This window comes from Chryseobacterium salviniae (genome assembly GCF_035819015.1).
Taxonomy (GTDB): Bacteria; Bacteroidota; Bacteroidia; order Flavobacteriales; family Weeksellaceae; genus Chryseobacterium; species Chryseobacterium salviniae.
This window is the reverse complement of sequence record NZ_JAYLAA010000051.1, coordinates 1-57,671: the sequence shown is the minus strand read 5'-3', so window position 1 is coordinate 57,671 and position 57,671 is coordinate 1. Positions and strand designations below refer to the sequence as shown.

Below are 57,671 nucleotides of genomic sequence, written 5' to 3'. Positions count from 1 at the left end.
AAACGAATCTCTGCTTTTGAAAAATCTCCGTTGATATCCTCAAAAATAGGAGCGTAGTCTACTTTTCTCTGCAGGATGTAGTTTTGTTTATCTTCAATGGCATCCGTAATTTCTTTCGTAGGATTTAAATTAACTCCGCTTCCGGCAAAAGAAAACAAAGGCTTTAACACAAAATTTTTCAAATCCTCTGTTTCAGGAAATTCATGCAGGAAATAGCTTTTTGGAACAAATTGATGCTGCAGAAGCGGGAGTAAAAATTTGGAAATTTTAAAAAACCAGTTGGGATGAGTAATCCATTTTACATCAATATCTTCACGGAAATCAAATTCAGTATTGAGGTTAGGAATCCGGTCTAATTCATCAAAAATAACACGATTGTAAATCCTTTTGATTTCGGTTAATTCTCCATTATTCTCATAGTACAGTTTTCTTCCGTTCTTTTTTACTTTAGTAAGGCATACTGTTTTTATGCCCAGCAATTGTTCTGTCAGTACGAAATCAATTGCGGTTTTCTGTTTTTCAGGATAAATTTCCAGAAGGATAACATGCTCAGGATTTTCTTCTCCGACAATAAGGCCTTGAAGATGATTTTTAAAATCTTCCGGAGAAATTGTATTTCTTAATTCAGAAAGAAAAGGATAAATTTCACAGAACGCATCCTCAAAAACTTTTTGAAAGGCATATAAAGAAGGGAAAGCCTGGAGCTCAATTAATTGAGGTTCAACTTCTCCGTATTCATTTTTGCAGATTCCGAAATCTATGGTGAAAAAATGCGGTTTTTCGGTATCGTTCGGTACTCTGCAATTGTCCGGGACTGCCTTTTGTAAAATATCCGGTGATAAAGCTTTTATCTGATTGATAATACTTTCGCTGGCATCAATCAGTTTAGCTTCAAAATCTTTGGTAAGGAAGAGAGGGCTTTCAGAAATCCTGAATGCCGGTTCCAGTCCGCTTTTTTGCTTTAAATATTCTTTAAGTTGAGCATATTTTTCCTGTGAGAATTCCTGATTAAATTGCTTTCGGTATTTTGAAATCATAATCCTTTTTCTTTTGTGATTTAAAAAAAATCGGACAATACCGTCCGATTATGTTATTGTATTAAATTTATTTTACTAAATCAGAACATTGCTTCTGCTGATAATATTTTGTTTGGCCTGATGTAAAAATCTTGGTAAGATCTGAGACTGCGTAAGGGTAATTTTATCTTCATCATCAATTCTTTCTATCGTTTCCAGATACTTTTCCATTCCGAAATTTTCGATCATTGCGAGTTTGTTTTTTTCATCTTTCAGGTTTTCGATCATTCCTTCAGGATTGGCTTCAGGATGAAACTGTGTCCCAAATATTTCGTCGGAAAACCGTACAGCCATTACCGCTCTTTCAAGATCAATATGAGGGCGGAATTTTTCAATCGCCGTAATTTTCATTCCAAACTCTTCAAGCCGTTCATAATCCGGCTCAATAAACTGATAAGCACGGGAATCCACTGCGTAGAAAGGTTCCGGAAGCGTTCTAAATAAAAATTCTTCTTCACCTTCTTCTGTTTTATGAATAGGCATAACGCCGAAGGAGTATGATTTTCTTTTACAGATATTCCCCAATTTCCAATGAATGCTTGCCAGCTGAAAAGAATGGCAGATCAAAAAAAGATATTTCTTTTCCTGGCTGATCTGGTTGTGGCTGAAAACCGAATCTAAAAAATTACTGAATCGATCTTCCCATTCAAATCCTTCACGGTGTGGGTTTCCGGGCCCTCCGGAAGAAATAAATATGTCGAAATCTTTAATATCGGGAATTTCATTTTTAAATCTTACATCAAATGTTGTAATGCTTACATTTTCCCCTTTAGAGCTTTGCCTGAAAGCTTCAGAAATTTCTTTAATGTTTTTAAATCCCTGGTTTACCTGATTGTTGTTCATATCCAGCAAAGCGATTCGAATATCATTCATACTACTCTAAATTTTATACAAATGTATCAAATATTATGAATGTATAGATTCTCCGTGGGTGATGCCGTATTCTGTTTCGGAGATCATGTAATCAACAACTTTCTTAAGATCGCCGGTTTCATTAAATATCCTGAGCTGGCGGTCTGCACCGGTTCCGTTTTCCAGAATCGTCCAGGCGTATTCCACTTCCTTCCGGCATCCCAAATCGTCTACAACATCATCAATAAATTCAAGAAGTTCTTTCAAAAGAAGAGGATAGGGTACTGATTCTTCTTTGCCAAAATCAATGAGATGCGCTTCAATTCCGCTTTTAGAGGCTCTCCATTTATTTTCATTCAGCAATAATCTTCTATAGCTTCTGAAGCTTAAATTCTGCTGGTGAAGTTTATAGATTTTTGCCACCAGAGACTGCATGATTGCGGCCAGGCAAACGGTTTCATCTATTCTTAACGGCATATCGCAGATCCTGAATTCAATGGTAGGGTAGAACGGATGAACCCGAAGATCCCACCAGATTTTTTTGGCGTTGTCGATGGTTCCTGTTTTCACCAGGAGATCCACATAGCTGTCGAACTCAGCCAGGGAATTGAAAAAGCTCGGAATCCCGGTTCTTGGAAATTTGACGAAAATTTCCTGTCTGTAAGACTTAAAGCCGGTATTTCTGCCGATCCAAAATGGTGAATTGGTAGACAGTGCGTAAACGTGCGGGAGAAAATACCGCATTACATTCTGGATTCTCACGCCTTCTTCACGGTTAGGAATTCCGATGTGAACGTGCAGTCCAAAAATGAGATTGCCACGCGCTACATCGCCCATGTCATCAACAATTTTAATGTATCGTTCGCCGTTGGTGATGGTATTGTGTTCCCAATTTGAAAAAGGGTGTGTTCCGCCTCCGGAAACACGAAGTCCCTGTTCATGGGCTATTTTAATAAGATGCCTTCTCAGGTTGGTTAATTCCGCTTTGGCTTCCTGAATATTCTGGCAGATTCCCGTTTCCATTTCGATCATGGATTCGTGCATTTCGTGCTTTAAGTTTTCACTTAACACAGCTTTTCCGCCTTCGATAATTTTCGAAACATGAGAAACCAGGTCGCGGCTCTCAACATCAATGATTTGATATTCTTCTTCTATCCCGATAGTAAATTGATGCATTTTTTTTCGTGTTTTATTTGGATGTTTTTATTGTACAGAATCTTTTACAAAGCTACCCCAGGAAATATTCGGTTTTCCCGGAAAATATTCTTTGGCTTTTTCTACGGCAAGTTTTGCGGCATGTTCTACAATCCATGCAAAATTTTCTTCGCCAACAGAGTTCCTGTCGGCATCCGGAGCCGGATTGCAGAAGTCAATGGCGTATGGAATTCCATCTCGTACAGCAAATTCTACCGTATTGAAATCGTATCCTAATGCTTCGTTCATTTTGATGGTGTAATCATGAATGGTTTTCAATAATTTTTCCAGTTCTTCACCCTGGGTTTTATGGGTGGTTGCATATCGTAAATGATGAGCATTTCTGGGTTCATACGGCATAATATGAACATATTTTTTACCCAGACAGTACACTCTGTAATAATCATCAAAAATGATTTCTTCCTGTACCATCATGACCAGCTGTTCCGTTTCAGAATGCTTTGCCCAAAGATCTTCAGCACTTTCAACCCGATAGACATTTCTCCAGCCTCCGCCATCATGAGGTTTCATGTAAGCAGGGAAGCCTACATAATTAAAAATATAATCCCAATCGTGAGGGAATTTTAAATTTCTGAACGAAGTTTCCGAAGTATTCTCAGGTCTTTCGTAAGAGGGAAGCAAAACAGTTTTAGGAAGCGGAATTCCAAGTTTTGTCATTAAAGCATTATTGAAAAACTTTTCATCAGCGCTCCACCAAAAAGGGTTATTGATAACGTATGTCCCATTTAATGCTGCATTTTTAAGATAAGCTCTGTAAAATGGTACATCCTGAGAAATTCTGTCAATAATTACGGCATACCCGTAATCTGCGCCTTGTTCAAGTTTATCGATACTCACCGGTTCTGCAACAATTTCGCCTTTGCCGAGCTCATTTACCTTGTCAATAAATGCCCAGGGAAAAGTATCTTCCATGCCGAATAGTATTCCAACTTTTTTAACCATAATGTATTTTTAATTTTGTTAATCTGTATTTTAAATTTTAAGAGAAAAATGCTCCGATAAATGTCGGGAAAACCATTCTCCACAACGGCCAATCGTGATTGATCCACTTTCTTTCGTCGTACCAGAAATCAATTCCCTTTGAACGCAGAATTTCTGCCATTTCCAAATTTTTATCCCTGCATATATCCTGATCCGAAGTGCTCAGAACAATATGCATGTGTTTGTATTTCCATGCCTCGTCATTTCTTACAAATTCTCTCGGACAATTGAAGTACACCAATTCATCGGAATAACCGTCCATAAAATTTCTGATACTGAATGCCCCCGAAAGGCAGAACAAATGCGAGACAACATCCGGAAATCTAAACGCAAAATTGGCCGCATGATAACCTCCAAAGCTTGCGCCGGCCACTGCAACGCGATGGGTTTTATGAATCTTCTGGATGTACGGCACAAATTCCCTGATCAGAAACTGAACGTACCTTTCATAATTTTTGATCCTTTGCTGCGGTGAGATATTATCATCGTAAAAACTCCAGCTGTCGATGGTCTGGATATTATAAAGCTTAACTTTCCCCTGTTCAACAAACCAGTTAATGCTCCCGTTGAGATGAAAATCATGATTTTGTGTATAAAGTCCCTGTGATGTTGGGAACATAATGATCGGATAGCCGTAATGTCCTGTAACTTCCACTTTAAGGCTTGTACCCAATATATGTGAATAATAATCTGTATGTTCTATCTGCGGCATATTTTATTATAAATGATGATTTATGAATGATAAGTGTGATTATCAGTACTTTTGTTAACTTCTAACTTCTAACTTCTAACTTCTAACTTCTAACTTCTAACTTCTAACTTTTTACTATTTCATCAGCTTGTCGGTTTACTTTTAGGCGGAAGAATATTCAGCATTTCTGCAAGAATTTTTTCGGCAGCCCTGTCCAGTCTTTCCTGAACAACAACCGGATCGCTGGATTTATAAACAATTCCTACATGATGTTCAATAGGCAGAAATTTAATGGTTTCAGGACTTGCGAACTTGCTGTAGTCGGGATCTTTATCTTTAATCAAAGCAATGATTAACCCGGAGTAATATCCTGTAGGTTTTGAAATTTCATAGCTTTTGTTTTTCAGCAATGCATCCTCAATTTTTGCCCATTCTCTCCAGATATTGATGCTGCTTGAAGCTTCCACCAGATCCGGAATATGAGCACCTCCTACACGTGAAGAGGTTTCCAGAAAATAATATCTGCCGTCTTCATTACTTTTTATAAATTCTGTATGCGTTGCCCCATGCATAAGACCGAAGCTTGAATGAACTTTTATATTGGCAGCTTCCAGCGCTTTAAATTCATCGGAGTATCTTCCCAGGGTTTTTGTTCTGAAAACACCGCCTTCATGAGAAACCTGCATAGGCGGGGCTAAATATTTTGAAGCGGAAGTAAAAACGGTTTCCTTATTAAAGGTAAGGCTGTCAACATGATACACATCACCGGGCTTAAAACTTTCCAGTAAGAATAAATGGCGTTCTTCTCCGAGTTTGTTGAGTTCTTCCCAGAGTTCTTCTTTGGAGGCCAGTTTTTTGATACCTGAAGCGGATGCTTCGGATCGGGGTTTTAATACCCAAGGAGGAGAAACTTTATCAACAAAATTATTCACCTCATCATTGTTGAAAACAGCTGTAAATTCAGGAACATTGATTCCCGAGTTCTTTGCTTTCTGCCTCATCGCCAGCTTGTCTCTGAAATAACGGTGCGTGGTTTGTCCCATCCCGGGAATACGAAATGTCTCTCGGATGAGGGCAGCTTTTTCTACATCGTAATCGTCAAGGGCGACAACAGCGTCAACTTTTCTCGTCTGCATCAGGTAAGAGAAGCCTTGGATAAGATGATCGAGATTCCATACGGAAGGTTGTATTTCGGGCATATAAAAAACCTCATCGATAGCATGCCAGGGCCAGTTTTTTTCCTTCAGATTTTCTGAAGTTACCAAAATCACCTTATTCCCGAGGTTTTTCATTTCATCCATGAAGTCATACCCCTTATAATAGCACGAAATACATACTATTGTTTTCTTCTCCATATAATGTTTTTTAGTTTCTGATGAATTTTCAAAAGTAAAAGTTGTTTTTATTTGATTATTTACTATTAAAAATTAAAATAAAGTGAACTTTTGAAAATTCTATCAATTATACAGAGAATTTTTGTAATAAACTAATTTTTAGTGATAATTTTCGATTAAATCCGCCATTAATTGCACTCCAAAGCCGGTTGCTGCCTTTTCTTTGGCGTATCCTACGTTTCCGAAAGCCACTCCTGCAATATCAAGATGTGCCCATTTAGGATGGTTTTCAGTGAACTGCTCCAGGAATTTAGCAGCAACAATACAGTCTCCGATGGGTTTCATGGATATGTTTTTAAGATCGGCAACATCAGAACGGATGTCATCTTTCCAGATATCCCAAAGCGGAAGGTTCCATAATCGCTGATTGGTTTTGTCGCCGGTTTTTAGAAGAAGGTTTTTCAGGTCTTCATTATTGGAAAAGATTGCTCCGCAGGTATCGCCGAACATTCTTACCGAGCTGCCCGTTAATGTGGCAATATCAATGAGAATATCTGTTTTATAATTTTTGGCGATATAAGAAAGGCCGTCTGCGAGAATCATTCTTCCTTCTGCATCGGTGTTCAATACTTCAATAGTTTTTCCATTGTAAGCGGTAATGACATCACTCGGAAGGAAAGCATTTTCAGAAATTGCATTGTCAGTTATCGGAAGAATGGCAATAATATTTACCGGAAGCTGCATTTCTGCGGCGTAAATTAAAGTTCCCAGAACTGCGGTTGCACCTCCCATATCTGATTTCATATAGTGCATATTGTCTGGATTTTTCAAAGAAATTCCGCCCGTGTCGAAAAGCACACATTTTCCTACAAACCCGAATGTTTTGGCATTTTTCGATTCTGTTTTATATTCAATAATCGTAAAAGCAGCATCATAAGCGCTTCCCTGGTTTACCGAAAGATATGCTCCCAGTCCCAATTCTTCACATTTTTTTCTGTTGAAAACAGTATATTTTAAATTGTATTTTTTGGATAAATTCTTTAGATATAAACTTAAAGTATCCGGTTTTTTTAAATTGGCAGGTTTGTTCAGCCATTCCTGACACGCAATTTGTCCGTTGCTCAAAGCTTCCGATTTCCTGCCGATAACATCCAGTTTTTTCTGACTTACATTTTCAAAATGAAGCTCAAATTTAGAATTCCAGAAGGCATGGGTTTTCTCAAAAGGATAACGATATGTTCCCAATAGAAGTCCTTTTACGAATTCTTCAAACTGTTTTTCCGTCATAAAATCTGCGACAACAAGCGTTGGAACTGCCATGAGCCTTTCTCTGTAAGTCTGAGAAAATTTAACAGCGATCTGCTGTGCTTCAAAGAGTGGCGAATCTGCCTTGCCTAAGCCAATGAAGTAGGCAATTCCTTCATCCTGAACATTGATGAAAACTTCATTCTTTTTGCCTGTGAAAAAACCGGCAATATTTTTATTGAAATTTTTAGAAGTTCTGATCCATTCTTCTTCCGTAAAAAGATGAAATATCTGGGCGTAATTTTTTATTTTTTTATTAACAAGTTTCATAATTTAATTTTTAATGCTTTTTTGTTGCGGTTTTACTTCGGCAGGATTTTCTTTGCTGTTGTAATACAGCCATTCGATAGCTCTCGGGAACTCCTGAGACCAGTGAAATTCATTGTGTGTACCTTCCGGATTGATACTCGTTCTGAGTTCAAAATCAAAAAGGTTTTTCTTTTCCCATTGTTTGAGATATTCCTCGAAAATATGAATTCTTTTCACCATTTTAGAACCTTCTTTACCTCCGCCATATAAATAAATTTTCATGGTGAAAGGAGTCCTGAAATTCATCATGGGAAAATTGTTATTAGGTTCTACCCATAAGGATGGAGAAAAAATCAGCAGTTTGGAATATACTTCAGGATAAAGGAAACCACTGTAAATACTGATCAGGGCTCCAAGAGAACTTCCCCCGATTCCGGTATTTTCCCGGTCTTTTTTAGTGCGGTAATGCTCATCAACAAAAGGTTTAAGCGTATCGGTAATGAAGCGGATGTATTTCTTGCCTTCAGAGCCATTTGCAACATGGTCATTATCAAAAATATATTCCTTTATCCGGTCTTCACTGCCGTGTTCAATAGCGATGATGATGATGTCTCCACGGCCGTATTCCGTAAGCAGGGAAAGTTTCTTATCAATTTCCCAGTTTCCGTAATCGCTTCCTTCATTAAACAGATTTTGAGCGTCCTGAAGGTAAAGAACCGGGTAACTTTTGCCGGATACATAATAATCGTAGGGAAGAAGTGCCCACACTTTTCTGTGGCGCTCCAGCTGGGGGATATAAAACGCTTCGGAAATAACTTCCGCAATGGGGAAAAACTCTTTTTTAAAAGGCCCCCAATTGAGCCTCCATTTTTGTACCAGATCAAAAGTATTAGCCTCTGATTTATGGATCTTTCTGTTGGGCGTAATATTTCCGTGTCGGTCGAGTTCCACATTTTCCCATCCGCCTTTTGTGAATTTGTATTCTATTAATTCAGGCAGGAATTCATCGCCGATATCTATACAATAGGTTCGGGGATTCAGTTGTTTGAGCCGGTATTGTTCATCTTTCGGGTTCCAGCTGTTGAAATTTCCGGTAATGTAGATATTTCTTTCATCATGCTCTTCGGTACGGAGTTCAAATCTCATCCATGTGTGTTTAACAATTCAAAGATAAATTTATAATAAAATCTTTTTATGGCAAATTATTTTTAAAATGAACTTATACTCCTCAAAAAGCTCTATCTTTGATAAGAACAAGAATAAAATGTAATTAACATAATAAATTCTTCAACAATACTTAACCTTTCTTTCTGATATTTTTAGTACTTTCAGAAAAATAATAAAATTTAAACTTAAACCGTGATGAATTCGGTTAAAACATACACCATTTTTACGGATCATGATATTTATCTTTTTAAAGAAGGTAAACATTATAAGCTGTATGATAAATTCGGGGCGCATTCTGCTGAAAAAGACGGAATACAGGGCGTTTACTTTTCGGTGTGGGCACCTAATGCCCAAAAAGTTTCAGTAATTGGGAATTTTAACAGCTGGAATTCTAAAGACCATATCCTTTTCCCGCGATGGGATGGCTCAGGAATCTGGGAAGGTTTCATTGCCGGGCTTACCTGGGGAACGTTGTATAAATACGCCGTAGAAACAGCCAGAGGAGAGATTCTGGAAAAAAGTGATCCTTATGCATTAAGCTGGGAGCAGAATCTCCAGGCGGCTTCGCTGGTTTCCACTACATGGTATGAATGGAATGATAAAGAATGGATGGAAAACCGCTGGAAAAAGAACACTCTTAAAGCGCCACTTTCCGTCTACGAGCTTCATATCGGTTCCTGGATAAGAAATGAAGATGACCCGGAAAGATTTTTAAATTATCGTGACATAGCCGAAAGACTGGTTCCCTATATCAAAGAAATGGAATTCACGCATGTGGAGTTCATGCCTGTTATGGAATATCCGTACGATCCGAGCTGGGGCTACCAGATCACAGGTTTTTTTGCAGCGACTTCGCGTTTCGGTTCACCTCAGGATCTGATGTTCCTGATTGATGAGCTTCATCGCAATGATATAGGTGTGATTCTTGACTGGGTTCCGTCCCACTTTCCTGGTGATGCCAACGGACTGCATCGGTTTGACGGTTCTTATCTGTATGAGCATGAAGATCCGCGAAAAGGTTTTCATCCCGACTGGAAATCATACATTTTCAACTACGGAAGAAATGAAGTAAAATCTTTTTTAATTTCAAATGCCATGTTCTGGCTGGAACGGTATCATGCAGACGGACTCCGTGTGGATGCGGTAACTTCCATGCTTCATCTTGATTATTCAAGAAATGAAGGGGAATGGGAACCGAATATCTTCGGAGGAAACGTAAATCTTGAGGCTAAAACTTTTTTGCAGGAATTTAATACTGCTGTATACAAAGAATTCGGAGATAGTATTATCACCATTGCAGAAGAAAGTTCAGATTTTCCTTTACTCACCAAACCTGTTCACAGCGGAGGCGTAGGTTTCGGGATGAAATGGATGATGGGCTGGATGCACGATACCTTGGATTATTTTAAAAAAGATCCTATTGCCAGAAAATTTCATCATCACAAGCTCACTTTTGCTTCCATGTACATGTATAATGAAAATTATATGATGCCTTTGTCTCACGATGAGGTAGTTCATGGCAAAGCAAGCCTGATTTACAAGATGTTTGGTGACGAATGGCAGAAATTTGCCAACCTTCGTGCGCTGTATGTTTACATGTTTACCCATCCTGGAGCCAAGCTTTTATTTATGGGAGATGAATTCGGACAGACCAGTGAATGGAATTTTAAGAAAAGTCTGGACTGGCATTTGCTTGCATATCCAGTTCATAAAGGATTGCAGAAAATGGTTAAAGATCTTAATCATATCTACAGGAACGAAACGGCTTTCTACGAGAATCAGTTCTCGCCGCAAGGTTTTGAATGGGTACAGGCTGATGATGCGGATAATTCGGTCTTTATTTATCTCAGAAAAGGTCAGCGAAAAGATGATTCCTGTATGGCAATTCTCAACCTTACCCCGAGGGTTATTGATTATAAAATTGGTGTAACCGCGGGAAGTCACTGGGAAGTTATCTTCAATTCGGATGATGAGCAGTATGCAGGAAGCGGCGTAAGAGCAGACATTTTTAATGAACAGTATGAGGAATTTATGGGTCATCAGAAATCTATAAGCCTTAATCTTCCTCCGCTGTCAGGGATTATTTTAAAGAGAAAAGACAAGCAATACAAACAGAATAGAATTAAACACCACAAAAGATAATAATATAGAAAATGGTAATTTATCATCTAAGTACGGAATGTTATCCGGTAGCAAAAGTAGGAGGTTTGGCTGATGTAGTGGGTGCTTTGCCGAAATATCAGAATAAAATTAAAGATATTGATGCGAAGGTTGTTATGCCCTGGTACAACAAATCTTTCGTTTACGATCATGAGTTTGACATAGTTTTTGATGGCTTCATTCACCAGGGAGGAAATATGCTTCAGGTGCAGGTTTTAAAGGAGAAATCAAATGTTTTGGGATTCGAGCTGTATATGGTAAAAATTCCCGGACTTTTAGACAGAGACAACCCTTACGGCTATCAGGACGAAAATTTTCAGTTTATAGGTTTTCAGCACGGCGTTCTTCACTGGCTGAGTGCAATGAAAATCCGTCCGGATGTTTTACACTGTCATGATTATCATACAGGTTTGGTTCCTTTTATGATTGAATATTGTCCGGAATTTTCTCCCCTGAAAGGCGTAAAAACCATAGCAACCATTCATAACGGCGAATATCAGGGAATGATGAGCTGGGAAATGGCAAGGTATCTTCCGTCTTTTGATCAGTATAAATGGGGATTAATGGATTGGAACGGACTGATTAATCCTTTGGCAAGCATGATCAAATGTGCGAATGCCTTTACAACAGTTTCACAGGGGTATCTTGAAGAGCTGTATGTAAGCTTCCGGGGCCTCGAAAGTCTGATAAGGGATGAATTCGGAAAAGCATACGGAATTATCAATGGGATTGATACCGAAGTCTGGAACCCGGAAACCGACCCGATGCTGGATTTTAATTTTAACATTAAAAATGCTGTTGAACAGAAAAAGAAAGGTAAGGAAAAGCTTTGTAAAGAATACGGGCTGAAGCCGGAACTTCCGTTTTTTGCATTTATCGGAAGATTTGCCACGGAAAAAGGTGCAGATCTGCTTCCGGATATTGTCTGGAGAAGCATTAAGCAAAGCTATGGCGCATTGAATATCATGGTTTTGGGTTCCGGTAACAGCTATATTGAAAATAAGCTTAAAGAATACGACTATACGTATACCAATTTTGCTTTAGATGTAGGATATAAAGAACATCTTTCCCATAAAATTTACGCTTCGGCTGATTTTTTGCTTATGCCTTCAAGGGTAGAACCGTGCGGTCTCAACCAGATGTATTCCATGAGATACGGAACTGTGCCCATTGTACGCTATACAGGAGGCCTGAGAGATACGGTAGCCGATATTTCAACGGGTGGAGCAGGGATTAATTTTACCTATCCCGGAGTAGATGACGTTATTCATGCTATGAACAGGGCCTTAATGCTTTATAATCAAAAGGACGTGATGGAGAATCTCATTCATGCCAATATGAATTTCGATTTCTCCTGGGAAAAGTCAGCGGAAAAATATATAGCTTTATATAAAAATTAACTTTCGGAAGCATCTGAAATTTAGAATAAACTTAATAAAATAAAACGCAAAATAACTTATGAATCGCAATGTAATTTCCATTGTTTTAGGAGGAGGTAGAGGAACAAGGCTGTTCCCGTTAACGTATACGAGATCTAAACCCGCTGTTCCCATTGCCGGAAAATACAGGCTGGTAGATATTCCTATATCCAACTGTTTAAATTCCGGGATGAATAAAATCCTCGTTTTAACGCAATTTAATTCAGCCTCTTTAAATTCACACATTAAAAACTCATATCATTTCGATATTTTCAGCAAAGGTTTTGTGGATATTCTTGCTGCGGAACAGAATGTTGAAAACGAAAACTGGTACCAGGGAACCGCTGACGCAGTACGCCAGTCAATGAAACATTTAGACAAATACGATTATGATTATATCTTAATTCTTTCGGGAGATCAGCTGTACCAGATGGATTTCAGGGAAATGCTGGATTTCCATATTGAAAAAGGGGGAGATGTTACCATTGCAACCATTCCCGTAAACGCTAAAGATGCAACAGGTTTCGGAATTTTAAGTTCTGATGATGAAGGAAATATCACCTCTTTTGTTGAAAAACCGGGATATGATATGTTAGACGGTTTGAAATCGGAAGTTTCAGAAGAAAACAAACACGCAGGAAAAGAATACCTGGCTTCAATGGGTATTTATATTTTTACGAAAACCATCCTTAAAAAAATGTTTGAGGAAGGAGCAGGAGACGATTTCGGAAAAGATATCATCCCTAATTCCATTGGCAAATATACTACCTTAAGCTATCAGTACGAAGGCTACTGGACAGACATCGGAACGATTGAATCTTTCTACGAGGCGAACCTCGATTTATGTCAGGATTTTCCTCAGTTTAACCTTTTCTCTTCATCACCAATTTATACCAGAGCAAGAATGCTTCCGCCATCCAAAATTAACGGTTCTTACGTAAGCAAAGCAGTATTTGGTGACGGGTGCATCATCATGGCAGATAAAATTGAAAATTCCGTCATCGGAAACAGAACGAGAATCGATAAAGGAAGTACCATTGTAAATTCTTATGTGATGGGAGCCGATTTTTACCAGGATACTATGGAGATTGTGGTTAATGACAGAAAAGGACAGCCTAACATGGGAATCGGGAAATACTGCTACATTGAAAAAGCAATTTTGGATAAAAACTGTAACATTGGAGACAATGTACGCATCATTGGCGGAAAACATCTTAGTGACGGCGATTACGGCACCTATTCCGTTCAGGACGGGATTATCGTGGTGAAAAAAGGAGCAATTATTGCACCGGGAACTCACATCGGATAAAAAATTTAAAAGCCATGATTAAAATTAGACTTTATTAAATTTAAATCTTATATCAATTTTATTTAAATAAATTAAAACAGAGTGATCATCATATTGGTCACTTTTGTTATTTTCAATACATTTGTACGATGCGTTTCTTTAAAATCATAGCGGCTGTTATTTTATTACTGATCGGGGCTTATGCGGCCTCCATGTATTATTTCGTGGATGAAAGCAAAGATTTTAAAATAGAAAAAGAGATCAATTATCCGGTAGAAAAAGTCTTTAATCAATTCAATAACCTCCAGAATTTTACACGCTGGAATAATTTCTTTACCAGCTCAGGTTCCATCGATATTGATTATTATACGCCGTACGAAGGGCAGGGAAGTTCTGTAAGTTATAAGGATCCGAAAAACGATACAGGCGGAGAGATGTTCCTGCGCTACGAAAATCCCAACAGAACCATTCGCTATCAGCTTTTTGAAGACAACAATGAAAGTCCTACCGTTGTTGATGTAAAATTTAAAGCAACGGCTCCGGAAAAAACAAAAATCACATGGGTTGTTCATACCCCGAAATTATCCGTTTTTAGACGTGTCGAAAACTTCTGGACAGAAGATCGATTTGCCGAAAATATCGATAAAAGCATGATTAATCTCAATAATGTTCTCGGAAATAAAGTGGAGAAAGACAACCAGATGGCTGCTATAAAATATGACAGCCTCATGGTTGAAAAAGAGGATGAAAAGCTGCTGTTGGGAATTAATGTAAGTACCTCCAACAAAAAGGATGCGCTCTATAAAAATATTGTGATGAATTATAACAAAATCTATAATTATACCACGATGGATCTGGGCAAAAAAGAAGATGAATTCGGCTTTCCGGTTCTCATCACGGATGCCGACAATTATAAAGATAAGGAAGTTTCTTATTTTCTCGGAGTTCCCCTTTCTAAAAAATTCGGGCTTACAGATAATAATTTCAGCTTCAGGACTCAGGCTCCTACGCAAAACTACATCATGTATTACAAAGGGAATTATGCAGGAAGGGTAAAAGCAATTCAGCAGCTGATCCAGAAAGCCAAGAAAGATGAAATGCGTTTTGGCGACATCCGGCAGACCTTTTTAGAACGCCCGGTGGAGGATGGCGATGTCAATATGAAACTCTCATTATCAGTATTTAAATAAATTCATTAAATTTATTTCTTTTATAGTTTTTTTAATAGGTACAGGCTGTTCCAACTCGGTTTTTTTTATTAAATTTGAAGTTTAATTCTACAAACAAATTTTAATAACAGATAAACTGTAATAATGGACAGATTTTCATTCCTAAACGCAGCTCATTCTCAATTAATTGAGGATTTATACCAACAGTATTTAAAATTTCCCGACTCTTTAGAACCATCATGGAAGGCCTTTTTTCAGGGCTTCGATTTTGCGTTGGAGAATTATGGGGAAGACGATTATATTCAGCACACACAAGCTCCGGCTGCTTCTGCTCCGGGGGTACAGCAGGCAGCGCAGGCTGCATCAAACGGTGAGGTTCCCGAGCACATCAAAAAAGAATTTAAGGTGGTGAACCTTATCGAAGCGTACAGAACGAGAGGACATCTGTTTACGAAAACAAACCCTGTTAGAGAAAGAAGGCATTACAGCCCGACTTTGGATATCGAAAACTTCGGTCTGGATAAATCGGACTTAAATACAAAATTCAACTGTGCGGTAGAAACAGGAATGAAAGGTCCGGCTACTTTACAGGAACTTATCACACACCTGGAAAACATCTACTGTGATTCTATCGGGGTTGAATACATGCACATCAACAACGTTGATGAAAAAGATTTCATTAAAAAATGGATTCAGGTTAATGAAAACCATCCAAGCCTGTCAGCAAATGAAAAAACTGAAATTTTATTAAAATTAAACCAGGCCGTAGCATTTGAAAATTATCTTCATACAAAATTTGTCGGACAAAAAAGATTCTCCCTCGAAGGTGGCGAAACGTTAATTCCCGCTTTGGATCAGTTGATTTCAAGATCTTCACATTTAGGCGTAGATGAGGTTGTTTTAGGAATGGCCCACAGAGGACGGCTGAATGTCCTTACTAACATTTTCGGGAAATCTTACAAGCAGATTTTCTCTGAATTTGAAGGAAAAGAATTTGAAGAAGACGTATTCTCCGGAGATGTAAAATACCATTTAGGTTCATCTAAAAAAATCAAAACAGCTTCAGGAGAAGAAGTGTCTATCAACCTTACTCCGAACCCGTCTCACCTTGAAACGGTGGCTGCTCTTGTAGAAGGAATCTGCCGTGCAAAAGTAGATGATAAGTACAAAGGAGATTATTCTAAAATTTTACCCATTGTAATCCACGGAGATGGTGCCATTGCCGGACAAGGTATTGCGTATGAAGTTGCCCAGATGATGACACTGGAGGGTTACAGAACGGGTGGTACGGTTCATATCGTTGTTAATAATCAGGTTTCCTTTACAACAAATTATATGGATGCAAGATCTTCAACATATTGTACAGATATTGCAAAAGTTACGGAATCTCCTGTAATGCATGTAAATGCAGATGATGCGGAAGCAGTTGTTCATGCAATCCATTTTGCTGCCGATTTCAGAGCAAAATTCGGTAAAGATGTGTATATCGATTTACTGGGATACAGAAAATACGGTCACAATGAAGGGGATGAACCAAGATTTACACAGCCCAACCTTTATAAACTTATTTCAAAACATCCGAATCCAAGAGAAATCTATAAAGACAAATTGCTGAAAGACAGCATAACGTCCAACGATGTTATCGCTAAGATGGAAACGGAATTCAAAGCACTTTTAGATGAAAATTTCGATGCATCCAAAGAAATCGAAAAAAATGTAATGGATCTATTCATGGCAGATGACTGGACGAATTACCCGATTGCTAAAAGAGGGGCGGTTCAGGAGCCTGTTGATACCAAATATGATCTTGAAAAGCTGAAGGAATTGGCCATTAAAATGTCTACGCTTCCAGCTGATAAAAAGTTCTTAAACAAAATTACAAGGCTTTTTGAAAACAGGATTAAAGCAATTGAAGCCGATTCTTTAGACTGGGCTTTGGGAGAATGGCTGGCTTATGCAACGCTTCTTGTGGAAGGACACAACATAAGAATTTCCGGGGAAGATGTAGAAAGGGGAACTTTCTCACATAGACATGCCGTGGTAAAAACCGAAGATACGGAAGAAGAATATATCCCGCTAAGGCACATTTCAGAAAGCAGATTTGATGTGTACAATTCTCACCTTTCAGAATATGGAGTTCTAGGTTTTGATTACGGTTATGCAATGGCTTCTCCTAATACGTTAACCATTTGGGAAGCGCAGTTCGGAGATTTCGTAAACGGGGCTCAAATTATTGTAGACCAATATTTGGCTGCTGCAGAAGAAAAATGGAAAATTCAGGATGGGTTGGTTATGCTGTTGCCACACGGTTCGGAAGGGCAGGGAGCGGAACACTCTTCTGCAAGACTGGAAAGATTCCTTACCCTTTGTGCGAATGAAAATATGGTGGTTGCCAATATTACTTCTCCGGCAAACTATTTCCACTTGTTAAGAAGACAATTGAAATGGCCATTCCGTAAACCATTGATCGTGATGAGTCCGAAATCATTGTTAAGACATCCGAAAGTAGTTTCTCCTCTTGAAGATTTCGCAAACGGAAGTTTCCAGCCGATCTTGGACGATCCTTCCGCAGATCCTAAAAAAGTGGAAAAATTAGTGCTTTGCTCAGGAAAACTATATTTTGAATTATTAGCTAAAAAAGAAGAATTAAATGCTGAAAATATTGCATTGGTAAGATTCGAGCAATTGTATCCATTACAGAATGACGCTATTGAAGCCATCTTCGAAAAATATTCAAACAGGAAAGAAATTGTATGGGCTCAGGAAGAACCTGAAAACATGGGAGCGTGGTCTTATATGCTGAGAAATTTCAGAGATACGGGAATCCAGGTGGTTGCTCCGGTTCCAAGCGGTGCTCCGGCTCCGGGAAGCCACAAAATGTTTGAGAAAAACCAGAATGCAGTAATCAACAGAGTATTCGACAGAAACGATGCTCCGGTAAAAAGACCGGTAACAGCTTAATTTTAATAAAGTGAAAGGTGAGATGTTATAAGTAAGATGTACAAGAATCTATCATCTATTCATCTATCCTCTTAAAGTCTAAAAAAATAATAAATAAAAAAATAAAAAATACGATATGTCAGTTTTAGAAATGAAAGTTCCTTCACCGGGCGAATCAATTACAGAAGTTGAAATTGCAACCTGGCTTGTAAAAGATGGTGATTACGTAGAGAAAGATCAACCCATCGCCGAGGTAGATTCAGACAAAGCAACACTGGAATTGCCTGCTGAAGAAAGCGGTGTGATTACTTTAAAAGCTGAGGAAGGTGATGTGGTGCAGGTAGGACAAGTGGTTTGCTTAATTGATATGGATGCTGCAAAACCTTCTGGAAATGCTGCTCCGGCCGCTGAAGCTCCAAAACAGGAAGAGGCTCCGAAAGCTGCTGAACCTGCTAAACAGGAAGCTCCGGCTGCTCAGCCAGCTGCTGCAACGCAAACGTATGCAACAGGTGCTCCGTCTCCTGCGGCTAAAAAAATTCTTGACGAAAAAGGCATGGATGCTGCTCAGGTTTCAGGAAGCGGAAGAGACGGAAGAATCACAAAATCAGATGCTGAACTCGCTGCTGTTCCTGCATTAGGAGGAAACCCGGTTACCGCTACAGGATCAAGATCTACCACTACTACAAAACTTTCAGTTCTCAGAAGAAAAATTGCGCAGCGATTAGTTTCTGTTAAAAATGAAACAGCAATGTTAACGACTTTCAATGAAGTTGACATGTCTGAAATCTTTAGATTAAGAAAATTATATAAAGAAGAATTTGCTCAGAGACACGGAGTAGGACTTGGTTTTATGTCTTTCTTTACTAAGGCTGTTACAAGAGCATTACAGATGTATCCGGATGTAAATGCATCCATCGACGGAGATTTCAAAGTAAACTATGATTTCTGCGATATTTCAATTGCGGTTTCAGGTCCTAAAGGATTAATGGTTCCGGTATTGAGAAACGCTGAAAACATGTCTTTTGCAAGTGTTGAAGCCAACATTAAGGATCTTGCTACAAAAGTAAGAGACGGGAAAATTACGGTGGACGAAATGACAGGTGGTACTTTCACCATTACAAATGGAGGAACATTCGGATCTATGATGTCTACACCAATTATTAACCCTCCACAATCTGCTATTTTAGGGATGCACAACATCATCCAGAGACCGGTAGCGGTTGACGGACAGGTGGTAATTCGTCCGATGATGTACGTTGCTATGTCTTATGACCACAGAATTATCGACGGAAAAGAGTCTGTTGGATTCCTTGTTGCGGTAAAAGAAGCCATCGACAATCCGGTAGGAATTTTAATGAACGGTGACGAAAGAAAAGGGCTTGGCTTATAAGTATAAAAATAAGTTATACGATAAATTTTAATCTCGCTCCAAAAAGGGCGAGATTTTTGTATATTTTATAAAAAATGACAAGATGATGTTCTCGAAAATGACCTCTAATATCAAAGTTTCAGTAATACCTGAATATGATAGCAAAAACAGTTATCCATCCGAAAACAGATATGTTTTCAAGTATAACATTACCATCGAAAACGACGGAAGTTTTCCGATAAAAATTTTAAAGCGAAAATGGCTGATCTTTGATGTGGGATTCGGTTATACGGAAATCATCGGAGATGGTGTTATAGGCCTGACTCCTGAAATTCCCGTTAATGAAAATTTTGCCTATTTTTCCAACATAATGCTTCGGTCCGGAGTAGGGAATATGAGCGGAAAATATCTGGTGAGAAATATGGAAACCCAGGAAAATTTTGAAATTGATATACCGAAATTTAATCTGTTGTCGGAAGTGTTAAGCAATTAAAAATTCCGCAATTCGGAAATTAATTCTGTATTTTGGAATTAATACTACTTTCAAAATAATTAAAGATTAAATTAAAGTTTTTTAATCTTTAGTTTCATATAATCTGAAATTTCTTCATTACTGCTGAGAAATAATTTCTCAAAAGCAAGCAAAGATATTTTTGCACAAACCTCCGCATCATCACCGGCTCTGTGATGGTTAAAGCTCAGTTGATGATACTCCGCAAGATGCTTCAGCCCGTATCGGGGAAGATAGTTCCATGATTTTTTAGCGAGCTGAATGCTGCATAAATAACTTAATTTCGGAGGAAATATTCCATAATGATTGAGGCAGCCTCGTAATACACCGGCATCAAATCCTGCATTGTGTGCAATCATCAATGTTCCGTACATCATTTCTTCTACTTCATACCAGATCTCATCAAAAGTAGGAGCATCTTTTACGTGATCCGGCAGGATTCCGTGAACATCTACATTAAACGGATTAAAATAAGGGAAACTCGGTGGTTTAATGAGCCATGTTTTCGTTTCCACAATTTTTGAATCCTGCACAATACACACCCCGAGTTCGCATGCAGAATTTCTCTCATGCGTAGCGGTCTCAAAATCTATTGCACAAAAATCCATATGTATTAAGTTGTTATTTTAAAGAAAAGCGTGCTTCTATTGGTTGCAACTTTAGTAATTTCCGTAATAACACTGCTGTATTTTTGTTTCAGGCTGTTCATGTCGATGCCATCCTGATCACTCACCGTAATAATTAAGCTTTTAATCACATTTTTACTTTCAGGAGTATCAATAGTTTCTTTCAGGATGCTTCCATGCGTAATTTTTTCAGTGAGGTATTGATTTAAATTATCTACTGCTTTTTTATCGGCATTTTTGCTGATTGCAATCCGGAATCTACCGCCGTTGAAACCTTCCTGAGCTCTTACCAGATAGACAGAGCCTTTTTTGAAATTAATCTTACCTTTTTTATCAACTTTATCACGGATATCTTTAAAAGACAGGTCTTTTTCAGACACTGGTTTTTCTTTTTCCAGATCAATATTGTCAATAAGATTACGGAATGAAAAAATCATAACTTTTACCGGATCTGCATCTTTTACAGCTTCAGTACTTTTTTCTGATATGATTTTAATGCTGTAGTTCTTATCAATAGCAGACCATCCGCTTTTCTGCGAAAATCCCAGCTGAAAGAAAAGTAATAAAAAGAATAATGAAATTGTTTTCATTTTAAAAAATGTTTAAAAATCAACCATTTAGATTGATAGAATTGATGTTTCTGATGTTTCTGCCGTCTTTTCCATGTTCCCGGTATAAGAGTATAAAAAGCAAAATGTGCTCTTCCTACAGCCCAAAAATGGGATATTCCATATTTATAGCCAAAATATATTGCAGCCAATCCGTCGAGACAAAGTCTTGAAAATAGTACGGCAACTAAATTCGGGAAGGGTAAATTTTTCAGCAGCATGACAAGATTATTTCTCATATTAAGAAACGTTTTTTTTGCGCTTTGCTTATTCAGAGTTCCGCCGCCAACGTGAAAAACTTCGGATTTTCCGGTGTAATAAATCTTTTTCCCCGAATTAATCAGTCTCCAGCAGAGATCAATTTCTTCCTGATGGGCAAAAAACCGCTCATCAAAACCTCTTTGTTCCCAAAAATCTTTAGAACGGATAAACAAGCAGCATCCTGAAGCCCAGAAAATTTCAGCTTCATCATTGTATTGTCCGCGATCTTCTTCAGTATCATCGAAAATGCGTCCCCTGCAATAAGGATATCCTAAATTATCAATCAGGCCTCCGGCAGCACCTGCAAATTCAAAATAATTTTTTTTATCGTGGGATAAAATTTTTGGCTGTACCGCTGCAATTTCAGGATTTTTTTCCAGCAGTTCCAGTACTGGCTCTGCCCAGTTTTCAGTTACTTCCACATCAGAATTCAGAAGGCAGTATATTTCGTTGTCAATATGCTTTAACCCTTCATTATAACCGCCTGCAAAGCCGTAATTTTTATCATTTTTAATAATCTTTACCTCCGGAAAATAATTCATCAGAAAATAAATGGAGTCATCGGTAGAAAGATTATCAATCACATAAATATCAGATTTTTGAGAAAAGCGGACTACGCTTGGAAGAAATTTCTCCAGCCATGATTTCCCATTCCAGTTTAGTATGACAACTGCTAATTTTTTATGCATCAATCTTGTTTTTATCTGAATCAAAATTTTTAATGGAATCCTGGTACTTCCATTTTCTGTGTGACCAAAGGTAATTGTCGGGACGTTTATTTATGGTATTTTCTAATAATTTATGGAATTTTTTAATGACTTCATGTTCCACAAATTTTTCTCCATCCGGATAGATTCTGTGGTAATTTACCTGATAGAATCCGCGTTTCACTTTTTTCATTTCACAGTAGATGAAGGCAAGGTCCATTTTCGTTGCAAGCCTGTCGTAGCCTGTGAAAACAGGAGTTCTTTGGTTTAGGAATTCCAGGCCGTACGTGATATGTGATGAATGCGGAGTCTGATCTGCTACAAACATATATGCCGAACTTCCGTCATTTTTAGACCTTACAATGTTAAGGATTACTTCTTTGGCTTCCAGTGCTTCATTTCCGAATTTATTCCTGACGCTTTTCATCTGGTTTTCCCAGAAGTCACTGTTTACCTTTCTGTACACAGGATGACAATGATCCTGTGGAATTATCTTCGCCAAAGCATTGATCCATTCCCAGTTGAAGACGTGTCCTGCCAGTAAAATAATGTTTTTTCCTTCTTCTTTCGCTTCATGAAAAACCTCCTGGTTGATATGTTGCATCCTTACTCTTGATTCCGTTTCCGAAATACCGAAAGATTTAATGGTTTCCACCAGATAATCGGAGAAATTACGGTAAAATTTTTTCCTGATTTTTTTTATCTCATCATCTGATTTTTCGGGAAAGGAGTTTTTAAGATTCTTTGTGATTACATTTTTTCGGTAACCTACCATATAATAATTCAGAAAGAATATAATATCTGAAAAAACATATAAGATTTTCAGTGGCAGCTTGGAAATTAAGTTTAATATTTTGATCAGAAAATTCATAAAACAGGCAAATTTACGGATAATAAAAATATGGTTGTATCTTTGCAGGCAAATACTCATGTTTTTTTAATTTTAAAGTATGAAAAAATTATCATTAATAGGTTTTTTAGGATTGAGCTTATTTGCTTTTTCCCAAAATATAAAGCCGACAGAAGAAAGGAAGAATGATGAAAAGGCACTGCTGGTAAAGACTGATCATTCTGAGCTGGATGCCAAAAAGAAAGCTGCGGAAGAAAAGGCTAAATTACCAAAGCCGTATGATCCGAAAGCTGATGCTGAAAAAGATATTCAGAACCTTATTGCCAAAGCCAAAAAAGAGAAAAAAAATATCATGATCCAGGCAGGAGGGAACTGGTGTATCTGGTGTCTGAGATTCAACCAGTTTGTGCAGATAACCCCTGAACTAAAATCCATTGTTGATAAAAACTACGAATATTATCACCTGAATTACTCTCCTGATAATAAAAATGAAAAAGTTTTTGCAGCGTACGGAAATCCCGGAGAAAAATTCGGTTATCCTGTTTTCATTATTCTTGATAAGAACGGAAAAATGATTCATGTTCAGCAAAGCGACGTACTGGAAGAAGGAAAAGGGTATAGCCTTGAAAAAGTAAAAGAGTTTTTCAACAAATGGATTCCAAATAAATCATAGAAAAAGGCCGGAAATTTTCCGGTCTTTTTGGTTTATAGATACTATAATTTTAATATTTATTTCCAAATCGCAACCTGTTAATTACTTATACAAAAAAAACCACTCCGTAATGAAGTGGTTTTGTATTGTAAAAGTCTTAATTGATTAAGCTTCTTCAGATTTAGCTTCTTCCTTTTTAGCAGGAGCAGCTTCAACCGGTGCATCAGATACGATATCGAATTCGAAATTGTATTCTACATTTCTGTGAAGTCTGATGTTAGCAGTTACTTTACCAGTTCTTTTAATCGTGTTTCCTGGGATTTTGATGTATTTCTTCTCTACAGAAACTCCAGCTTTTTCAAGAGCTGCAGAAAGATCTGCATTGTTGATAGATCCGAATAATTTATCACCAGAACCTACTTTTGCAGGAATCGTAATAGAAGTTTTTTTCAATTGTTCAACTACAGCGTTTGCAGCAGCGATTAATTTAGCTTCTTCTTCTTTTCTCGCTTCTAAAGTAGCTTCAAGAGCTGCTTTGTTTTTAGGAGTTGCTAAAAGAGCGTATCCTTGTGGGATTAAGAAGTTTCTTGCATAACCTGGCTTTACGCTTACGGTGTCGAATTCAAGACCTAAATTTTCTACGTCTTTTTTTAGGATAATGTCCATTGTTGTTGTCCGTTTTAGAGTTTGGAGTTCCGGATTTTATATTCCGGGTTGCTCTTCACATCGTTAGAATTTATTAATTAATTCAGCAACAAAAGAAGAGATTGCTCCCTTCTTTTATTTATTTTTTTGTCTTATTTCAATAAGTCTGCTACGTATGGTAGTAACGCAAGGTGTCTTGCTCTTTTGATTGCAGCAGAAACTTTTCTCTGGTATTTTAAAGAAGTTCCGGTGTATCTTCTTGGTAAGATTTTACCTTGCTCGTTTACGAATTGTAATAAGAAATCAGCGTCTTTGTAATCAACGTGCTTAATTCCGTATTTTTTGAATCTACAATATTTCTTTTCAGATTTTGTATTGATATCAAGCGGAGTAAGGAACTTTACTTCAGATTCTCCTCCAGCTGAGGCTTGTTTAGCCATTTCGTCTATTGCCATGTCTTGTCTTTTTAAAAAATAGGGTTAATAATTAAGCTTTAGCTGCTTTTACTTTTGCTCTTCTTGTTACAGCGTAGTCAACAGCGTGTTTGTCTAGTTTTGTAGTAAGGTAACGGATTACTCTTTCGTCACGCTTGAATGCTAATTCTAAATCAGCAACTACAGAACCTTCACCTTTAAATTCAATTAAAGTGTAGAATCCGTTCTTTTTCAATTGGATCGGGTAAGCTAATTTTTTTAATCCCCAGTTTTCTTTAGCAACGATTTCGCAGTTCTTTTCTTTGATAAGATCTACATACTTGTTCACTGCTTCCTCCACCTGAGCTTCAGATAGAACGGGAGTTAAAATGAAAACAGTTTCGTAATTGTTCATAATGTTAAATGAATTTGTTAATTATTTCGAGGTGCAAAAGTATTTAAATTATTTGTAATATACAAGAGATTGGTGAGAAATAGAATCTAATTCCGTAAAATGCTCAATAATTAATTTTAAACTGGTGAAATTCATATATGTTTTTAATAGTAGATGAAATTAAGTTTATCAAAAAACCTTCGGAAAAATCCGAAGGTTTAGTATGGTAAGATGTTTCGATAAGCATATCAATCATAACTCATCAATCATTAATAGATTATATTTCCGTATTCAGATCCCAGTTTTCAAGATAATCGTGAACATGTTTCAGCATCATTCCGCCTAAAGAACCGTCTACCACTCTGTGGTCGTACGAGTGAGACATGAACATTAAGTTTCTGATTGCAATAACATCTCCGTCCGGCGTTTCAAGAACGGCAGGCTTTTTAACGATCGCTCCGATGGCTAAAATGGCAACTTGCGGCTGAGGAATAATCGGGGTTCCCATAAGGTTTCCGAAACTTCCTACGTTGGAAATGGTGTATGTCGCACCCTGAGTGTCTTCAGGTCTTAATTTTTTATTCCTTGCTCTGTATGCCAAATCATTGATTGCTTTTGCCAGCCCGGAAAGAGATAACTGGTCTGCATTTTTGATTACCGGAACAATAAGGTTTCCGTCCGGTAAAGCAGTTGCCATACCGATATTGATATTTTTCTTTTTGATAATGTTCTCACCGTTTATGGAAACATTAATCATAGGGAAATCCTGGATGGCTTTTACTACTGCTCTTACGAAAATCGGCATGAAAGTAAGCTTTTCGCCTTCACGTTTTTCGAAAACGGCTTTATTTTTATTTCTCCATTTCACGACGTTGGTAACATCTGTCTCGATGAAAGAAGTTACGTGCGGAGCAATCTGCTTGGCTTTCACCATGTTTTCAGCGATAATTTTTCTCATTCTGTCCATCGGAATGATCTCATCACCTGCTGCAGCAGTGATTGTTGAAGCCGGAGCAGATGTTGCAACGGGTTGTGCAGCGGGAGCAGCCTGTTGTACCGGAGCTGTTTGTGCTGTTGGCTGACTGCCTCTGTTTTTAACGTATTCTAAAATATCTTCTTTGGTAATTCTTCCTTCCAGACCGCTTCCTTTAATGGATTTCAGTTCGGCTTCAGAAATATTTTCCTGTTGTGCAATTGATTTTACAAGCGGAGAAAGATAAAGGTCTCCGGAAAACTCTGTGGAAGCAGATGCTTTTAAAGGCTCTTCAATGGCTTTTAAAGTTTCCGCATCCGGAGCAGAAGCAGGTGTTTCTGTAATGGTTTCTTCGGAAACTGTGTTTCCTCCTTCACCTTCAATTTCTAAAATAGCAATAGCTTCGCCTACTTTTGCAACCTCGTCTTTCTGTTTTAAAATCTTTACGATTTTCCCCGAAACCGGTGTCGGAACGTCTGAATCTACTTTGTCAGTTGCAATTTCCACTACGGAATCATCTTCTTTCACATGATCTCCTTCGTTGAATAACCAGGTGATAATGGTGGCTTCCATAACACCTTCTCCCATGGAAGGAAGCAATAATTTGTACTCTGCCATTTTTATTTTTTAGATTTTGACAAATATATAAAAAAAATCGTTTTTTTTATGAAATATTAAATTTAGAAAAATTCGATGTAAATATTTTCTCCAACATTAAGCCCGAAAAGAGATTTAGCACCATTTTTCCTGCTTCCTTTATAGATGGTTAACTCCAAAAGCTGGCTGTCATTGAAAATTGCTGCAGACTGCCCGTGAAATTCTGTCTCTCTTTCCCAGTCTGAAACCACTTCGGTATGGCTGAGAAATATACGTGAAAGACTTAAATTTCTGAATTTTATCGTGAAATTTTCGTATCCTTTGCCTGAACTTTCAAAAAAATCTTTGTTAATATTTGATATTATATTTCCGAAATTATCAATGTAAGTAACTTCCCCAATGATCATTTTTTCAGAATCATTGAAAACCGGTTTCGGGAAAAGGAGCTGTTTAGCCGTATCTATTTTCCTTCCGATCACTTCCGGAAGCCCGCCGTTGGCCAAATGCACTGCTGCAGGAACAAAAACATCGGTTGACGTAAAGTTGACAATATCATCAAAGCGGTTGTTTAACGTGATTTCGTAAATTGCTTCTGGTTTGATATCAAAAAAGACAAGGCTTAAAAGCCCATTGTCGGCAGCGATAAAATAATGCCCGTCGGCTTTATAGAGAATATTTTTTCTTGATTTGTTGTGAAAACTGTCTACCGAAAGTATATGAACAGTGTTTTTCGGAAAGTGCTTGTAGGCATTTCTTACAATATACGAGGTCTGAATAAGGTTGAAGGCCTGAATACTATGGGTAATATCAATAATATTAACTTTCTGATTCAGAGAAAGAATGCTGCCTTTTACAGCGGCAACCCTGTAATCCAAATTTCCGAAATCTGAAGTGAGTGTAATAATTGACATTGATTGTTTATAGAATAGTAGAACTGCAAATTTATTTAAAATAAAAAGAATGCCCGAATGATTGTGGAAAAGAATTTGATATAAATTTCCGAAAAAAGTTTTACATTTAAAATCTAAAATTAATAAAGATACTGCATGTTTGAATTAACATATGATTTGGAGGATATCGATGCGAAAATCTTCTATGGAGTTAATAACCAATTTTTCAATTTAATAAAATCCACATTTCCGACTCTTAAAATCACCGGGAGAGACCACTTTATCTTTGCCATGGGAAATCAGGAAGCCCTTGATATTTTTAAGCAGAAACTGGATGATATCGTAAATTATATTTCAAAAAATAATTCCATCACCCTTAAAGATGTTGAAAATATTCTTAATATAAAAGATGAAAACGAAAAACAGCTTGTTTTCGATCAGGACATCATCGTAAAAGGGGTAAACGGGAAGATCATTAAGGCCAAAACCACCAACCTTAAAAAACTGGTTAAAGAAACTGAGAAAAAAGATATGGTTTTTGCCATCGGACCGGCGGGAACAGGAAAAACCTATACCAGTGTTGCGCTGGCTGCAAAGGCGCTAAGAGATAAATCAGTGAAAAGAATTGTTCTTACACGGCCAGCGGTGGAAGCGGGGGAGAGCTTAGGATTTTTACCGGGAGACCTTAAAGAAAAGCTGGATCCTTATTTACAGCCTTTATATGATGCGCTCCGCGATATGATTCCTCATGAAAAATTGGAGGGATTTATCGAAAAAAAAGTAATTGAAGTAGCTCCTTTGGCGTTTATGAGGGGAAGAACTTTGGATGATGCTTTTGTTATTCTGGATGAAGCTCAGAATACCACCCATTCTCAGATGAAAATGTTTTTAACCAGAATGGGAATGAATGCAAAATTCATCATCACGGGAGACCCAAGCCAGGTTGATCTTCCTCCCAAACAGCAATCCGGTCTTAAAGAAGCCATGCGCATTCTGAAAGGGGTAAAAGAAATAGGATTTGTACATCTTACTGAGGAAGATGTTGTGAGGCACCCTGTGGTTAAAAAGATTATTTTAGCTTACAACGATGAAGAAAAAAAACAGAAGAACGATTAAAATTGAATATTTGTTAAGAGCAGGATAGAAAACTATCCTGTTTTTTTTATTGCAAAAAAAATAATCAAAGTTTTGATATTTGGAAAAAAATATTATTTTTGCCATCAGTTATTTAAAAACTATTAACAAAATGAAGAAAATTTTACTTTTAACAGCAGTTGCTGTTATCGGGATGAGCGCAAAAGCTCAGGAATTCAGATTTGGTCCTAAAGCCGGTTACTCTTACTCAACAGTTAAATTTAAAGACAACTCAGAGTCTGAAACATCAGATCCTTTACACACTTTTTACATTGGAGGGATTGCAGAGTATAAGATAAGTGACAAATTTGGTTTACAAGGAGAAGTTTTATACTCTCCGCTTGGAGGCAAACTAAGTGTTGCAGAAGTTGATCCTGATGATCCTACAAACTTTTTTAATGTAAAGGCAAAGCAGACTTATCATACATTGCTGATTCCTGTTTCGGCTAAATATTTTATTACCGAAGGTTTTTCTGTTTCTGCAGGAGCTAGTTTCGGAGTTATTCTTTCTGCTAAACAAAAATATTCTGCTGATTTAGGATTGGGAGGTGTTATTCCGGGATTTGAAATTAACAGCAGTGATGAGATTGATATCAAAGATCAGATGAATACTTTGAATATCGCTCCTTTCATCGGAGCAGAGTACATGCTTGAAAACGGATTGTTCTTTGATGCAAGATACAATTTGGGTGTTTCTAACCTTGCAAAAGAAACTTCTAATGGTGAAAAATTAACTAACAGCTTCTTGCAGGTTGGTGTAGGTTTTAAATTCGGAGGTAACTAAGGAATTATCATTTAAAAAAAGTAAAGCGGTACAAAATTTGTTCCGCTTTTTTTGTGTGTTTTAAGGTACCACAATTTCTTTTGATCAACCATTCAATAATTAAATACTTAAACTTATTAAAATGAAAAAACTATTATTACTGGGTGCTTTTGCACTTTTAAGTGGTGTTGCACAGGCGCAGGAAGGTTTCAGACTTGGCGGGCATATTGGCGCTCCGCTTGGTGATGCAGCAGATGCAGCGAGTGTAACCATCGGCATTGATGCAGCATACATGTGGAATATCACAAAAGGTCTGGATATCGGTGCGACTACAGGATATTCTCATTTTTTCGGGAAAGATAATGTTGATGATTTCGGTTTTATTCCAATCGCTGTTTCCGGAAAATACAGCTTTAACAAAGTTCCTCTTTTTGTAGGATTGGATCTTGGAGCTGCTATTTCCACTAAAGATTATATCAACAGTGGATTATATGTAGCACCAAGAGTAGGATATCAGATGAAAAATGTAGAGCTGTACCTGGGATTCCAGAATATAGGAAGCAAATATAAGGATCGTTATTGGAGAGGGGATGACCGATTTAACTTCGGAGCCGTGAATTTCGGGGCAAATTTTTTCCTAAAGTAGAATTTTTTTTAATCAATCATATTCAACTCCAATTGAAAAATTGGAGTTTTTTTATTCATATGATTGTGAAAACTTCAAGCTTCATACTTTAATACGATTTATAGCTGTAAAATGCCAATAATAAGCAATGATATTAATCACGTTAACAAATTTTAATATTATCGGACCCCACTGTAAATTTGCCGTCAGAAAGTATTAAATTTTTAAAAAAATGAAAAAAGTATTATTAGTAGGTGCTGTTGCACTTTTCGGTTTATCTAATGCTCAGATCGCTAAAGGAACTGCGTACTTATCAGGACAGGTTGGTTATTCTTCAACTCAGGATAACAACACAGATTCTAAAGTAGAAGATTTCACTATCGTACCTACTGTTGGATATTTCGTGGGAAATAATGTTGCTGTTGGTTTAGGTGTTGGTTATGCAAACAGCTCTACAACTACAACAAGTGTATTAACAAATATTGAAACTAAACTTTCAACTGATGCATTTGTAGTAGCTCCATTCGTAAGAAAATACTGGACTGTGGGTGAGAAATTATACATCTTCGGACAATTGGAAGTTCCAATGGCATTCGGTAAAGATAAAGCTGAATACAGCGGTGCTGCATCTCAGTTCAATACAGAATCTGATTTCACTTCAATCGGAGTAAACATCAAGCCGGGTGTTGATTATTTCTTAAACAAAAACTGGTCTATTGAAGCTACTATCGGAGAATTCGGATACAACAACTTCAAGTACAAAGATCTTGACAAAAGCACTGATAACTTTAACTTCGGATTAAATTTATCTTCCGTTACTTTCGGTGTTAAATATGTTTTTGCTAAATAATAAACAAAACGTATACAATCAAAAGTCCTAAGTTTTGCTTAGGGCTTTTCCACTTTTAACTATTGTAATTAACCATGAAAAAATTATTATTTGCAACTGCTGTTGCACTTTTCGGATTATTAAATGCTCAAATGACCAAAGGAGACTGGGTAATCAGCGGGAACACAGGAATGGGTTTCAACAGTATTAATACCAATACTAAGGTAAACGGAACAAAATATGACGAAACTAAAATCAGCTCATTTTCAATTACTCCTTCTGTTGGATATTTTGTGATCGATGGATTGGCTGTAGGAATTGATCTGGGTTTTGATTCGAATACTACTAAAGGAGATGGAAGCAAGGTAACTTTATCTACATTTTCCGTTATGCCTACTGCTACTTATTATTTTAATACAGATAGCAAATTTTTCCCTTTCGTAGGAGCGGGTATTGGATATGCATCCACTAAAACAAAATACAATCTTTCGAATTCTATTGCAGATCCTTTGCTTTGGTCTGGTGATACAACAACGGATGGTCTTGCATGGAAAGCAAAGGCCGGAGTTACTTATATGGCTACACAATCATTAGGGATTAATTTAGGGCTTGGTTTTGATCAGTTCAGTAATAAAGAAACCTATTCCGGAATTGATTATAAAACCACAAGAAATACTTTCGGGGTAAACGTTGGTTTCTCCTATTTCATTAAGTCTAAATCTCAGAAATCTGATAAATAATAAACTTTGACAAAGATCTAAACTTTGAGAAAGTGCTAAAAAAATCCGGCTCAAATTTATTTGAGCCGGATTTTATATTTTTATTACTAAACCTAAAATTTTTAAAACCATTCTTTCTGGTTCTGAACATAGGTTCTGTCAAACTCCTCATCGGATTTCGTAAGGTAAATGATCCCTTCGATTAAACCGATAAGTCCGCCAACGGTACCGCAGGTTACCAGACTTAAAATTAACTGAATAATTCCCGTCTTGGTGTATCCCAGATAGAACTTATGAATAGCCAGCCCACCCAAAAGGATAGCAAGAATACCGGCGGCTACTTTTTTCTCTGATCTGTAAGGCTGATTATAGTTACCGCCCTGTTTTTCATAAACTTCCATAAAAATATTTTAAATGATTTGATTTGGTGTGTGTTTATTTACCGAACATTCCGCCCATTCCAGGCATATTCGGCATTTTGCTCATCATCTGCATCATCTGTTTTCCCTGAGGTCCCTGCATCATCTTCATCATTTTACCCATCTGGTCAAACTGCTTCATCAATTGGTTTACATCTTCAATTTTTCTTCCCGCACCTTTGGCAATCCTGTTTTTTCTTTGGGTGTTGATGATGGATGGTTTTCTTCTTTCTTCAGGAGTCATGGAGTAGATGATCGCTTCAATATGTTTGAATGCGTCATCGCTTATTTCTACATCTTTAATGGCTTTTCCGACACCCGGAATCATGCCCATCAAATCCTTCATGTTCCCCATTTTTTTGATCTGATTGATCTGTTTAAGGAAATCATCAAAACCAAACTCATTTTTGGCAATTTTCTTGTGAAGTTTTTTTGCTTCCTCTTCGTCAAACTGTTCCTGTGCTCTTTCTACCAGGGAAACAACGTCTCCCATTCCCAGGATTCTGTCTGCCATCCTTTCCGGATAGAAAAGATCCAGTGCTTCCATTTTTTCACCGGTTGAGATGAACTTGATGGGCTTTTCAACTACGGAACGGATCGTTAAAGCAGCTCCACCACGGGTATCACCATCCAATTTTGTTAAAACAACCCCGTCAAAATTCAAGGTATCGTTGAATGCTTTCGCCGTATTCACCGCATCCTGACCCGTCATGGAATCTACTACGAAAAGAGTTTCGTTAGGTGCAATAACAGAGTGAACGGTTTTAATTTCCTTCATCATCTGCTCATCAATCGCCAGACGACCTGCCGTATCCACAATCACAACATCATGCCCGTTGGATTTGGCAAAATTAATAGCGTTCTGAGAGATGCTCGAAGGATCCATAGAACCTTCCTCCGTGAAAACAGGAACACCGATCTGTCCGCCTAATACTTTAAGCTGATCTATTGCAGCCGGACGGTAAACGTCGCAAGCCACCAAAAGAGGTTTTTTATTTCTTTTTGTTTTTAAGTAATTGGCCAATTTTCCGGAGAATGTCGTTTTACCGGAACCCTGAAGTCCGGCAATAAGAATTACAGATGGCTTTCCGGAAAGGTTGATTCCTTCCTGGGAACCTCCCATAAGATCCACAAGCTCATCATGAACGATTTTCGTCATCAGCTGTCCCGGCGTAAGCGATGTAAGAACATCCTGTCCCAACGCTTTATCCTGAACTCTTTTCGTAAGATCTTTTGCAACTTTATAATTAACATCGGCATCCACCAATGCTCTGCGGATTTCTTTTACGGTTTCCGCCACATTAATTTCCGTGATTTTTCCGCGTCCTGAAATATTATGCAGCGCCTTGTCTAATTTATCCTGTAAACTATTAAACATATGTATTGTAAATTATAGGTTTGCAAAAATAAGGAAATTTTGGTATATATTTAATATATAGTCGCAGAGATTTGTATTGTATCAGAATTATAATTCTATTTTTGTGGAATGAATTTTATCGATAGTTTAATCATTATCCTGCTGATTTCAATTTTAAATCTCAGCATATTTGTAATTTTTAAAAAATATCTTTATAGGAAACAAGATGCGGGAATGAAATTTTTAGCCATCAATATATCAAAAGATATTATCTGGCTCATTGTTTCATTAATTATTATAGAGAAAACAAAAGAAAATTTTCTATTTATAGTGATATGTTTTATAATCGCATCACTCCTTATATATATACCGATAATAAAACTCATTAATAAATCTTAGTTTTTTTGATGATAAAAATCAATTTTTAATATTGGTAAAGTTTAATAAAATCGATATATTTGCACACGATTAAAAAAGAGATATGAATAGAAAGATTTCTTCATTGTTTTTCGCATTTTTATTTGTGTTTGTGAGCGGTTTAGCGATTGCTCAACATACTTCTGAAGGCGAAGAGCCGGCGGAAAAAATAGAGCAGAAAGAAGGTTTTAATGCTACTAAAATGATCATGGAGCACATCGGTGATTCAAATGAATGGCATTTATGGACTACAAAAGATGATAACGGTGAAGAGCATCATGTGTCTGTTCCGCTTCCTGTGATTATTAAAGACAATGAAGGATGGCATACTTTTCTTTCAAAAAGTATTGCCCACGGTCATGAGCATGACGGGTATACTTTAGAAGAAGGACAGGTTGTTTCAACTAAAGGTATTCAAAAAGCCACTTTGTTTTCGATAATCAGCGGAAAGCAAAAAGCAGATGAAGTATTCTTTGATCTTTCAATTACCAAGAATGCAGCATCAATGTTTCTATCGGTAATTTTCATGGCCATTATTTTCATAGGGATGGCAAGAAATTATAAAAAATCTCAGTTACCAAAAGGTGCAGGGAAATTAATGGAGCCTGTTATTGTATTCATAAGAGACGAAGTAGCTATTCCAAACATCGGATCTGTTAAGTACAAAAGATATATGCCTTATTTATTAACCGCATTTTTCTTTATCTGGTTTAATAACTTATTCGGATTGATTCCTTTCTTTCCTTTCGGGGCAAACCTTACGGGGAACATCGCAATTACTGCAGTTTTAGCAATCATTACTTTATTGATTACTTTATTCAGTGCTAATAAAGAGTATTGGAAGCATATCTTCATGCCGCCGGTTCCAATCTTATTGTACCCAATTATGGTCCCAATTGAGATTATCGGAATTTTTACAAAACCGTTCGCTTTAATGATGCGACTTTTTGCTAACGTTACAGCGGGACACATTATGATTCTGGCGATTATTTCACTAATCTTCATTTTCAGATCTCCATTTTTAGGATTTGCATCTGTACCATTAGCATTATTTGTTTCTGTATTGGAATTATTAGTAGCAGCGCTACAGGCCTATATCTTCACGGTATTATCTGCTTTATTTATCGGTATTGCAGTAGCAGAACACGAACATGAGCACGGTCATGAAGAGCACGCTCACTAATTAAAAGAAAATATTAAAATAATTTTTAACTAATATAATTTATTTATTATGGACATCACAACTGGAGCAGGATTAATTTACGTAGGTATCGGATTAGCTGTACTTGGAGTAGGTATGGGTATCGGTAAAATCGGTGGTCACGCTATGGATGCTATCGCAAGACAACCTGAGCAAGCTGGAAAAATTCAAGGAGCAATGCTTATTGCTGCTGGTCTTATCGAGGGTGCTGGTCTTATCGCGATTATCTTTGGTGCTTTCATCAAGTAATTATCCTCAAAAACATTTCTTAGCAGCAAAGCGGTTGGCTGGCTGCTAAGAATTTTAAAAATCCATAATAACGATTAAAAAAAAGAATTTACAGATATGGGAATTATAGAACCTGGAATTGGACTTTTGTTTTGGATGACCCTTACTTTTGTTATCCTATTGTTTCTTCTTGCAAAATTCGCTTGGAAACCGATTGTTAATGCAATCAACGACAGGGAAACTTCAATTGTTGATGCACTTAATCAAGCTACCTTAGCAAGAAAAGAAATGGAAACTTTGAAAGAGGATAACGAAAGAATCATTCGTGAAGCGAAAATCGAAAGAGACGCTATCCTTAAAGAAGCAAGAGAAATTAAAGATAGAATCGTAGGTGAGGCTAAAGATGCTGCTAAAGCGGAAGGAGATAAAATGATCGAAGCGGCTAAACAAACCATTAATGCTGAGAAAAATGCTGCTATGGCAGACATCAAAACTCAGATCGGGACTTTATCCGTAAACATTGCAGAATCTATTCTTAAGCAAAAGCTTGACAACAGCGAAGCTCAAAACGAATTAGTTCAGAACTATTTAAACAAATCAAACCTTAACTAAGAATGCTTACATCGAAAGTAGCTAAAAGATACGCACAAGGTTTACTTGATTTCACTACCGAATCAGGGCAAACGGCTACTGTATTTTCTGAAATGAAAGATGTAGTGAAGATCATGACAGAATCTCAGGATTTAAAGAAATTCTTTCACACTCCATACATTGATTCTAAAAAGAAAGCAGAAGTAGCAAATGAGATTTTTAAAGGGTTATCATCTTCTTCCAGAAATATCATTACCTTGGTCATCAGACACGGAAGAGAAAACCAGCTGAAAAATATCGCTCAGGAATTTATCAACAAAGTTGAAGACATCAATGGAGTGCAAAGAGTAACGCTTACTACGGCCACTCCGCTTTCCAAAGAAAATATAGACCAAATTTTAGGATCTACCAACTTAGTAAGTGCCGATTCAAACTTCGACCTGATTGTTCATGTAAAGCCTGAAATTTTGGGTGGATACATTTTAAGAGTAGGAGATCAGCAGGTAGATGCCTCGGTAAGATCGAAGCTCAACCAAGTGAAAAAAGATTTTAGTTTAAATTAAAGAAAAAACAACCATACAATGGCAGAAATAAATCCGGCAGAAGTATCTGCGATCTTAAAACAGCAATTGGCCAACTTCGATACTCAATCAAACGTTGAGGAAGTAGGTACAGTTTTAACCATCGGTGATGGTATTGCTCGTGTATACGGGTTAGAAAACGTACAATACGGAGAGTTGGTGAAATTTTCTAGTGATGTAGAAGGTATTGTACTTAACCTTGAAGAAGACAACGTAGGTGTTGCACTACTTGGTGAAAGTAAATTGGTAAAAGAAGGAGATACAGTAAGAAGAACAAACAGAATCTCTTCTATCAAAGTAGGAGAAGGGATGTTGGGAAGAGTAGTGGATACTCTTGGTAACCCTATCGATGGTAAAGGTCCGATTTCCGGAGATTTATACGAATTGCCACTGGAAAGAAAAGCTCCGGGAGTTATCTACAGACAGCCGGTAACTGAGCCTTTACAGACAGGTATCGTTGCAATCGACTCGATGATCCCTGTAGGAAGAGGACAGAGAGAGCTTATCATCGGTGACAGACAGACAGGTAAAACAACTGTAGCAATCGATACGATCATCAACCAAAAAGAATTCTTTGATGCAGGGCAGCCTGTATATTGTATATATGTTGCTATCGGACAAAAAGCGTCTACAGTAGCACAAATCGTAAAAACACTTTCTGATAAAGGAGCTTTGGCGTATACGGTAATCGTTGCGGCTAACGCTTCAGATCCGGTTCCGATGCAGGTATATTCTGCAATGGCAGGAGCTGCAATCGGTGAGTTCTTCAGAGATACTGGTAGACCAGCCTTGATCGTTTATGATGATTTATCTAAACAGGCGGTTGCATACCGTGAGCTTTCTCTACTATTGAGAAGACCACCGGGCCGTGAAGCTTACCCTGGAGACGTTTTCTACCTTCACTCAAGATTATTGGAAAGAGCAGCAAAAATTATCGCTGACGACAATATCGCAAGCCAGATGAACGATTTACCTGAGTCTTTAAGACCAATCGTAAAAGGAGGCGGTTCATTAACAGCACTTCCAATCATTGAAACTCAGGCTGGTGACGTTTCTGCGTATATCCCAACCAACGTAATCTCTATTACAGACGGACAGATTTTCCTTGAATCTGATCTATTCAACTCAGGGGTGCGTCCTGCAATCAACGTAGGGATCTCTGTATCAAGAGTAGGAGGTAACGCACAGATCAAATCAATGAAAAAAGTTTCTGGTACCCTAAAATTAGACCAAGCTCAATATAAAGAATTAGAGGCGTTTGCTAAGTTCGGTTCCGACCTTGATGCTGCCACTTTAGCAGTAATCTCTAAAGGAGAGAGAAACGTGGAAATCCTTAAGCAGCCGGTAAATTCTCCACTTCCTGTAGACAGCCAGGTTGCTATGATCTATGCGGGAACAGAGAACTTATTGAGAAACGTTCCTATCAGAAAAGTAAAAGAATTCCAAATCGAATATATCGACTTCCTTAGATCTAAGCATCCGGATACGATGGCGGCTATTAAAGCAGGGAAAATTGATGATTCAATCACAAGTGTTCTTAAGCAGGCAGCTAATGATTTAGCTTCTAAATATAACTAAAAATTCAATGTTTAAGGTTTAAACTTTATTTTAAACCTTAAACTTTAGACCTTAAACCTTGAACCAAGATAATGGCAAACTTAAAAGAAATACGAGGCAGAATTACATCTATTTCATCTACGATGCAGATTACACGTGCTATGAAAATGGTTTCCGCTGCGAAACTAAAAAAAGCACAAGACGCTATCGTAATGCTGAGACCATATTCTGAAAAATTACAGGAGCTTATCCAGAATGTAAATTCCAGCTCAGATCCTGATCAGATTTCTGTGTATGCTCAGAAAAGAGAGGTGAAAAGAGTACTTTTTATCGCTGTTACTTCAAACAGAGGTCTTGCCGGCGCTTTCAACTCATCTATTGTTAAAGAGCTTAATGCACAGTTCCAGAACAATTCTCAATACGAAATTGAAGTTCTTCCTGTAGGTAAAAAAGCTTTTGATGCGGTAAGAAGAAACCGTACGGTATATTCCAACGCAAGTTCTGTTTACGATAACCTTAATTTCGATACGGTAGCTCACGTTACGGAAGCAGTGATGACAAGTTTTAAAGAAGGTAAATTTGATGAAGTATATTTAATTTATAATAAATTCGTCAATGCTGCTACCCAGGAAGTAACCACAGAACAGCTTCTTCCGATCTCAATGCCGGAAAATACGGAGCCTCAGGTAGAAACAGACTATATCTTTGAACCGAACAGAACGGAAATTCTTGATAATCTAATTCCTAAATCTATCAAAACTCAGGTTTTCAAGGCTATCCTTGATTCAGTAGCTTCTGAGCACGGTGCGAGAATGACGGCCATGCACAAAGCAACAGACAATGCCCAGGCTCTGAAAAACGACCTGGTAATTTTCTACAACAAAGCGAGACAGGCAGCAATTACCAACGAAATCTTAGAAATCGTTTCCGGAGCAGAAGCGTTGAAAAACTCTTAAAAAATATTTCATACATATATTTATTAAAGCATCGTATACCACGATGCTTTTTTTGTTATTTTTATTTTGTATATATTTGTATCCATAAATTATATACAATTTCTAAATGGATTCGGACATAGTCAGGCTTTTGCTGGCCTTATTACTTGTTTTACTCAATGGCTTCTTCGTAGCCGCAGAATTTTCAATTGTTAAAGTTCGTTACTCACAAATCCAATTAAAAGCCGCAGAAGGAAACTCTATGGCAAAACAGGCAGAGCATATCATCAAACACCTTGATGAATACCTTTCCGCAACACAGCTCGGCATTACTTTGGCTTCCCTAGCCCTGGGTTGGGTAGGAGAAAGTGCATTGCACCATATTGTTGAAAATATCTTCAGCTCACTTAATATTAATCTTAATGAAACAACGATTACTTCAATTTCCGTAATCACCAGTTTTGTTCTCATTACCGTGATGCATATTGTTTTCGGGGAGCTTATCCCGAAATCCATTGCGATCCGTAAATCGGAATCCACCACAATGGCAACGGCTATTCCTTTGAGGGTGTTTTATACCGTATTTAAGCCGTTTATCTGGTTGATGAACTTAATGTCCAATACTTTTTTACGATTGGTAAAGATCCATCCTGCTTCAGAGCATGAAATACATTCTACGGAGGAACTTCAGCTTTTGGTAAAGCAGAGTGCAGACAGCGGAGAGATTGAAGAAGAAAATTATGAGATCATTAAAAATGCCTTCGATTTCACAGATCACTCGGCCAAGCAGATTATGGTTCCAAGGCAGAATATTACTTCCATAGATTTTGAAGAAGAGGTTAATGAAATTATTAATAAAATCATGGAAAGCGGATATTCCAGGATTCCGGTATATATTGATTCTATTGACAATGTAATTGGAATTCTGTATACCAAGGAAATCATCAGGGAATTTGTTAAAAGAAAGGGTGAACTCAGCCATGAAGATTTAAAAGACCTTATGCGCGATGCGTTTTTTGTGGTGGGAAGCAAAAAGATTTCAGATCTTCTGAAAATTTTCCAGCAGAAAAAGCAGCACCTTGCGATTGTGATAGATGAATTCGGAGGTACGGAAGGAATTATTACCCTTGAAGACATTCTGGAAGAACTGGTGGGTGAAATTCAGGATGAAGAAGACGACGAAGAAAAAATTGTTGACAAAATAGGAGAGAATACCTATTGGGTACAGGCTACCCAGCCTCTGGACGAAATCAATGAATTTATCCCTAAAAAACTCCCTCTTTCAGAGGAAAGTGAATATAATACACTTGCAGGCTTCATTCTGCATGCTTTGGCAGATATTCCGGAAGAAAATCAGGAATTCGACCTCGAAAATTATCATTTTAAAATATTAAAAATGAATAACAAGAGCGTGGAATTAGTAGAGTTGGTTTACGAACAACCCAATACAATAAATGATCTTGCAGAGAAAATAGGCGAGGTCTGATTTAACCTTAAATAAACTTGTAATGATTTTTTATAACAGCATCAGAGATTACGAAGATCCGAAACGGCAGTATGAGGAAGAGGTGCTTGTGCTGGACGATACGGATGAAGTATATAAACTGGTGTTACATAACGATGATGTTCATACCTTCGATTATGTAATTGACAGTTTGATTGAAATTTGCAAACATACGCTGGAACAGGCCGAACAATGTACGATTCTCGTCCATTTTAAAGGCAAATGTACCGTAAAAACGGGTTCCATGGATGTGCTGAAACCCATGCATGAAAAACTGCTCTCAAGGGAATTAACCAGTGAAATCGTATAAATCAGCAGCTCCGGCGTATGCCGGAGCTGTTGATTTATAAAATATTTAATGATTTTTTAGCATATTCATAAAAATTTATCAAAATTTTGTAAATTGCTAAAGTTATTAGAGACATTTAAATGAAATTACAAATTAACGCTTTAATTGTTGGCTGCTTGTTGTCATATTCGATTTTATCAGGTCAGCAATCATCATTGGAGAATCCGGCAAGAAACTGGATTACTCAAAATTCAAGAAATATAGGGCTTCAGGATTTCAGCACATTGAAATTAACATATGTGAGAAAAGGAAATTCGGGGGAAACACTTCGTTTTCAGCAAATGATAGGAAATGTTCCTGTCTTTCAGTCAGAAATTGTAATGCATTTCAATAAAAATGGTCAGATTAGTTATACGGCCACTGAAAGTTTTAAGAAAAATGTTCAACAAATAAGTACTGATCCTGCAGTTTCATCGGTTGATGCTTTAAAAAAGGCGCATATGGCTTCGCATTCTAAAGGAGATATTACTTTTGAAGAAGCTAAACTTTACGTGTATGTTACAGAGCAGGGTGAAACAAAGTTAGTGTACCGTGCACTGACAAATTCTTATGAAAATCCCGGAAGCTGGGAAACCATCATTGACGCAAAAACAGGTGAAGTAATCAGTGTGAAAGATATTTCTTTTCGACACAAAGAAAAAGAAAAGCCTGAAAAAAATAAAAAACAGCAGAAAGTTAAAAAAAACGTGCTGGTAACGGGTTCAGCCTATATCTTTAATCCGGATCCGCTGTCTAAAATGCAGGTTGCTTATGGCGGACAATATGCAGACGGAAATGACGGCACCAATGCCAGTCTGGACGCAGCGAGAACATTGGTTACCATTCCGGAACTGGAACTAACTGCAGGTGTTTACAAGCTGAAAGGTACCTATGTTGAAATCAAAGAACTGGAAGCACCGAATAAAGGGCTTTTTACCCAGGCCAGCAATCAGTTTTTATTTAACAGAAACCAGGACGGATTTGAAGCAGCCAATGCGTACTGGCATCTCGACAACAATCTCCGCTATATCAATTTAACATTGGGAATTCCTTGTATTCCGAGTATGAATAATGGCGTTCTTGCATTTGATCCTCATGGAGAAAACGGTGCCGACAACTCTCACTATGATCCCAACAGCCAGATTTTGGTATTCGGGGAAGGAGGGGTTGACGACGCTGAAGATGCAGATGTTGTTCTTCATGAGCTTGGCCACGGAATTCACGATTGGATTACCAACGGAAATCTTTCGCAGGTTAACGGTTTAAGTGAAGGGTGCGGAGATTATTGGGCACAATCATACAGCAGAAGCCTTAATCAGTGGCAACCTGCTGCTGCTGCTTACCAGTGGATGTTCAACTGGGACGGTCACAATTCTTTTTGGAATGGAAGAGTTACAGATTATGCCGCAATATATCCAAGCGGATTAACCAGTTCTATTCATACAAACGGACAAATTTGGGCATCTGCATTGATGCGGATTTATGATGCCATTGGAAAACAAAAAACAGATCGTGCATTTCTTGAAGGATTAAGCATGACAACCTCAAGTACCAATCAGCAGAATGCTGCAATTGCCGTAAGACAGGCTGCAATTGATATGTTGGGAACATTCGGGTTTACATGCAATGATATTGACCAGATGACAGCGGAATTTACAGCTGCAGGATATACATTGCCTGCCTATTCTTGTCAGTTGAGTGTAGATGATCTTTCTAAAAAAGAAATCATTTCCATTTATCCGAATCCGGTTTCAGATATTTTACATATTTCCATGAAGATCAGCAAAGAAGAAAAAGTGGAAATCTTCAATATGGAAGGAAGAAAAGTAATGGAAACAACTATCGCAAATGGCAGAAACACCGTTAACGTTTCTCATCTGGCAGTCGGAGACTATATTCTGAGGATAAAAGGATTGGAATTATCAACGAAATTCATTAAAAAATAAAGATTTAAAGTCCGATGTTAAAAGCACCGGATTTTTTGTTTTGAATAATTTAAGGAGGCATTATTTTATTTGCATTCAACTAAAATAGTATATTTGTAAAAACTATAAAGAAACAAAACAGAATGCTTGTAATAGGAATTGCAGGAGGCACCGGATCCGGCAAAACTACGGTTGTTGACAAAATAATACAGCAGCTTGATATTGGAGGAATGAACATCCTTTCTCAGGATAATTATTATCATGACAATCATAATCTTACGTTAGTAGAAAGAGAAGCTTTAAATTATGATCATCCGAAGTCCATTGATTTTGATTTACTGATAAAACATGTAAAAGCCTTAAAGAACAATGAGCCAATTGAGCAACCGATTTATAGCTTTGTGACCCATTCCAGAACCGGAGACCACGTTACTGTTGAACCTAAAAACGTATTGGTAGTAGAAGGAATTCTTGTTCTCACCAACAAGGAACTTTTAAAAGAATTTGATCTTAAAGTATTTGTGCATGCAGATTCTGATGAAAGACTGATCAGAAGGATCAAAAGAGACACCCAGGAGAGAGGAAGAGACCTTAATGAAGTGCTGCACCGTTACCAGACTACTCTGAAACCCATGCATCAGGAATTTATTGAGCCTTCAAAAAACGAAGCAGATCTTATCATCCCTAATATGAGGCAAAATTCTGTAGCCATTGATTTTTTAACGACTGTCATTAAAAACTCTCTCAGAAAACATTAATACTATGAAAGGAAACAAACTTATCAAAGACATTCAGCCGAAATCGGAAACATTTAAATTCATTCAGAAATATGTTCTGAATAAATATACCATTACGATCTGCCTGTTTTTGGTCTGGATGATTTTTTTCGATAAAACCTCGTTTTTGGTAATCAATGAACTGAATGGCGAGATCAGCAAATATGAAGAACAGCTTGAATATTATAAAACCGAATACGAAAAAAATGATAAGTTTTATAAAAAGCTGATGAACAACAAATCTGAAAAAGAAAAATATGCCCGGGAAAATTACTTCATGAAAAAACCGAATGAAGAAATTTTTATTCTCGTGGTAGACAGCACCCATATTGCAAAAAAATAATTCTAAAGTGAATACATGACTGCCAGCTCGCTTTGCTGTCAATTTTAAAAATTCACTATTGATCATTCACAACAATCCAATTCATTATCCATGTCAAACACAGCTTGGGAAAACTTAGTTAAGAAACAGCTTAAGACCGAAGATATCTACGCTGTTCTCAATAAAGAAAATTTAGAGGGAATTAGCGTAAAACCTTTCTACGATGAAATTCAGCAGCCCTTGGTGAATCTTCCGAAAGTTGAAGAAAATACCCATCTTGTCGCCAGATATCACGAAAGCCTTGAAGAAGATGTCTATGCATTTCTTTTGGATCACAACGTAGAAAACCTTGTTCAAAAGACTATTTTCATTAATAATATTGATCTTGCAGGACATATCAGCCCTAAAGAAGAAGATCAGTATTTTTCTATGATTGACGTTTTTGATGAAAAAGAAACAGTGATCAACGATCAGTTGGTTAAGGAATTACTCGCAAAACAATTTAGAAGAAACATCTGTGTTGATATTTCCCTTCACCAGAATGCAGGAGCAGCTATTTACCAACAATTGGGAATTGCACTGGCAAAAGCCAAAGAACTGATTGAAGCATACGGTTCCGAAATTTTAAATAAGCTGATTTTCAGGATTGCAATGGGGACCAATTATTTCTTTGAAATGGCTAAATTAAGAGCTTTTAAAATTATTTTTAACCAGCTTTCTAAAGAATATGATGCCGATGAAATTCCATACATTTTTGCAGAAACATCATTAAGAAATAAAGCCGTTGCAGATAACGAAAACAACCTGATACGTTCTACCCTGGAGCTTGCTTCGGCAATGATCGGGGGAGCTGATGCAGTTTTCAGCAATAATTATCTGGTAGACAGGTCAACAGAAAACTCTGAAGAAATTTCATTTAAGCAGCAAATTGTTCTTGCGTACGAAAGCATTATTAATGTTTTCGAAGATGCTTCCAACGGGAGTTATTTTGTAGAAGATATTACACGCCAGATTGCGGAAAAATCCTGGGCTTATTTTATCGAAATTGAAGAAGCGGGTGGCTATCTTGAACTTATGAAGCAGGGAATTATCCAAAAACAGATTTATCAGCATGCTGTGGAAGAACAAAAATGGGTAGAAGAAGGAAAAATAAAGCTGATTGGCGTTAATTTGTACCCGAAATCAGAGGTTAAAAAATCTGCTGAAGAACTATACAGCGAAAGTGAAATCAAACCGGTACGATGGGCTCAAATGTTTGAGTAATGAAAGAAAAACTAATCGATTTATTGGAGTATACCTTTCATTTCAACAGTGAAATGATTAGAATTATTGCTGAAAATATTGAGAAAGCTGATGAAAAAGTAATTAGTCTTATTAATCATACTTTAAATGCCCAGCAAATCTGGAATTCAAGAATTTTAGGGGAAAAAGCATTTGAAGTATGGCAGATCAATCCTCTTGAAACGTTGCAGGAAATAAACCGGAAAAATTGTAAAAAAAGTATTGAAGTCGTAAATAATTTTGATCCGGATCAAAAGATACACTATCAGAATTCTCAAGGAACACATTTTGAAAATACGGTTTTTGAAATGCTGTTTCAGGCCATCAACCATTCTACCTATCACCGTGCACAAATCAATTCCTTACTGAAGCAAAACGGAATAGACCCTATCTTAACGGATTATATTTTTTATAAAAGATGAATTACTGCAGCTTACTGTTAAATCTTGGATTTTTACGACCACAGATTTCTCAGATTTGCACAGATTATAGTATAAAGCACATTTGATAATGAAAGAAAACGAAATTAGTTTTTATATCAGAAAATGTATTTTTTCTGTGTATAATGAATTGGGGCCAGGTTTGCTGGAAAAAGTTTATGAGAATGTCTTAGTTCAAGAACTTCAAAACAACGGTTTAATCGTAAAATCACAGGTTCCCATGAAAATAAAATATAAGGATACATTTCTAGATTCGGGTTTTATTGCTGATATTATTGTTGAAAATAAAGTAATAATTGAAGTAAAAGCCATAACTGAAATTAAAAATATTCATCATCAGCAATTATTAACTTATTTAAAGTTAACTGACTTAAAATTAGGTATTTTAGTAAATTTTTATACAGATTACATTGCAAAAAGCATATTCAGGAAGATAAACGGAAATTTAGATTACTGAATATAATAGAATCTGTGCAAATCTGAGAAAATCTGTGGTTAAAATATTGGATAAGAACATACAAAACTATATCAATGCAAATCTCAATACAGATTTACATGCTTTGCTGTTAAAAAATTCGCCTTTCTCTGATGTTTCCATGCATGAAATTGTGCAGCAGATCAAAGGAAAACAGGTAGCACTGAAAAAATTTCCGTTTTTATTAAAAGAAGGCATTCTTTTTCCGCCACAGCTCAATTTAGAACAATCATCTTCAGAAAAAACGGCCGTTTACAAATCCGCACTTTTAAAAAGTGAAAAATTCATCGATCTTACTGCGGGATTTGGAATCGATGCCTATTATTTATCCGAAAATTTTAATGAAATAACACTCGTCGAGCAAAATCCGGATCTCCTTGAAATCGTCCGTAACAACTGGAATGTTTTAGGAAAAAAAGCGACATTCATCAACCAAAAGCTTGAAAAGTTTCTCGCTGAAAATAAAGAAGTATTTGACGTCGTTTACCTCGATCCGGCTCGCAGGGACAACAACAGGAATAAAGTTTTCCTGCTCGAAGATCTTTCGCCGGATATTCTTGCCATCCGGGAAGAATTACTTTCATCAGCAACTCAGGTTGTCATTAAACTATCTCCTTTAATAGATTTGAAATATCTGGCATCCGTTTTACCGGCTATTTTCAGAATTGATATTATCGCTGTTAAAAACGATGTCAAAGAAATTGTAATTTTTCTATCCAATCAAAAAGATAATAAAATTTCCTGTAATTGCGTAAATCTCGAAAGCGATGAACCCGTTTTTAAATTTATGTTTGGTGAAGAAGAAAATGCCGTTGCGGAATATGGCGAACCGGAAAAGTACATTTATATTCCCAATAATGCTATTTTAAAAGCAGGTGTTTTTAACCTTATCTCACAAAAAATGAGATTAAAGAAGCTGCATCCAAACTCGCATATTTATACCTCAGATTCACAGATCAATGATTTTCCGGGAAGGGTATTTGAAATGAAAGTTATTGATGCTAAAAAGATTCAAAAGAAAAGCCAGTATAACATTATTTCAAAAAACTACCCATTAAAACCGGAAGAAATTAAGAAAAAATACAATATAAAAGACGGGGGTGAAAAATATCTTATTTTTACACAATCCAAAAAAGGGAAAATAATTTTAAAATCAGTATAAAAATGTTGCTGTAAAATACAAGATTTCTTAATTTTGGGCAATTAAAAATTAGAATACAGCCGCACTGCTGAAATAAAAATATTTTAAAAATGATGCGATGCTGTAATCATTAAAAAAATAAATTTTCCATATGAAAAAATTAGTTATATGTTTAGCCCTTGCTACTGTTGCGGTAAGCTGTAAAAAGATCCAGGCAGGAGGTAACAAAAAAGTTATCAAACTTGAGGAAGGTGTGGAAAGATACTCTGACGACGAACAGACAAGCGGCGAACAGGATAATCTTTCTGAATACAGAGGTGATGCGCATGATGGCCATGAAACACCTGTAAAGACAGATACAGCCGGTGCTCCAAAGCATAAAGAAGAAGAAGACAATAAGCATTCTGATGCTACTCCCATTCCGGAAGGCTCCCAGACTCCAAAAGCTGAACACTAATTGATTAGATAAGATATAAACGTCCCGCATTTCTGCGGGATATTTTTTTGTTCTATCTCGAAGTTTTTAGGTTGCGGCGGCGAAGCCGCCGCAACCTAAAAACAAACAGATCATTACGAAAGTTGTTTCATAGATTCCTGTATTTATTAATTTTCCCTGATGCAATTCACAGGAAGCTTTAGATCTGAGGGAAAATTATGTGTTTTTGTTTGTTCCGGCGGAGCAAATTTTTTACTTTTAACAAAATAATATTTTAGAATGCAAGAGACATTAAATTATATCAACGAAAACAAACAGCGTTTCGTGGATGAATTATTTGAGTTACTGAGAATTCCTTCTATTTCTGCAGATCCTGCGTATAAAGGCGACGTTTTAAAATGTGCGGAGGTTGTGGCAAGCCATCTTAAAAATGCCGGTGCCGACAATGTGGAAGTTTGCAAGACAAAAGGATATCCTATCGTTTTCGGAGAAAAGATGTTAGATGAAAATCTTCCGACCGTTTTGGTATATGGACATTACGATGTGCAGCCTGCTGATCCTTTAGAGCTTTGGAAAAAACCTCCCTTTGAGCCTTATATCGAAAAAACAGAACTTCACCCGGAAGGAGCAATATTTGCAAGAGGCTCTGCTGATGATAAAGGACAGTTCTTCATGCACCTTAAAGCATTTGAAGCCATGATGAAGACCCATACGCTTCCCTGCAATGTTAAATTTATTCTGGAAGGAGAAGAAGAAGTTGGTTCGGTAAGCCTTGGAGACTTTGTGAATGAAAATAAAGAAAAACTTTCCTGCGATTGTATTTTAATTTCAGATACGCATATTTACAGTAATGAGCAGCCAACGGTTACCACAGGGTTGAGAGGGTTAAGTTATGTAGAAGTAGAGGTGGAAGGTCCCAACAGAGACCTGCATTCAGGATTATATGGTGGTGCGGTTCCAAACCCTATCCATGTACTTTCAAGAATGATTGCTAATCTTATTGATGAAGACGGGCATATTACCATTGATGGGTTTTATGACAATGTAGAAACAGTTTCGGATGCCGACAGAGCAGATATGAACAAGCTGAAAGACAACCCGGAAGAATTTAAAAAATCCATCGGACTAAACGGTGTGGAAGGTGAAAAAGGATATACTACTTTAGAAAGAACATCCATTCGTCCTACGTTGGACTGTAACGGAATCTGGGGCGGTTATACAGGTGAGGGTGCAAAAACGGTAATTCCGTCCAAAGCTTTTGCTAAAATTTCGATGCGTCTTGTTCCTTATCAGACTCCTGAAGAGATTACAGAAAAATTCACAAAATATTTCGAGAAGATTGCTCCGGAAAACGTAAAGGTAAAAGTTACGCCGCATCATGGAGGAATGCCATACGTGTTACCAACCGACACCAAAGAGTTCCTGGCTGCAAAACAGGCAATGGAATCAGCCTTCGGAAAAGAAGTGCTTCCATACAGAGGCGGCGGAAGTATTCCTATTACCGCAATGTTTGAGCAGGTGCTGGGAGCGAAATCCGTCTTAATGGGATTCGGATTGGATTCTGATGCGATCCACTCACCCAATGAGCATTACGGATTATTCAATTTTTATAAAGGAATTGAGAGTATACCGCAGTTTTTTGAAAATTATTCAAAATGATAAAAGTTAATCCCTGAGATGTTTTTCTTGGGGATTTTTTAATTTTTGAAATTTTTAATTTTTGATTAATAAAGTTTTTTATATTTACATTATAAACTAAAATTAATTTTTATGAAAAAAATTCTATCAATTTTGGGTGTGGTTACATTATCCAATTTCTCTTTTGCACAGGCAAATTGTGCAGGAGCATTAGCAATTACATCTGGGAGTACTACAACTGTAACAAGCTATACAGGAACGTATTTAGCAACCTGTGTGGGTAGTGGTTCTGCTGCAAACTTAACTCCTCCTGGTACTCCGGCAGCAAATTGGTATAAATATACTCCTACTGCAAATGGTGAAGTCACTGTTTCATCCAATCTGCCACAGAATGACGGCGTAACTAAAAGTAACGATACAAGGGTTTCTATTATTACAGGTGCCTGTACTGCTCTTTCATGCTATGGAGGAAATGATGATATTTCAGCAACAAACTATCGATCAACTACAACATTTCCAGTAACCGCAGGAGCCACTTACTATATTGTATGGGATAATAGATGGAATAATTTAGGATTTGATTTTACATTGAATTTTAACTCTGTTTCATGTATAAGACCAGGCGAGTTTAGTATTAACAGTCCTTACGCAACGAGTGCAACAAATGCTATGGTAAGTTGGACAGCTGCTATCGGAACTCCTGCTTCGTATGATGTAGAATATGGAGCTACAGGATTTACGCAAGGATCAGGAACTATAATTAATACTTCAACAACAAGTGCATCAATTAGTGGTGCTGCAGGATCTATTCTTTCTTATTACTTGAGAAGTAATTGTACGGGATCTCAAAGTGCTTGGATTGGACCTTATAGAGCATTCACAGCATTAAATGCAACAACAACAGGATATCCTTACGGTTTTGATAATACTAATGGTTTTACAGCTGACGGATGGTCTGGTACATGGTCTATAAATAATGGTGCAGGAAATCCTCAAGCCGGAGCACAAATGGTTTTCTCAAACTCAAGTACTGTTATTGGTACACCAACCGATAGATGGTTATATTCACGACCTATATATCTAGCTGCTGGAAATTCTTATCAAATTACTTTTTACTTGAGAAACTTCACAGCCGCAAATCCTATACCAGCACAAAGTTTAGAACTAAAAGTTGGTAATCAGCCAAACCCTACTTCACAAACGACAACAGTGTGGTCAACAACAAGCTTTGCAGCATCAACATGGACGCAAATTACTACGTCATTTAATGTTAATACTAGTGGTGTTTATTATTTTGGATTCAACCATAAAACTCCTGGTGCCGCTGGTGCTCTTTCGTTAGCTCTTGATACATTCAATCTTGCTGCAGGAGTATTAGGAGTTGATGATGTTAAACACGAAAACATTACAATGTCTGTTTCTCCAAACCCAACATCTGAATTCCTAAACATTAAAACCGATTCAAAAATCAATGCAGTCTCTGTGGTTGATATGACTGGAAGAAAAGTTGAGGTTATATTGAACGGTTCGCAGGTTGATGTTAGATCACTTTCTACAGGAACGTATTTGATTACTGTGGAGACTAAGGAAGGAACTTCTTCTCAGAAATTCATTAAAAAATAAATATACTGACAAATATTAGTATCCATAAAACGCTCCAAACGGGGCGTTTTTCTTATTTTTAAGAACTAAATCAAAAATAATATGATAAACAATAAAGTCGCCTATATTACGGGTGGAACCAAAGGAATAGGATTCGGAATTGCAAAAGTCTTACTCGAAAACGGTGTTTCCGTTGCATTTTCAGGGAGAAAAAAAGATGATGTGGAAAAAGCCGAACAGGAATTGAAACAATATTCCGAAAATGTATTGGGAATCGTTTCAGATGTAAGAAGCCTTGAAAGTGAAGAGGAAGCCATAAAATATACGGTTGAAAAGTTCGGACAGCTGGATTTTGTTATTGCTAATGCAGGACTTGGTGTTTTTAAACCGGTAGATCAACTCTCGGCCGAAGAGTGGAATGATATGATTGAAACGAATTTAACAGGTGTTTTCTACACATTAAAAGCATCGGTAGGAGAACTGAAAAAAGCAGAAGGGTACTACATCACCATTTCAAGTCTTGCCGGAGCCAATTTTTTCGAAAACGGAGCAGGTTACAATGCTTCAAAATTCGGCGTGGTGGGATTTACACAGGCTGCAATGATCGACCTTAGAAAATATAATATCAAATCTACGGTCATCATGCCGGGTTCAGTGGCCACTCATTTTAACGGAAATATTCCATCTGAGAAAGATGCGTGGAAGATTCAGCCGGAAGATATGGGCAGCCTTGTTCTGGATATTTTGAAGATGAATCCAAGGGTTTTACCAAGTAAGATCGAATTTAGGGCAACAAAACCAGCGAATTAAATACATCTAATGCGCTGAATAATAAATTAATAAGTATTATGCATGCATAATATATTTTTTAATTATATTAGCAATTGAAACTTTAAGGCTTCAGGGCAATAAAAAATTAAAACAACATATGAAAATATTAGTTTGCATAAGTAGTGTTCCTGATACTACTTCAAAAATTAACTTTACGGCGGATAAGTCCGCATTCGACAAAAACGGAATTCAGTGGGTAATCAATCCGCTTGATGAATTTGCATTAACAAAAGCAATTAAATTACAGGAGTCCCAGGGAGCTACGGTAACGGTTCTGAATGTTGGAGATGCCACTACCGAGCCTGTTATTAGAAAGGCATTGGCTATCGGTGCAAATGATGCGGTAAGAGTAAATCTTGATCCTAAAGACAGTTTTTCAACGGCTAAAGAAATTGCTGCTGTTGCTCAAAACGGAGGTTATGATCTTATTCTTTGCGGTAAAGAATCTATCGACTATAACGGTGGTTCTGTTCCGGGAATGCTTGCTCAGTTATTAAACCAGCCGTTCGTGAATGCTTCCGTAGGTCTTGATGTAAATGGAAGCGAAGCGACCGCAATAAGAGAAATTGAAGGAGGAAAAGAAACAATTTCCGTAAAGTTACCGGCAGTAATCGCAGGCCAGAAAGGACTGGTAGACGAAAAAGATCTGATTATCCCGAATATGAGAGGAATTATGTCTGCAAGAACAAAACCTTTGCAGGTAGTAGAACCAGCTTCTTCAGAAGTAAAAGTTCAGGGTGTTTCTTTCGACAGTGTTCCGCCAAGAGCTGCTGTGAAAATGGTATCTCCGGATAATCTTGACGAGCTGGTAAGATTACTTCACGAAGAAGCGAAAGTGATCTAATAAGAACTAAGTAAAAAGTAAAAAGATTCAGGAATATTGTTTTAAAGTAAAGTATTTTTTCAGCGCTTATATTATATTAAACTTTGAATCTTGAACATTAACCTTAAACAAATTTAAAATGGCAGTATTCGTATACGCAGAAAATATAAACGGAGTTTACAAAAAAGCAGCCTTTGAAGCAGTCTCTTATGCCAAAGCTGTTGCAGACCAGGCTGGAGATACCGTAACGGCGATCTCTGTAAACCCAACCGATTCTTCAGATTTGTTATATAAATATGGAGCATCCAATGTAATCAACATCAAAGACGAAGGTCTTAAAAACTTCTCGGCAAAAGCTTATGCTCAGGCAGTAAGTGAAGTGGCAAACGGAAATATCATCGTTTTCCCTCATACAACGGATGCATCATCAATTGCTCCAATGCTGGCTGTAATGAATGGTCACTCTTTAATTACTAACGTACTGGCAGCTCCGGAAAGCCTTTCTCCATTCCAGGTAAAAAGAAGAGCTTTCTCAGGAAAAGGCTTCATGCATGCAAAAGCGGAGTCGGCAGGTGTTATCATTACCGTTTCACAAAATGCTTTCGGAGTTAAAGAAAACCCGGTTTCAGGAACGGAAGAAGTGAAAAACCTTTCTGTTGCCAATGAAGACACGAAAGTGATCTCTCATGAGCAAAGCTCAGGAAAGCTGGATCTTAAAGAAGCTGAAATCGTAGTTTCTGCAGGTAGAGGAATGAAAGGCCCTGAAAACTGGGGAATGATTGAAGATCTGGCCAACGTTTTAGGAGCAGCAACAGCATGTTCCAAACCGGTTTCCGATATTGGATGGAGGCCTCACACAGAACACGTAGGACAAACCGGTAAAGCTATTTCTCCGAATTTATACATCGCCGTAGGAATTTCAGGAGCCATTCAGCACCTTGCTGGAGTAAACTCTTCAAAAACAATTGTAGTCATCAACAGCGATGCGGAAGCACCATTCTATAAGTCGGCTGATTACGGTGTTGTAGGAGATGCTTTCCAGATTATTCCTGCATTAACGGAAAAAATTAAAGCATTAAAAGGATAAAAAGTGCATTGGCAATTGTCAATTCGTTTCACTCGTCAATTTTAAACCACACTTTAGAAATTCACCTGCGAAGCAAAATTGACAATATAGTTAATTCACGAATCACTTATAAAAGCCCCTTTCGGGCTTTTATTTTTGTCTAAAAAGTAAAAAAAATTTTCAAAAATTAATCTATATTTGTAGCTATGGATTATAAACAGCTAATTATTCGCGGAATATCGTACAGCCAGACCCAATCAGGAGCGTACGCATTGTTATTGGAACATGAAGAAACACATATAAAATTACCTGTTGTTATAGGAAATTTCGAGGCACAATCCATTTCTCTTGGTCTGGAGAAAGACATACATCCGCCCCGCCCTCTTACGCACGACTTATTTACAAAATTTATTGTTTCTGCCAATTATGAACTCGTTTCTGTTATCATCTATCAGATAGTTGATGGTGTATTCTTTTCCAATATTAATTTTAAAAATAAATCAACGGAAGAAGAGCTTATTCTTGATGCAAGAACCTCAGATGCGGTGGCGATGGCTGTGAGATTTGATGCGCCTATTTTCACTACGCAGCAGGTTCTGAATGAAGCCGGAATTCTACTGGAGCTGGAAGACGTCTCCAAAGAAGAGCAGGCCTTCTCTGAAACAGTAAATACGGAAGACAGCCTGAGATCTGTTTCTATGGAAGAGCTGCAAAAATTATTGGATGAAGCTGTGAAAGAAGAAGATTACGACACTGCGCTGGAAATTCAGGAAGAAATCAAAAGGAGGAAAAAGAAAATTGATTAAGAGATATTTATAAAAGATGAATTTAAAATTACGACTAACTGTCCTTAGTTTTCTTCAGTTCTTCGTTTGGGGAGCATGGCTGATCACAATAGCCAATTTCTGGTTTGGAACAAAACACTGGGACGGAGCACAGTTTGGTGCTGTTTTCGGAACCATGGGAATTGCTTCCATATTCATGCCTACCATTACCGGTATTATTGCCGACCGTTGGATAAATGCCGAACGAATATTTGCCGCTTTACATATTCTTTACGGAATTGTTCTGTTCTTTCTACCGCATTCGGCTGATCCCGATTCCTTTTTCTACGTAATGCTTTTAGCGATGTGCTTTTACATGCCGACGATTGCATTAGCTAATTCTATTTCTTATACAGTTCTTAAAAACAGTGAACTGGATGTCGTAAAAGATTTTCCGCCAATCCGTGTTTGGGGAACAATTGGTTTTATCGTTGCAATGTGGATTACCAATCTTACTGGAAATAAAGCTACGGAAGGACAGTTTTATATCGCAGGATCAGTTGCTGTATTCTTAGGAATTTATGCATTAACACTACCTAAATGTCCGCCTCAGAAATTAATTGATAAAAATGCACCACTTACCGAACAGCTGGGACTGAACGCTTTTAAATTATTCAAAGATTATAAAACAGCACTGTTCTTCTTATTTTCGATGTTGCTGGGAGCGGCATTACAGCTTACCAATGCGTATGGCGATGTTTTCTTAAGTGAGTTTGAACATTTTCCGAAATATGCAGATTCTTTTGTGGTAAAACGTTCAACGATCATTATGTCGATTTCTCAGGTTTCTGAGACGTTATTTATTTTAGCTATTCCATTCTTCTTAAAGAAATTTGGAATTAAAAAGGTAATGCTTATGTCAATGATTGCCTGGGTGCTAAGATTTGCATTTTTTGCATACGGTATTCCTGAAGGATTTGGGTTAAGCCTGATCATTCTTTCCTGTATTGTATATGGAATGGCATTCGATTTCTTCAATATCTCCGGATCACTTTTTGTGGAAACAACGACGGATAAAAAAATCAGATCCTCTGCTCAGGGATTATTTATGATGATGACCAATGGTTTTGGAGCCGTTTTTGGAAGCTATGCAGCAGGATGGGCAATTGACAAATTCTTTACCCATAAATTTACCACAGCATCTTCGTTATCAGCTTATCTTGAAACTTCTCCGGACAATTCTACATTTCTGGAAATTTTAAAAAAAAGTTTTAATTCCGCAGTAAACCCGGACGGTACGTTATCATCAGTTGTAATGGTTAAAGACTGGCATAATATCTGGCTTTCATTTGCTGCCTATGCATTAATCTTGGCCATTTTATTCGCTATATTATTTAAACATAAACACAATCCGCAAGAAATTTCCCGGGTAAAACATTAAAATTATGTCATTGACAATAAATATGCTCGATTGCACTTTATAAAAGTGCAATTTTTTTAGGCAAAAATAATAAAGTCAATCATCTGATTTGTTAGTAGATCAGGGTAATTAACATCTTTGACCAAAAAAAGAATTTTATATCACATTCAACAATAATACAACGCTTACCTAATGATACGGACTTCAGATTGATATAGAGATAATGAATGTAAATTTCTAATTATATAATGATTATAATCTTATATTATATAATAGTTAATTTTTTATTAATTATATTGTCATTCATGAATAATACCTGCATAAAATTTACTTTTAAGACATACTTATTGTAAGTGTGTTTTTTTTTGTATTTTGGCACTTTAAGATTTATGAAAAATATTCAGTTATTAGGGTTAATTTTAGTAGTGGGGGGAAGTTTTCTGCCGCTCGTTCACGTTCCTGTGATTGGTAACTGGAACTACTGGAAGCTCGACCATTTTCTTGCTATTGCATGCTGGGTTCTTTCCGCAGGAGCATTGTTTGGTATTGTCAACAACAGTACTAAACTTACAAGAATTTTTGCCATTCTTCTGGTTCTGTTATTTTTATTTACCCTTTTTGCCGTAAAGTTTCAGGCATCACAGTATTTCAGCTTTATGCCTTTTAAATCATGGCAGGATAAGCTTGCCGGTATTGTAAAACTGAAATGGGGATGGATTGTTGAATTCCTGGGAGCTTTCATTATTATTTTTGCGTCCGGCAGAAAATGATTGATTCTTAGAATAGTATCGATTCATATAAATAACAGAATAAATTTTAAAATCAAAAATCCGTAAAGTATATTAGAATAAAAATAGAATTATAAAAATGAAAGAAGTATTCATTGTTTCCGCAGTAAGAACTCCAATGGGAAGCTTTCTCGGAAGTCTATCAGCGGTTCCGGCTACAAAACTTGGAGCGGTAGCCGTAAAAGGCGCATTAGATAAAATTAATCTTGATCCGAAGCAGGTTCAGGAAATCTATATGGGAAATGTGTTACAGGCTGGCGAAGGACAGGCCCCTGCACGTCAGGTTGCTTTAGGGGCAGGGCTTTCCAACGAGACACCTTCTACAACGGTAAATAAAGTTTGCGCTTCAGGAATGAAGGCCGTAACCATGGCTGCACAAGCTATAAAAGCCGGTGATGCCGATGTAATTATTGCCGGAGGTATGGAAAACATGTCTTCAGTTCCCCATTATTACCATGCAAGAAATGCTGCTAAATTAGGTGATGTAAAAATGCAGGACGGAATGGTTCTTGACGGGCTTACAGACGTTTACAACAAAGTTCATATGGGAGTTTGTGCAGAAAAATGCGCAACCGACTATAGCATTTCGAGAGAAGAACAGGATAATTTTGCCATCGAATCTTACAAAAGAGCCGCTATAGCCTGGAGCGAAGGAAAATTTGCAGATGAGGTAGTGCCGGTAGAAATTCCTCAGAGAAAAGGAGAGCCCGTAATTTTTGCCGAAGATGAAGAATACAAATCCGTAAACTTCGACAGGATTCCAACGCTTCCTACCGTATTCAAAAAAGAAGAGGGAACGGTAACAGCAGCAAACGCATCTACCTTAAATGACGGGGCTTCCGCATTAATCCTTGTTTCTAAAGAGAAAATGGAAGAATTAGGCCTCAAACCATTGGCAAAAATCATTTCTTACGCAGATGCGGCTCAGGCTCCTGAAGATTTCACTACCGCACCATCAAAAGCATTGCCTATTGCTCTGAAAAAGGCAGGACTGGAGCTTACAGACATCGATTTCTTCGAATTTAACGAGGCATTCTCAGTAGTGGGTCTTGCCAACAATAAGATTTTAGGATTGGATGCTGCTAAAGTAAATGTAAACGGAGGAGCAGTGGCTATTGGCCATCCGCTTGGAAGTTCAGGGTCAAGAATCATTGTTACCTTAATCAATGTTCTGAAACAAAATAACGGGAAATATGGTGCAGCTGCCATTTGTAATGGTGGAGGCGGTGCTTCGGCAATCGTTATTGAAAATATGCAGTAATTCTTTTTACTGATAAAAATGAAATCCGGAAGTGTTTACTTTCGGATTTTTTTATGGACTTCGCCGAATGGTCTTGTATTTTTTTAGGAGCTTTTTCCCGCTCTCACTACTCGCTTTTTCCTGTTTCCGGTTTTGGGGGGGGGGGGGGGGGGG

57 protein-coding genes (1 of these 57 running past the window's edge) are annotated in these 57,671 nt (G+C 37.4%); 38 read left to right on the top strand and 19 right to left on the bottom strand.

Features of this window, described 5'->3' with window-relative positions; genetic code table 11:
- The 8 genes from SOP96_RS16720 to SOP96_RS16685 form a co-directional block, all read right to left on the bottom strand.
- Positions 1-1,037 carry the 5' portion of a hypothetical protein gene (locus tag SOP96_RS16720; protein WP_326322038.1) on the bottom strand. Its footprint begins 148 nt before the window's first position, so only the first 1,037 of its 1,185 coding nucleotides appear in the window; its start codon is at positions 1,035-1,037; the stop codon falls past the left edge of the window.
- A 75-nt stretch (positions 1,038-1,112) separates the two neighbouring features.
- The gene (locus SOP96_RS16715) at positions 1,113-1,949 is read right to left on the bottom strand and encodes a type 1 glutamine amidotransferase (protein WP_326322037.1); all 837 of its coding nucleotides are present in this window, start codon (positions 1,947-1,949) and stop codon (positions 1,113-1,115) included.
- Between the two features lie 33 nt (positions 1,950-1,982).
- The gene (locus SOP96_RS16710; RefSeq protein WP_326322036.1) at positions 1,983-3,104 is read right to left on the bottom strand and encodes a carboxylate-amine ligase; all 1,122 of its coding nucleotides are present in this window, start codon (positions 3,102-3,104) and stop codon (positions 1,983-1,985) included.
- 27 nt (positions 3,105-3,131) lie between these two features.
- Positions 3,132-4,085 (bottom strand): ATP-grasp domain-containing protein, encoded by a 954-nt coding sequence (locus SOP96_RS16705; RefSeq protein WP_326322035.1) that lies wholly within the window; start codon positions 4,083-4,085, stop codon positions 3,132-3,134.
- A 37-nt stretch (positions 4,086-4,122) separates the two neighbouring features.
- Positions 4,123-4,836 (bottom strand): alpha/beta hydrolase-fold protein, encoded by a 714-nt coding sequence (locus tag SOP96_RS16700; RefSeq protein WP_326322034.1) that lies wholly within the window; start codon positions 4,834-4,836, stop codon positions 4,123-4,125.
- Between the two features lie 122 nt (positions 4,837-4,958).
- The gene (locus tag SOP96_RS16695; RefSeq protein ID WP_326322033.1) at positions 4,959-6,170 is read right to left on the bottom strand and encodes an ATP-grasp domain-containing protein; all 1,212 of its coding nucleotides are present in this window, start codon (positions 6,168-6,170) and stop codon (positions 4,959-4,961) included.
- Positions 6,171-6,308: 138 nt separating this feature from the next.
- Entirely contained in the window at positions 6,309-7,724 is a 1,416-nt protein-coding gene (locus tag SOP96_RS16690) for a leucyl aminopeptidase family protein (protein ID WP_326322032.1), read from the bottom strand.
- Positions 7,725-7,727: 3 nt separating this feature from the next.
- Positions 7,728-8,849 carry an alpha/beta hydrolase-fold protein gene (locus SOP96_RS16685; RefSeq protein WP_326322031.1) on the bottom strand — a complete coding sequence of 374 codons (1,122 nt, stop codon included), beginning with the start codon at positions 8,847-8,849 and terminating at the stop codon, positions 7,728-7,730.
- A gap of 216 nt (positions 8,850-9,065) precedes the next feature.
- On the opposite strand from SOP96_RS16685, the gene glgB reads away from it, so the two are divergent.
- The 7 genes from glgB (at position 9,066) to apaG (ending at position 19,707) form a co-directional block, all read left to right on the top strand.
- Positions 9,066-11,012 carry a 1,4-alpha-glucan branching protein GlgB gene (gene glgB, locus SOP96_RS16680; RefSeq protein ID WP_326322030.1) on the top strand — a complete coding sequence of 649 codons (1,947 nt, stop codon included), beginning with the start codon at positions 9,066-9,068 and terminating at the stop codon, positions 11,010-11,012.
- Positions 11,013-11,023: 11 nt separating this feature from the next.
- Positions 11,024-12,430 (top strand): glycogen synthase, encoded by a 1,407-nt coding sequence (locus SOP96_RS16675; RefSeq protein WP_326322029.1) that lies wholly within the window; start codon positions 11,024-11,026, stop codon positions 12,428-12,430.
- A 58-nt stretch (positions 12,431-12,488) separates the two neighbouring features.
- Positions 12,489-13,757 (top strand): glucose-1-phosphate adenylyltransferase, encoded by a 1,269-nt coding sequence (locus SOP96_RS16670; RefSeq protein WP_326322028.1) that lies wholly within the window; start codon positions 12,489-12,491, stop codon positions 13,755-13,757.
- Positions 13,758-13,885: 128 nt separating this feature from the next.
- Entirely contained in the window at positions 13,886-14,926 is a 1,041-nt protein-coding gene (locus SOP96_RS16665) for an SRPBCC domain-containing protein (RefSeq protein ID WP_326322027.1), read from the top strand.
- 123 nt (positions 14,927-15,049) lie between these two features.
- Positions 15,050-17,866 carry a 2-oxoglutarate dehydrogenase E1 component gene (locus SOP96_RS16660; protein ID WP_326322026.1) on the top strand — a complete coding sequence of 939 codons (2,817 nt, stop codon included), beginning with the start codon at positions 15,050-15,052 and terminating at the stop codon, positions 17,864-17,866.
- A gap of 115 nt (positions 17,867-17,981) precedes the next feature.
- Complete coding sequence (odhB, locus tag SOP96_RS16655; RefSeq protein WP_326322025.1) at positions 17,982-19,235, top strand: 2-oxoglutarate dehydrogenase complex dihydrolipoyllysine-residue succinyltransferase; 1,254 nt, start codon at positions 17,982-17,984, stop codon at positions 19,233-19,235.
- Positions 19,236-19,317: 82 nt separating this feature from the next.
- Positions 19,318-19,707, top strand: a complete 390-nt coding sequence (apaG, locus tag SOP96_RS16650) for a Co2+/Mg2+ efflux protein ApaG (protein ID WP_326322024.1) — start codon at positions 19,318-19,320, stop codon at positions 19,705-19,707.
- Positions 19,708-19,778: 71 nt separating this feature from the next.
- Here apaG and SOP96_RS16645 read toward each other — a convergent pair whose 3' ends face one another.
- Genes SOP96_RS16645 through SOP96_RS16630 form a run of 4 tightly spaced genes read right to left on the bottom strand, consistent with a single transcriptional unit; the run spans position 19,779 to position 22,798 of the window.
- A complete protein-coding gene (locus SOP96_RS16645; protein ID WP_326322023.1) occupies positions 19,779-20,333 on the bottom strand; it encodes a 3'-5' exonuclease in 555 nt (184 codons plus the stop codon).
- 5 nt (positions 20,334-20,338) lie between these two features.
- On the bottom strand, positions 20,339-20,941 hold the full coding sequence (locus SOP96_RS16640) for a hypothetical protein (protein ID WP_326322022.1): 603 nt from the start codon (positions 20,939-20,941) through the stop codon (positions 20,339-20,341).
- Positions 20,938-21,909, bottom strand: coding sequence for a glycosyltransferase family 2 protein (locus SOP96_RS16635; RefSeq protein WP_326322021.1), 972 nt, complete (start codon positions 21,907-21,909; stop codon positions 20,938-20,940). The genes SOP96_RS16640 and SOP96_RS16635 overlap by 4 nt, the downstream gene beginning before the upstream one ends.
- The gene (locus tag SOP96_RS16630; RefSeq protein ID WP_326322020.1) at positions 21,902-22,798 is read right to left on the bottom strand and encodes a lysophospholipid acyltransferase family protein; all 897 of its coding nucleotides are present in this window, start codon (positions 22,796-22,798) and stop codon (positions 21,902-21,904) included. The genes SOP96_RS16635 and SOP96_RS16630 overlap by 8 nt, the downstream gene beginning before the upstream one ends.
- 79 nt (positions 22,799-22,877) lie before the next feature.
- Between SOP96_RS16630 and SOP96_RS16625 the strand changes: the two genes are divergently transcribed.
- Positions 22,878-23,450 (top strand): thioredoxin family protein, encoded by a 573-nt coding sequence (locus SOP96_RS16625; RefSeq protein ID WP_326322019.1) that lies wholly within the window; start codon positions 22,878-22,880, stop codon positions 23,448-23,450.
- A gap of 144 nt (positions 23,451-23,594) precedes the next feature.
- Here SOP96_RS16625 and rplI read toward each other — a convergent pair whose 3' ends face one another.
- From rplI to SOP96_RS16600, 5 genes are all read right to left on the bottom strand, one after another.
- Entirely contained in the window at positions 23,595-24,095 is a 501-nt protein-coding gene (gene rplI / locus SOP96_RS16620; RefSeq protein WP_326322018.1) for a 50S ribosomal protein L9, read from the bottom strand.
- Between the two features lie 131 nt (positions 24,096-24,226).
- Positions 24,227-24,529, bottom strand: coding sequence for a 30S ribosomal protein S18 (rpsR, locus tag SOP96_RS16615; protein ID WP_002979091.1), 303 nt, complete (start codon positions 24,527-24,529; stop codon positions 24,227-24,229).
- 31 nt (positions 24,530-24,560) lie between these two features.
- Positions 24,561-24,902: a 30S ribosomal protein S6 gene (gene rpsF, locus SOP96_RS16610; RefSeq protein WP_066434819.1), complete on the bottom strand. Its 342-nt coding sequence runs from the start codon at positions 24,900-24,902 to the stop codon at positions 24,561-24,563.
- A 256-nt stretch (positions 24,903-25,158) separates the two neighbouring features.
- Positions 25,159-26,472, bottom strand: coding sequence for a dihydrolipoamide acetyltransferase family protein (locus SOP96_RS16605; protein WP_326322017.1), 1,314 nt, complete (start codon positions 26,470-26,472; stop codon positions 25,159-25,161).
- A gap of 62 nt (positions 26,473-26,534) precedes the next feature.
- Positions 26,535-27,362: an SAM hydrolase/SAM-dependent halogenase family protein gene (locus tag SOP96_RS16600; RefSeq protein WP_326322016.1), complete on the bottom strand. Its 828-nt coding sequence runs from the start codon at positions 27,360-27,362 to the stop codon at positions 26,535-26,537.
- A gap of 135 nt (positions 27,363-27,497) precedes the next feature.
- Here SOP96_RS16600 and SOP96_RS16595 point away from each other — a divergent pair, with 135 nt between their 5' ends.
- The 5 genes from SOP96_RS16595 (at position 27,498) to SOP96_RS16575 (ending at position 31,432) form a co-directional block, all read left to right on the top strand.
- Positions 27,498-28,457 (top strand): PhoH family protein, encoded by a 960-nt coding sequence (locus SOP96_RS16595; protein WP_326322015.1) that lies wholly within the window; start codon positions 27,498-27,500, stop codon positions 28,455-28,457.
- A gap of 130 nt (positions 28,458-28,587) precedes the next feature.
- Positions 28,588-29,259: a porin family protein gene (locus tag SOP96_RS16590; protein ID WP_326322014.1), complete on the top strand. Its 672-nt coding sequence runs from the start codon at positions 28,588-28,590 to the stop codon at positions 29,257-29,259.
- A gap of 121 nt (positions 29,260-29,380) precedes the next feature.
- Positions 29,381-29,884: a hypothetical protein gene (locus tag SOP96_RS16585; protein WP_326322013.1), complete on the top strand. Its 504-nt coding sequence runs from the start codon at positions 29,381-29,383 to the stop codon at positions 29,882-29,884.
- Between the two features lie 211 nt (positions 29,885-30,095).
- The gene (locus SOP96_RS16580) at positions 30,096-30,713 is read left to right on the top strand and encodes an outer membrane beta-barrel protein (protein WP_326322012.1); all 618 of its coding nucleotides are present in this window, start codon (positions 30,096-30,098) and stop codon (positions 30,711-30,713) included.
- A gap of 74 nt (positions 30,714-30,787) precedes the next feature.
- Complete coding sequence (locus tag SOP96_RS16575) at positions 30,788-31,432, top strand: OmpW family outer membrane protein (protein WP_326322011.1); 645 nt, start codon at positions 30,788-30,790, stop codon at positions 31,430-31,432.
- A 101-nt stretch (positions 31,433-31,533) separates the two neighbouring features.
- Here the strand turns inward: SOP96_RS16575 and SOP96_RS16570 are convergent, their stop codons facing one another.
- The gene (locus SOP96_RS16570) at positions 31,534-31,812 is read right to left on the bottom strand and encodes a TM2 domain-containing protein (protein ID WP_283421182.1); all 279 of its coding nucleotides are present in this window, start codon (positions 31,810-31,812) and stop codon (positions 31,534-31,536) included.
- A 34-nt stretch (positions 31,813-31,846) separates the two neighbouring features.
- A complete protein-coding gene (gene ffh / locus SOP96_RS16565; protein WP_029293489.1) occupies positions 31,847-33,208 on the bottom strand; it encodes a signal recognition particle protein in 1,362 nt (453 codons plus the stop codon).
- 460 nt (positions 33,209-33,668) lie between these two features.
- Here ffh and atpB point away from each other — a divergent pair, with 460 nt between their 5' ends.
- From atpB to SOP96_RS16440, 25 genes are all read left to right on the top strand, one after another.
- On the top strand, positions 33,669-34,787 hold the full coding sequence (gene atpB / locus SOP96_RS16560; protein ID WP_326322010.1) for a F0F1 ATP synthase subunit A: 1,119 nt from the start codon (positions 33,669-33,671) through the stop codon (positions 34,785-34,787).
- Between the two features lie 48 nt (positions 34,788-34,835).
- Positions 34,836-35,054 (top strand): ATP synthase F0 subunit C, encoded by a 219-nt coding sequence (locus tag SOP96_RS16555; RefSeq protein WP_055858794.1) that lies wholly within the window; start codon positions 34,836-34,838, stop codon positions 35,052-35,054.
- 96 nt (positions 35,055-35,150) lie between these two features.
- Positions 35,151-35,645 (top strand): F0F1 ATP synthase subunit B, encoded by a 495-nt coding sequence (locus SOP96_RS16550; protein ID WP_072885660.1) that lies wholly within the window; start codon positions 35,151-35,153, stop codon positions 35,643-35,645.
- 2 nt (positions 35,646-35,647) lie between these two features.
- Positions 35,648-36,187 carry an ATP synthase F1 subunit delta gene (gene atpH, locus SOP96_RS16545; RefSeq protein ID WP_326322009.1) on the top strand — a complete coding sequence of 180 codons (540 nt, stop codon included), beginning with the start codon at positions 35,648-35,650 and terminating at the stop codon, positions 36,185-36,187.
- 18 nt (positions 36,188-36,205) lie between these two features.
- Positions 36,206-37,783: a F0F1 ATP synthase subunit alpha gene (gene atpA / locus SOP96_RS16540; protein WP_326322008.1), complete on the top strand. Its 1,578-nt coding sequence runs from the start codon at positions 36,206-36,208 to the stop codon at positions 37,781-37,783.
- Between the two features lie 71 nt (positions 37,784-37,854).
- Positions 37,855-38,718 (top strand): ATP synthase F1 subunit gamma, encoded by an 864-nt coding sequence (gene atpG, locus SOP96_RS16535; RefSeq protein WP_326322007.1) that lies wholly within the window; start codon positions 37,855-37,857, stop codon positions 38,716-38,718.
- 106 nt (positions 38,719-38,824) lie between these two features.
- Positions 38,825-40,183, top strand: a complete 1,359-nt coding sequence (locus SOP96_RS16530) for a hemolysin family protein (RefSeq protein ID WP_326322006.1) — start codon at positions 38,825-38,827, stop codon at positions 40,181-40,183.
- A 22-nt stretch (positions 40,184-40,205) separates the two neighbouring features.
- The gene (locus SOP96_RS16525; protein ID WP_326322005.1) at positions 40,206-40,511 is read left to right on the top strand and encodes an ATP-dependent Clp protease adaptor ClpS; all 306 of its coding nucleotides are present in this window, start codon (positions 40,206-40,208) and stop codon (positions 40,509-40,511) included.
- 119 nt (positions 40,512-40,630) lie between these two features.
- The gene (locus SOP96_RS16520) at positions 40,631-42,475 is read left to right on the top strand and encodes a T9SS type A sorting domain-containing protein (RefSeq protein WP_326322004.1); all 1,845 of its coding nucleotides are present in this window, start codon (positions 40,631-40,633) and stop codon (positions 42,473-42,475) included.
- A 122-nt stretch (positions 42,476-42,597) separates the two neighbouring features.
- On the top strand, positions 42,598-43,212 hold the full coding sequence (gene udk, locus SOP96_RS16515) for a uridine kinase (protein ID WP_326322003.1): 615 nt from the start codon (positions 42,598-42,600) through the stop codon (positions 43,210-43,212).
- 4 nt (positions 43,213-43,216) lie between these two features.
- Complete coding sequence (locus SOP96_RS16510; protein WP_326322002.1) at positions 43,217-43,573, top strand: FtsB family cell division protein; 357 nt, start codon at positions 43,217-43,219, stop codon at positions 43,571-43,573.
- A 90-nt stretch (positions 43,574-43,663) separates the two neighbouring features.
- A complete protein-coding gene (locus tag SOP96_RS16505; protein WP_326322001.1) occupies positions 43,664-44,815 on the top strand; it encodes a methylmalonyl-CoA mutase family protein in 1,152 nt (383 codons plus the stop codon).
- Positions 44,815-45,255, top strand: coding sequence for a DinB family protein (locus tag SOP96_RS16500; protein ID WP_326322000.1), 441 nt, complete (start codon positions 44,815-44,817; stop codon positions 45,253-45,255). The genes SOP96_RS16505 and SOP96_RS16500 overlap by 1 nt, the downstream gene beginning before the upstream one ends.
- An 88-nt stretch (positions 45,256-45,343) precedes the next feature.
- Positions 45,344-45,730 (top strand): GxxExxY protein, encoded by a 387-nt coding sequence (locus SOP96_RS16495; RefSeq protein ID WP_326321999.1) that lies wholly within the window; start codon positions 45,344-45,346, stop codon positions 45,728-45,730.
- Positions 45,731-45,773: 43 nt separating this feature from the next.
- Entirely contained in the window at positions 45,774-46,910 is a 1,137-nt protein-coding gene (locus SOP96_RS16490) for a class I SAM-dependent methyltransferase (protein ID WP_411911991.1), read from the top strand.
- 130 nt (positions 46,911-47,040) lie between these two features.
- A complete protein-coding gene (locus SOP96_RS16485; RefSeq protein ID WP_326321997.1) occupies positions 47,041-47,346 on the top strand; it encodes a hypothetical protein in 306 nt (101 codons plus the stop codon).
- Between the two features lie 258 nt (positions 47,347-47,604).
- Complete coding sequence (locus SOP96_RS16480; protein WP_326321996.1) at positions 47,605-48,984, top strand: dipeptidase; 1,380 nt, start codon at positions 47,605-47,607, stop codon at positions 48,982-48,984.
- 111 nt (positions 48,985-49,095) lie between these two features.
- Positions 49,096-50,586: a T9SS-dependent choice-of-anchor J family protein gene (locus SOP96_RS16475; RefSeq protein WP_326321995.1), complete on the top strand. Its 1,491-nt coding sequence runs from the start codon at positions 49,096-49,098 to the stop codon at positions 50,584-50,586.
- Between the two features lie 81 nt (positions 50,587-50,667).
- On the top strand, positions 50,668-51,375 hold the full coding sequence (locus SOP96_RS16470) for an SDR family oxidoreductase (protein WP_326321994.1): 708 nt from the start codon (positions 50,668-50,670) through the stop codon (positions 51,373-51,375).
- Between the two features lie 118 nt (positions 51,376-51,493).
- On the top strand, positions 51,494-52,240 hold the full coding sequence (locus tag SOP96_RS16465) for an electron transfer flavoprotein subunit beta/FixA family protein (protein ID WP_326321993.1): 747 nt from the start codon (positions 51,494-51,496) through the stop codon (positions 52,238-52,240).
- A 118-nt stretch (positions 52,241-52,358) separates the two neighbouring features.
- On the top strand, positions 52,359-53,306 hold the full coding sequence (locus SOP96_RS16460; RefSeq protein ID WP_326321992.1) for an electron transfer flavoprotein subunit alpha/FixB family protein: 948 nt from the start codon (positions 52,359-52,361) through the stop codon (positions 53,304-53,306).
- Between the two features lie 185 nt (positions 53,307-53,491).
- Positions 53,492-54,091, top strand: a complete 600-nt coding sequence (locus tag SOP96_RS16455; protein WP_326321991.1) for a bifunctional nuclease family protein — start codon at positions 53,492-53,494, stop codon at positions 54,089-54,091.
- A gap of 16 nt (positions 54,092-54,107) precedes the next feature.
- A complete protein-coding gene (locus SOP96_RS16450) occupies positions 54,108-55,490 on the top strand; it encodes a nucleoside permease (RefSeq protein WP_326321990.1) in 1,383 nt (460 codons plus the stop codon).
- A 368-nt stretch (positions 55,491-55,858) separates the two neighbouring features.
- The gene (locus tag SOP96_RS16445) at positions 55,859-56,239 is read left to right on the top strand and encodes a hypothetical protein (RefSeq protein WP_326321989.1); all 381 of its coding nucleotides are present in this window, start codon (positions 55,859-55,861) and stop codon (positions 56,237-56,239) included.
- 97 nt (positions 56,240-56,336) lie between these two features.
- On the top strand, positions 56,337-57,518 hold the full coding sequence (locus tag SOP96_RS16440; RefSeq protein WP_326321988.1) for an acetyl-CoA C-acyltransferase: 1,182 nt from the start codon (positions 56,337-56,339) through the stop codon (positions 57,516-57,518).
- The last annotated feature ends 153 nt before the right edge of the window (positions 57,519-57,671 follow it).

Coding starts and splice junctions, on each gene's coding strand:
- SOP96_RS16715 (WP_326322037.1), bottom strand. CDS start 1,949: ATGAATGATATTCGAATCGCTTTGCTGGATATGAACAACAATCAGGTA.
- SOP96_RS16710 (WP_326322036.1), bottom strand. CDS start 3,104: ATGCATCAATTTACTATCGGGATAGAAGAAGAATATCAAATCATTGAT.
- SOP96_RS16705 (WP_326322035.1), bottom strand. CDS start 4,085: ATGGTTAAAAAAGTTGGAATACTATTCGGCATGGAAGATACTTTTCCC.
- SOP96_RS16700 (WP_326322034.1), bottom strand. CDS start 4,836: ATGCCGCAGATAGAACATACAGATTATTATTCACATATATTGGGTACA.
- SOP96_RS16695 (WP_326322033.1), bottom strand. CDS start 6,170: ATGGAGAAGAAAACAATAGTATGTATTTCGTGCTATTATAAGGGGTAT.
- SOP96_RS16690 (WP_326322032.1), bottom strand. CDS start 7,724: ATGAAACTTGTTAATAAAAAAATAAAAAATTACGCCCAGATATTTCAT.
- SOP96_RS16685 (WP_326322031.1), bottom strand. CDS start 8,849: ATGAGATTTGAACTCCGTACCGAAGAGCATGATGAAAGAAATATCTAC.
- glgB (WP_326322030.1), top strand. CDS start 9,066: ATGAATTCGGTTAAAACATACACCATTTTTACGGATCATGATATTTAT.
- SOP96_RS16675 (WP_326322029.1), top strand. CDS start 11,024: ATGGTAATTTATCATCTAAGTACGGAATGTTATCCGGTAGCAAAAGTA.
- SOP96_RS16670 (WP_326322028.1), top strand. CDS start 12,489: ATGAATCGCAATGTAATTTCCATTGTTTTAGGAGGAGGTAGAGGAACA.
- SOP96_RS16665 (WP_326322027.1), top strand. CDS start 13,886: ATGCGTTTCTTTAAAATCATAGCGGCTGTTATTTTATTACTGATCGGG.
- SOP96_RS16660 (WP_326322026.1), top strand. CDS start 15,050: ATGGACAGATTTTCATTCCTAAACGCAGCTCATTCTCAATTAATTGAG.
- odhB (WP_326322025.1), top strand. CDS start 17,982: ATGTCAGTTTTAGAAATGAAAGTTCCTTCACCGGGCGAATCAATTACA.
- apaG (WP_326322024.1), top strand. CDS start 19,318: ATGATGTTCTCGAAAATGACCTCTAATATCAAAGTTTCAGTAATACCT.
- SOP96_RS16645 (WP_326322023.1), bottom strand. CDS start 20,333: ATGGATTTTTGTGCAATAGATTTTGAGACCGCTACGCATGAGAGAAAT.
- SOP96_RS16640 (WP_326322022.1), bottom strand. CDS start 20,941: ATGAAAACAATTTCATTATTCTTTTTATTACTTTTCTTTCAGCTGGGA.
- SOP96_RS16635 (WP_326322021.1), bottom strand. CDS start 21,909: ATGCATAAAAAATTAGCAGTTGTCATACTAAACTGGAATGGGAAATCA.
- SOP96_RS16630 (WP_326322020.1), bottom strand. CDS start 22,798: ATGAATTTTCTGATCAAAATATTAAACTTAATTTCCAAGCTGCCACTG.
- SOP96_RS16625 (WP_326322019.1), top strand. CDS start 22,878: ATGAAAAAATTATCATTAATAGGTTTTTTAGGATTGAGCTTATTTGCT.
- rplI (WP_326322018.1), bottom strand. CDS start 24,095: ATGGACATTATCCTAAAAAAAGACGTAGAAAATTTAGGTCTTGAATTC.
- rpsR (WP_002979091.1), bottom strand. CDS start 24,529: ATGGCAATAGACGAAATGGCTAAACAAGCCTCAGCTGGAGGAGAATCT.
- rpsF (WP_066434819.1), bottom strand. CDS start 24,902: ATGAACAATTACGAAACTGTTTTCATTTTAACTCCCGTTCTATCTGAA.
- SOP96_RS16605 (WP_326322017.1), bottom strand. CDS start 26,472: ATGGCAGAGTACAAATTATTGCTTCCTTCCATGGGAGAAGGTGTTATG.
- SOP96_RS16600 (WP_326322016.1), bottom strand. CDS start 27,362: ATGTCAATTATTACACTCACTTCAGATTTCGGAAATTTGGATTACAGG.
- SOP96_RS16595 (WP_326322015.1), top strand. CDS start 27,498: ATGTTTGAATTAACATATGATTTGGAGGATATCGATGCGAAAATCTTC.
- SOP96_RS16590 (WP_326322014.1), top strand. CDS start 28,588: ATGAAGAAAATTTTACTTTTAACAGCAGTTGCTGTTATCGGGATGAGC.
- SOP96_RS16585 (WP_326322013.1), top strand. CDS start 29,381: ATGAAAAAACTATTATTACTGGGTGCTTTTGCACTTTTAAGTGGTGTT.
- SOP96_RS16580 (WP_326322012.1), top strand. CDS start 30,096: ATGAAAAAAGTATTATTAGTAGGTGCTGTTGCACTTTTCGGTTTATCT.
- SOP96_RS16575 (WP_326322011.1), top strand. CDS start 30,788: ATGAAAAAATTATTATTTGCAACTGCTGTTGCACTTTTCGGATTATTA.
- SOP96_RS16570 (WP_283421182.1), bottom strand. CDS start 31,812: ATGGAAGTTTATGAAAAACAGGGCGGTAACTATAATCAGCCTTACAGA.
- ffh (WP_029293489.1), bottom strand. CDS start 33,208: ATGTTTAATAGTTTACAGGATAAATTAGACAAGGCGCTGCATAATATT.
- atpB (WP_326322010.1), top strand. CDS start 33,669: ATGAATAGAAAGATTTCTTCATTGTTTTTCGCATTTTTATTTGTGTTT.
- SOP96_RS16555 (WP_055858794.1), top strand. CDS start 34,836: ATGGACATCACAACTGGAGCAGGATTAATTTACGTAGGTATCGGATTA.
- SOP96_RS16550 (WP_072885660.1), top strand. CDS start 35,151: ATGGGAATTATAGAACCTGGAATTGGACTTTTGTTTTGGATGACCCTT.
- atpH (WP_326322009.1), top strand. CDS start 35,648: ATGCTTACATCGAAAGTAGCTAAAAGATACGCACAAGGTTTACTTGAT.
- atpA (WP_326322008.1), top strand. CDS start 36,206: ATGGCAGAAATAAATCCGGCAGAAGTATCTGCGATCTTAAAACAGCAA.
- atpG (WP_326322007.1), top strand. CDS start 37,855: ATGGCAAACTTAAAAGAAATACGAGGCAGAATTACATCTATTTCATCT.
- SOP96_RS16530 (WP_326322006.1), top strand. CDS start 38,825: ATGGATTCGGACATAGTCAGGCTTTTGCTGGCCTTATTACTTGTTTTA.
- SOP96_RS16525 (WP_326322005.1), top strand. CDS start 40,206: ATGATTTTTTATAACAGCATCAGAGATTACGAAGATCCGAAACGGCAG.
- SOP96_RS16520 (WP_326322004.1), top strand. CDS start 40,631: ATGAAATTACAAATTAACGCTTTAATTGTTGGCTGCTTGTTGTCATAT.
- udk (WP_326322003.1), top strand. CDS start 42,598: ATGCTTGTAATAGGAATTGCAGGAGGCACCGGATCCGGCAAAACTACG.
- SOP96_RS16510 (WP_326322002.1), top strand. CDS start 43,217: ATGAAAGGAAACAAACTTATCAAAGACATTCAGCCGAAATCGGAAACA.
- SOP96_RS16505 (WP_326322001.1), top strand. CDS start 43,664: ATGTCAAACACAGCTTGGGAAAACTTAGTTAAGAAACAGCTTAAGACC.
- SOP96_RS16500 (WP_326322000.1), top strand. CDS start 44,815: ATGAAAGAAAAACTAATCGATTTATTGGAGTATACCTTTCATTTCAAC.
- SOP96_RS16495 (WP_326321999.1), top strand. CDS start 45,344: ATGAAAGAAAACGAAATTAGTTTTTATATCAGAAAATGTATTTTTTCT.
- SOP96_RS16485 (WP_326321997.1), top strand. CDS start 47,041: ATGAAAAAATTAGTTATATGTTTAGCCCTTGCTACTGTTGCGGTAAGC.
- SOP96_RS16480 (WP_326321996.1), top strand. CDS start 47,605: ATGCAAGAGACATTAAATTATATCAACGAAAACAAACAGCGTTTCGTG.
- SOP96_RS16475 (WP_326321995.1), top strand. CDS start 49,096: ATGAAAAAAATTCTATCAATTTTGGGTGTGGTTACATTATCCAATTTC.
- SOP96_RS16470 (WP_326321994.1), top strand. CDS start 50,668: ATGATAAACAATAAAGTCGCCTATATTACGGGTGGAACCAAAGGAATA.
- SOP96_RS16465 (WP_326321993.1), top strand. CDS start 51,494: ATGAAAATATTAGTTTGCATAAGTAGTGTTCCTGATACTACTTCAAAA.
- SOP96_RS16460 (WP_326321992.1), top strand. CDS start 52,359: ATGGCAGTATTCGTATACGCAGAAAATATAAACGGAGTTTACAAAAAA.
- SOP96_RS16455 (WP_326321991.1), top strand. CDS start 53,492: ATGGATTATAAACAGCTAATTATTCGCGGAATATCGTACAGCCAGACC.
- SOP96_RS16450 (WP_326321990.1), top strand. CDS start 54,108: ATGAATTTAAAATTACGACTAACTGTCCTTAGTTTTCTTCAGTTCTTC.
- SOP96_RS16445 (WP_326321989.1), top strand. CDS start 55,859: ATGAAAAATATTCAGTTATTAGGGTTAATTTTAGTAGTGGGGGGAAGT.
- SOP96_RS16440 (WP_326321988.1), top strand. CDS start 56,337: ATGAAAGAAGTATTCATTGTTTCCGCAGTAAGAACTCCAATGGGAAGC.